Origin of the sequence: Rhodococcus sp. NPDC060090 (genome assembly GCF_042729855.1) — a bacterium.
In the GTDB taxonomy this organism is placed as follows: Bacteria; Actinomycetota; Actinomycetes; order Mycobacteriales; family Mycobacteriaceae; genus Rhodococcus.
The window spans coordinates 208774-264472 of the sequence record NZ_JBHWXB010000008.1 but is presented as its reverse complement, the minus strand read 5'-3'; the positions used below and the strand labels follow the sequence as shown (position 1 = coordinate 264472).

At 65.9% G+C, this 55699-nt stretch carries 54 protein-coding genes, 1 tRNA gene and 1 rRNA gene; 19 read left to right on the top strand and 37 right to left on the bottom strand.

From position 1 onward, the window contains the following. Positions 1-97: ribosomal RNA gene (locus ACFWCF_RS13695) — 16S ribosomal RNA — on the bottom strand; the annotation flags it as partial. An 800-nt stretch (positions 98-897) separates the two neighbouring features. On the opposite strand from ACFWCF_RS13695, the gene ACFWCF_RS13690 reads away from it, so the two are divergent. Next, complete coding sequence (locus ACFWCF_RS13690) at positions 898-1128, top strand: hypothetical protein (protein WP_378562042.1); 231 nt, start codon at positions 898-900, stop codon at positions 1126-1128. A 136-nt stretch (positions 1129-1264) separates the two neighbouring features. Here the strand turns inward: ACFWCF_RS13690 and murA are convergent, their stop codons facing one another. After that, positions 1265-2527 carry a UDP-N-acetylglucosamine 1-carboxyvinyltransferase gene (murA, locus tag ACFWCF_RS13685; RefSeq protein ID WP_378562039.1) on the bottom strand — a complete coding sequence of 421 codons (1263 nt, stop codon included), beginning with the start codon at positions 2525-2527 and terminating at the stop codon, positions 1265-1267. Between the two features lie 57 nt (positions 2528-2584). Here murA and ACFWCF_RS13680 point away from each other — a divergent pair, with 57 nt between their 5' ends. Next, on the top strand, positions 2585-3157 hold the full coding sequence (locus ACFWCF_RS13680; protein ID WP_378492937.1) for a cob(I)yrinic acid a,c-diamide adenosyltransferase: 573 nt from the start codon (positions 2585-2587) through the stop codon (positions 3155-3157). Positions 3158-3166: 9 nt separating this feature from the next. On the opposite strand, the gene ACFWCF_RS13675 is transcribed toward ACFWCF_RS13680, so the two are convergent. The 13 genes from ACFWCF_RS13675 to prmC all read right to left on the bottom strand — a co-directional run bounded on the left by ACFWCF_RS13675 (position 3167) and on the right by prmC (position 14420). Further along, complete coding sequence (locus ACFWCF_RS13675; RefSeq protein WP_378492936.1) at positions 3167-3589, bottom strand: DUF2550 domain-containing protein; 423 nt, start codon at positions 3587-3589, stop codon at positions 3167-3169. A 50-nt stretch (positions 3590-3639) separates the two neighbouring features. Next, positions 3640-4005 (bottom strand): F0F1 ATP synthase subunit epsilon, encoded by a 366-nt coding sequence (locus tag ACFWCF_RS13670; protein WP_378492935.1) that lies wholly within the window; start codon positions 4003-4005, stop codon positions 3640-3642. 6 nt (positions 4006-4011) lie between these two features. Then, complete coding sequence (atpD, locus tag ACFWCF_RS13665) at positions 4012-5460, bottom strand: F0F1 ATP synthase subunit beta (RefSeq protein WP_378492934.1); 1449 nt, start codon at positions 5458-5460, stop codon at positions 4012-4014. A gap of 6 nt (positions 5461-5466) precedes the next feature. After that, positions 5467-6441, bottom strand: coding sequence for a F0F1 ATP synthase subunit gamma (locus tag ACFWCF_RS13660; RefSeq protein WP_378492933.1), 975 nt, complete (start codon positions 6439-6441; stop codon positions 5467-5469). 48 nt (positions 6442-6489) lie between these two features. Further along, complete coding sequence (atpA, locus tag ACFWCF_RS13655; RefSeq protein WP_378492932.1) at positions 6490-8133, bottom strand: F0F1 ATP synthase subunit alpha; 1644 nt, start codon at positions 8131-8133, stop codon at positions 6490-6492. Between the two features lie 60 nt (positions 8134-8193). Further along, complete coding sequence (locus ACFWCF_RS13650) at positions 8194-9009, bottom strand: F0F1 ATP synthase subunit delta (RefSeq protein WP_378492940.1); 816 nt, start codon at positions 9007-9009, stop codon at positions 8194-8196. 5 nt (positions 9010-9014) lie between these two features. Further along, on the bottom strand, positions 9015-9578 hold the full coding sequence (locus ACFWCF_RS13645; RefSeq protein ID WP_378492931.1) for a F0F1 ATP synthase subunit B: 564 nt from the start codon (positions 9576-9578) through the stop codon (positions 9015-9017). A gap of 13 nt (positions 9579-9591) precedes the next feature. Further along, positions 9592-9843 (bottom strand): ATP synthase F0 subunit C, encoded by a 252-nt coding sequence (locus ACFWCF_RS13640; protein ID WP_378492930.1) that lies wholly within the window; start codon positions 9841-9843, stop codon positions 9592-9594. Between the two features lie 90 nt (positions 9844-9933). Next, positions 9934-10782 carry a F0F1 ATP synthase subunit A gene (gene atpB / locus ACFWCF_RS13635; protein ID WP_378492929.1) on the bottom strand — a complete coding sequence of 283 codons (849 nt, stop codon included), beginning with the start codon at positions 10780-10782 and terminating at the stop codon, positions 9934-9936. A 260-nt stretch (positions 10783-11042) separates the two neighbouring features. Continuing rightward, a complete protein-coding gene (locus ACFWCF_RS13630) occupies positions 11043-11465 on the bottom strand; it encodes a hypothetical protein (RefSeq protein WP_378492939.1) in 423 nt (140 codons plus the stop codon). 77 nt (positions 11466-11542) lie between these two features. Next, positions 11543-12754, bottom strand: a complete 1212-nt coding sequence (locus ACFWCF_RS13625) for an MraY family glycosyltransferase (protein WP_378492928.1) — start codon at positions 12752-12754, stop codon at positions 11543-11545. A gap of 19 nt (positions 12755-12773) precedes the next feature. Next, complete coding sequence (locus ACFWCF_RS13620) at positions 12774-13436, bottom strand: L-threonylcarbamoyladenylate synthase (RefSeq protein WP_378492927.1); 663 nt, start codon at positions 13434-13436, stop codon at positions 12774-12776. A gap of 60 nt (positions 13437-13496) precedes the next feature. Next, the gene (gene prmC, locus ACFWCF_RS13615; RefSeq protein WP_378562033.1) at positions 13497-14420 is read right to left on the bottom strand and encodes a peptide chain release factor N(5)-glutamine methyltransferase; all 924 of its coding nucleotides are present in this window, start codon (positions 14418-14420) and stop codon (positions 13497-13499) included. A gap of 111 nt (positions 14421-14531) precedes the next feature. Between prmC and ACFWCF_RS13610 the strand changes: the two genes are divergently transcribed. Further along, on the top strand, positions 14532-14993 hold the full coding sequence (locus ACFWCF_RS13610) for a hypothetical protein (RefSeq protein WP_378492925.1): 462 nt from the start codon (positions 14532-14534) through the stop codon (positions 14991-14993). Positions 14994-15027: 34 nt separating this feature from the next. Here the strand turns inward: ACFWCF_RS13610 and prfA are convergent, their stop codons facing one another. The 8 genes from prfA to argS form a co-directional block, all read right to left on the bottom strand. Continuing rightward, positions 15028-16107 carry a peptide chain release factor 1 gene (prfA, locus tag ACFWCF_RS13605; protein WP_378492924.1) on the bottom strand — a complete coding sequence of 360 codons (1080 nt, stop codon included), beginning with the start codon at positions 16105-16107 and terminating at the stop codon, positions 15028-15030. Positions 16108-16227: 120 nt separating this feature from the next. After that, a complete protein-coding gene (gene rpmE / locus ACFWCF_RS13600) occupies positions 16228-16461 on the bottom strand; it encodes a 50S ribosomal protein L31 (protein ID WP_378492923.1) in 234 nt (77 codons plus the stop codon). Between the two features lie 119 nt (positions 16462-16580). After that, a complete protein-coding gene (gene rho / locus ACFWCF_RS13595) occupies positions 16581-18674 on the bottom strand; it encodes a transcription termination factor Rho (protein ID WP_378562030.1) in 2094 nt (697 codons plus the stop codon). A gap of 429 nt (positions 18675-19103) precedes the next feature. Then, positions 19104-20033, bottom strand: a complete 930-nt coding sequence (thrB, locus tag ACFWCF_RS13590) for a homoserine kinase (RefSeq protein ID WP_378562027.1) — start codon at positions 20031-20033, stop codon at positions 19104-19106. Positions 20034-20068: 35 nt separating this feature from the next. After that, the gene (thrC, locus tag ACFWCF_RS13585) at positions 20069-21160 is read right to left on the bottom strand and encodes a threonine synthase (protein ID WP_378562024.1); all 1092 of its coding nucleotides are present in this window, start codon (positions 21158-21160) and stop codon (positions 20069-20071) included. Continuing rightward, positions 21157-22485 carry a homoserine dehydrogenase gene (locus tag ACFWCF_RS13580; RefSeq protein ID WP_378562021.1) on the bottom strand — a complete coding sequence of 443 codons (1329 nt, stop codon included), beginning with the start codon at positions 22483-22485 and terminating at the stop codon, positions 21157-21159. Before ACFWCF_RS13580 ends, thrC begins: the two co-directional genes overlap by 4 nt. Next, positions 22482-23903: a diaminopimelate decarboxylase gene (lysA, locus tag ACFWCF_RS13575; protein ID WP_378562018.1), complete on the bottom strand. Its 1422-nt coding sequence runs from the start codon at positions 23901-23903 to the stop codon at positions 22482-22484. The genes ACFWCF_RS13580 and lysA overlap by 4 nt, the downstream gene beginning before the upstream one ends. Then, a complete protein-coding gene (gene argS / locus ACFWCF_RS13570; protein ID WP_378562015.1) occupies positions 23900-25552 on the bottom strand; it encodes an arginine--tRNA ligase in 1653 nt (550 codons plus the stop codon). The genes lysA and argS overlap by 4 nt, the downstream gene beginning before the upstream one ends. Positions 25553-25686: 134 nt before the next feature. Between argS and ACFWCF_RS13565 the strand changes: the two genes are divergently transcribed. The 3 genes from ACFWCF_RS13565 to ACFWCF_RS13555 all read left to right on the top strand — a co-directional run bounded on the left by ACFWCF_RS13565 (position 25687) and on the right by ACFWCF_RS13555 (position 27447). Beyond that, on the top strand, positions 25687-26526 hold the full coding sequence (locus tag ACFWCF_RS13565) for a DUF3105 domain-containing protein (RefSeq protein WP_378562012.1): 840 nt from the start codon (positions 25687-25689) through the stop codon (positions 26524-26526). 2 nt (positions 26527-26528) lie between these two features. Next, positions 26529-27251, top strand: a complete 723-nt coding sequence (locus ACFWCF_RS13560; RefSeq protein ID WP_378562009.1) for a DUF305 domain-containing protein — start codon at positions 26529-26531, stop codon at positions 27249-27251. Positions 27252-27371: 120 nt separating this feature from the next. Further along, positions 27372-27447, top strand: a tRNA-Arg gene (locus ACFWCF_RS13555). A 52-nt stretch (positions 27448-27499) separates the two neighbouring features. On the opposite strand, the gene ACFWCF_RS13550 is transcribed toward ACFWCF_RS13555, so the two are convergent. Beyond that, positions 27500-28489: an MBL fold metallo-hydrolase gene (locus tag ACFWCF_RS13550; protein WP_378562006.1), complete on the bottom strand. Its 990-nt coding sequence runs from the start codon at positions 28487-28489 to the stop codon at positions 27500-27502. Between the two features lie 70 nt (positions 28490-28559). Next, complete coding sequence (locus ACFWCF_RS13545; RefSeq protein WP_378562003.1) at positions 28560-29684, bottom strand: 3'(2'),5'-bisphosphate nucleotidase CysQ; 1125 nt, start codon at positions 29682-29684, stop codon at positions 28560-28562. Between the two features lie 132 nt (positions 29685-29816). Here ACFWCF_RS13545 and ACFWCF_RS13540 point away from each other — a divergent pair, with 132 nt between their 5' ends. From ACFWCF_RS13540 to ACFWCF_RS13525, 4 genes are all read left to right on the top strand, one after another. Beyond that, positions 29817-30983, top strand: coding sequence for a hypothetical protein (locus ACFWCF_RS13540; protein ID WP_378562001.1), 1167 nt, complete (start codon positions 29817-29819; stop codon positions 30981-30983). Beyond that, positions 30980-31771: an SDR family oxidoreductase gene (locus ACFWCF_RS13535; RefSeq protein ID WP_378561998.1), complete on the top strand. Its 792-nt coding sequence runs from the start codon at positions 30980-30982 to the stop codon at positions 31769-31771. The genes ACFWCF_RS13540 and ACFWCF_RS13535 overlap by 4 nt, the downstream gene beginning before the upstream one ends. A gap of 12 nt (positions 31772-31783) precedes the next feature. Further along, positions 31784-32932: a sulfotransferase family protein gene (locus ACFWCF_RS13530; RefSeq protein WP_378561996.1), complete on the top strand. Its 1149-nt coding sequence runs from the start codon at positions 31784-31786 to the stop codon at positions 32930-32932. Between the two features lie 114 nt (positions 32933-33046). Next, complete coding sequence (locus ACFWCF_RS13525) at positions 33047-33574, top strand: MarR family winged helix-turn-helix transcriptional regulator (RefSeq protein ID WP_378492223.1); 528 nt, start codon at positions 33047-33049, stop codon at positions 33572-33574. 152 nt (positions 33575-33726) lie between these two features. Here the strand turns inward: ACFWCF_RS13525 and ACFWCF_RS13520 are convergent, their stop codons facing one another. From ACFWCF_RS13520 to ACFWCF_RS13485, 8 genes are all read right to left on the bottom strand, one after another. Next, positions 33727-34545, bottom strand: coding sequence for a MerR family transcriptional regulator (locus ACFWCF_RS13520; protein ID WP_378561992.1), 819 nt, complete (start codon positions 34543-34545; stop codon positions 33727-33729). A 288-nt stretch (positions 34546-34833) separates the two neighbouring features. Next, a complete protein-coding gene (locus tag ACFWCF_RS13515) occupies positions 34834-35610 on the bottom strand; it encodes an enoyl-CoA hydratase (RefSeq protein WP_378561989.1) in 777 nt (258 codons plus the stop codon). Continuing rightward, positions 35607-36515, bottom strand: coding sequence for a 3-hydroxyisobutyrate dehydrogenase (mmsB, locus tag ACFWCF_RS13510; RefSeq protein ID WP_378561986.1), 909 nt, complete (start codon positions 36513-36515; stop codon positions 35607-35609). The genes ACFWCF_RS13515 and mmsB overlap by 4 nt, the downstream gene beginning before the upstream one ends. Then, positions 36516-37577, bottom strand: coding sequence for an enoyl-CoA hydratase/isomerase family protein (locus tag ACFWCF_RS13505; protein WP_378561983.1), 1062 nt, complete (start codon positions 37575-37577; stop codon positions 36516-36518). Next, complete coding sequence (locus ACFWCF_RS13500) at positions 37574-38728, bottom strand: isobutyryl-CoA dehydrogenase (protein WP_378561980.1); 1155 nt, start codon at positions 38726-38728, stop codon at positions 37574-37576. The genes ACFWCF_RS13505 and ACFWCF_RS13500 overlap by 4 nt, the downstream gene beginning before the upstream one ends. A gap of 12 nt (positions 38729-38740) precedes the next feature. Continuing rightward, positions 38741-40273: a CoA-acylating methylmalonate-semialdehyde dehydrogenase gene (locus ACFWCF_RS13495; protein ID WP_378561977.1), complete on the bottom strand. Its 1533-nt coding sequence runs from the start codon at positions 40271-40273 to the stop codon at positions 38741-38743. A gap of 136 nt (positions 40274-40409) precedes the next feature. After that, entirely contained in the window at positions 40410-41198 is a 789-nt protein-coding gene (locus ACFWCF_RS13490) for an SWIM zinc finger family protein (protein ID WP_378561974.1), read from the bottom strand. Beyond that, positions 41198-44116: a DEAD/DEAH box helicase gene (locus ACFWCF_RS13485; RefSeq protein WP_378561971.1), complete on the bottom strand. Its 2919-nt coding sequence runs from the start codon at positions 44114-44116 to the stop codon at positions 41198-41200. Before ACFWCF_RS13485 ends, ACFWCF_RS13490 begins: the two co-directional genes overlap by 1 nt. A gap of 50 nt (positions 44117-44166) precedes the next feature. Here ACFWCF_RS13485 and ACFWCF_RS13480 point away from each other — a divergent pair, with 50 nt between their 5' ends. The 3 genes from ACFWCF_RS13480 to ACFWCF_RS13470 all read left to right on the top strand — a co-directional run bounded on the left by ACFWCF_RS13480 (position 44167) and on the right by ACFWCF_RS13470 (position 46305). Further along, positions 44167-45093, top strand: a complete 927-nt coding sequence (locus ACFWCF_RS13480; protein WP_378561968.1) for an NADP-dependent oxidoreductase — start codon at positions 44167-44169, stop codon at positions 45091-45093. 71 nt (positions 45094-45164) lie between these two features. Further along, a complete protein-coding gene (locus ACFWCF_RS13475; protein WP_378492233.1) occupies positions 45165-45491 on the top strand; it encodes a hypothetical protein in 327 nt (108 codons plus the stop codon). A gap of 148 nt (positions 45492-45639) precedes the next feature. Then, positions 45640-46305: an HNH endonuclease family protein gene (locus tag ACFWCF_RS13470; protein ID WP_378562079.1), complete on the top strand. Its 666-nt coding sequence runs from the start codon at positions 45640-45642 to the stop codon at positions 46303-46305. 3 nt (positions 46306-46308) lie between these two features. Here the strand turns inward: ACFWCF_RS13470 and ACFWCF_RS13465 are convergent, their stop codons facing one another. Next, positions 46309-47094, bottom strand: coding sequence for an enoyl-CoA hydratase/isomerase family protein (locus ACFWCF_RS13465; protein WP_378561965.1), 786 nt, complete (start codon positions 47092-47094; stop codon positions 46309-46311). Between the two features lie 69 nt (positions 47095-47163). On the opposite strand from ACFWCF_RS13465, the gene ACFWCF_RS13460 reads away from it, so the two are divergent. Further along, positions 47164-47985: a shikimate 5-dehydrogenase gene (locus ACFWCF_RS13460; RefSeq protein WP_378561962.1), complete on the top strand. Its 822-nt coding sequence runs from the start codon at positions 47164-47166 to the stop codon at positions 47983-47985. 13 nt (positions 47986-47998) lie between these two features. Here ACFWCF_RS13460 and ACFWCF_RS13455 read toward each other — a convergent pair whose 3' ends face one another. Beyond that, positions 47999-48847 carry a DUF5995 family protein gene (locus ACFWCF_RS13455; RefSeq protein ID WP_378561959.1) on the bottom strand — a complete coding sequence of 283 codons (849 nt, stop codon included), beginning with the start codon at positions 48845-48847 and terminating at the stop codon, positions 47999-48001. An 85-nt stretch (positions 48848-48932) separates the two neighbouring features. Next, positions 48933-49766: a sulfurtransferase gene (locus ACFWCF_RS13450; RefSeq protein WP_378561956.1), complete on the bottom strand. Its 834-nt coding sequence runs from the start codon at positions 49764-49766 to the stop codon at positions 48933-48935. Between the two features lie 131 nt (positions 49767-49897). Here ACFWCF_RS13450 and ACFWCF_RS13445 point away from each other — a divergent pair, with 131 nt between their 5' ends. Further along, the gene (locus ACFWCF_RS13445) at positions 49898-50368 is read left to right on the top strand and encodes an acyl-CoA thioesterase (protein ID WP_378561953.1); all 471 of its coding nucleotides are present in this window, start codon (positions 49898-49900) and stop codon (positions 50366-50368) included. Between the two features lie 21 nt (positions 50369-50389). Here ACFWCF_RS13445 and ACFWCF_RS13440 read toward each other — a convergent pair whose 3' ends face one another. Then, a complete protein-coding gene (locus ACFWCF_RS13440) occupies positions 50390-50863 on the bottom strand; it encodes an Lrp/AsnC family transcriptional regulator (RefSeq protein WP_378561950.1) in 474 nt (157 codons plus the stop codon). A 168-nt stretch (positions 50864-51031) separates the two neighbouring features. Here ACFWCF_RS13440 and pdhA point away from each other — a divergent pair, with 168 nt between their 5' ends. The 4 genes from pdhA to ACFWCF_RS13420 are packed head-to-tail and all read left to right on the top strand — an operon-like array spanning position 51032 to position 55595. Continuing rightward, on the top strand, positions 51032-52129 hold the full coding sequence (gene pdhA / locus ACFWCF_RS13435; RefSeq protein ID WP_378561947.1) for a pyruvate dehydrogenase (acetyl-transferring) E1 component subunit alpha: 1098 nt from the start codon (positions 51032-51034) through the stop codon (positions 52127-52129). Then, a complete protein-coding gene (locus ACFWCF_RS13430) occupies positions 52126-53124 on the top strand; it encodes an alpha-ketoacid dehydrogenase subunit beta (protein WP_378561944.1) in 999 nt (332 codons plus the stop codon). Before pdhA ends, ACFWCF_RS13430 begins: the two co-directional genes overlap by 4 nt. 17 nt (positions 53125-53141) lie before the next feature. After that, on the top strand, positions 53142-54413 hold the full coding sequence (locus ACFWCF_RS13425) for a dihydrolipoamide acetyltransferase family protein (RefSeq protein ID WP_378561941.1): 1272 nt from the start codon (positions 53142-53144) through the stop codon (positions 54411-54413). 48 nt (positions 54414-54461) lie between these two features. Further along, complete coding sequence (locus tag ACFWCF_RS13420) at positions 54462-55595, top strand: MFS transporter (protein WP_378562076.1); 1134 nt, start codon at positions 54462-54464, stop codon at positions 55593-55595. Positions 55596-55699 lie beyond the last annotated feature (104 nt).

Genomic DNA, 55699 nt, shown 5'->3' with positions numbered 1-55699 from the left:
ACTAATCCACCCAGCAAGCTGGGCATCATCGTTCGACTTGCATGTGTTAAGCACGCCGCCAGCGTTCGTCCTGAGCCAGGATCAAACTCTCCGTTAAAGACTCATAATCAAAACCCCGAAGGGCCGATCAGTCAAAGACAAAAGAGCCAAACCACTAGCATACAAAACTCAAACTAGCTCAAACACTGATCTCTCACAGACGGAAGAATGTGATGATCAGCAACAACCACCCACAAAAGCGGGTGGCCGCACCAAATAATATTGGCACTGACATTCATCGGCACACTGTTGAGTTCTCAAAGAACACGCACACACCGTCGATCCCGGACGATTGTCCGCTTTCTCGGGGGCTACTTGTTCGGTCTCGCAACCACTTTGGGAAGTGGTGCGACCTCCAACCTTACCAGAAGATTGACGGCCGGTGAAACTTTCAGGCGTTTGCGTCCAACCTCGTTGTCCCTGACCTTGCAGTCCGGGTCGGTGTCCGTGTCGCTCTGACCTGGATTAAGTTACGCGACTGTGAACACAGCGCCAAATCCGCTGGTCGGAAGCCCTTTTGCTGCCGTTTCCGCAGGTCGCAGCCGACCCGCCCATGCATTCAGAGCAAGATCATGATTCGTGACGCGCAGCACAGCAGGGCTGCGCGTCACACCCGAAGGGTTGTCGGCGACCGAATCATGCGCTGAGGCAGCGTATTTCGACGATCAACGCACGTGGCGAATCCACCGATGCCGGAGACCGCGCCGGAACGCACCACACCTCTGCCCGGAGAAAGCCCAGGAGACCCGAGGTCCTCGTGCGATCTCTTCCGTTTCGTCCTATTGCCGTTTCGTCGAACCGCACGCTACGAGCGACGACCGTCGTCGGATATCCCGGAACTCTGGGAGACCAGGACTCATGGCTGCGTATCTCTGGCCCACGACCGACCCGGTTACGTGTGTCGGTGCGTCACCGATCGCGACGGTTCCGGACCTCACACGCCTGCCGCGACTTGTCCGCCTCCGCTATCTCACTCCACAGCACAGGTGGACCTCCCTCGTGCCGGCTCGTAGCGCGATGTGGACCGAAGAGCTCCAACCGATGGGCATATCCGATGCGATGTCGGTGCTGTTCGATCCCGACCTCTAGTCGTACTCCGCACTACCGGCGGGCAGGCCGATCGCAGTCACTGCGAGGATCGAGGAGATTTTCGCGAAGACAGGAGTCCACAGCCGCGGCGCGCTGGTTGCCCTCGCAGTTCGGGGCAGCGGCGGGTGGGCGGAGATCAGTCCGCGCTGCCGACTCGCTCGATGGTCCCGCCGAGCTCGGTCAGGATCTCCACGAACCTCGGATATCCGCGATCGATGTGGTAGACGTCGTGGACTTCGGTCACCCCGTCGGCACACAGACCCGCGAGTACCAGCCCCGCACCCGCACGGATATCGGATGCCCACACCGGTGCACTCGACAACTCTTCGACACCTCGTACCACCGCGTGGTGGCCGTCGGTACGTGCGTCTGCACCGAGCCGAATCATTTCCTCGACGAATCTGAAGCGGGCTTCGAAGACGTTCTCGGTGATCATCGACGTTCCGTCGGCCACGGCGGCAAGCCCGATCGCCATCGGCTGGAGGTCGGTCGGGAACCCGGGGTACGGCAGAGTCGCAAAGTTGACCGCGCGAGGCCTGTCCTTCTGGACGACGTGGAATCCGTCGGCGTGCGGTGTCACCTCAGCACCCGCTCCGCGAAGCTTCTCGAGGACCAATGCGAGGTGTTTCGGATTCACGCCGCGGACCATCATCTCGCCCCGCGTCATCACAGCAGCGATCCCCCACGTCGCCGCGACGATGCGATCGCCGATGCATCGGTGCGTCGCAGGCTTGAGCGCGGACACTCCCACGATATGGAGGGTCGTGCTTCCTGCACCGGAGATCCGGGCACCCATCTGCACCAGCATGTTGCACAGATCCACGATCTCGGGCTCACGTGCCGCATTGTCGATCGTGGTCTCCCCTTTGGCCAGAACAGCGGCCATGAGGATGTTCTCGGTCGCACCCACCGAGGGGAACGCCAACCGGATCGCCGCGCCGTGGAGATCGTCGGCCTCGGCCACGACACATCCGTGCTCGATCGTGCTCCGCGCACCGAGGAGCCGAAGCCCGGTCTGGTGCATGTCGAGGGGACGTGAACCGATCGCGTCTCCACCTGGAAGCGCGACGACCGCACGCCGGCACCGAGCGACCAGCGGACCCAGTACGCACACAGAAGCACGGAACTGCCGCACCGCAGCGAAATCAGCGTGGTACTCGGGTTGTGCAGGCGTCGTGATGCTCACTTCGTCGCCCTCGAGTACAACCTCGCAGCCGAGTCCGCGCAGCACCTCGGCCATCAGCGGGACGTCGAGGATGTCGGGGCAGTTCGTAATCGTGCTGGTGCCCTCGGCGAGGAGTGCCGCTGCCATCAGTTTGAGCACACTGTTCTTGGCACCGCCGACAAAGACGTCACCGACCAGCCGGCCACCACCGGTAACAAGAAAGCGTTCACTCACAACGACACAGCGTAACCAGGTCACTCGGAGGACGCCGGAGCCGGTACCGTGGCGGCCATGGCTGTCCACCTCACAAGGATCTACACCCGCACCGGCGACGACGGAACTACGGGCCTCAGCGACTTTTCCCGAGTGTCGAAGAACGATGCCCGGCTGGTCGCGTATGCCGACTGCGACGAGACGAATGCGGCGCTCGGTGTCGCGCTTGCACTCGGGACGGTTCCCGATCGCGTGGTCCCGGTGATCCAACAGATTCAGAACGATCTGTTCGACGCAGGCGCCGACCTGTCCACGCCGGTCGTGGAAGATCCGAAGTACCCGCCGCTGCGAATCACTCAGGAGTACATCGACCGGCTCGAACGCTGGTGCGACGAATTCAACGAAGAGCTCGAGCCGCTCAATTCGTTCATCCTGCCCGGTGGAACTCCGGCTGCAGCACTCCTGCATACGGCCCGCACCGTGGCTCGCCGTGCGGAACGCGCGGCGTGGGCCGCCGTTGATGCTGCACCCGATGACACGAACGTTCTTCCCGCGAAGTACCTCAACCGTCTGTCGGATCTACTGTTCATCCTCAGCCGAGTCACGAATCCGGACGGCGACGTCCTCTGGAAGCCGGGTGCGGGCGCGTAACGTCTCGATTCACCCGAGGCGGCGGCGCTGCGAACGTTCGTCAGGCCTGGATTCGAGCCAGGACAGGAACGCTGTTCGCGCGCCGCTGTCGAGTGCCACCTCGTAGATGCTGCCGCTGTCGACGATCTCGAAAACGACGATGTCGTCGGTCATGATGTCGAATTCGGTCCCCTGCGGAGCACGACGGGATCGCACATCGATGCCCTGACGACTCATCCGCGAGTCGGGGCCCGGCTTGATGCTCGACAGTTTGTAGAACACGAGCGTGTTCTCGCCGTAGCGGATGATCCCGTGTCTCCAACCGGAACCATCGGCGCGAGGCATGACACGGACGATGGCGGCGGTACCACCGCCGCGCAGTTTGGTGAAACGAAAGAGAAAAGCCGCGACGGAGGCCGCGAGCAGCACCACCAGGATGATGAGAACGATCATTCCTACTGACACTGCTCGTCGGCTCCGTCGCGGCTTTCCTGTTGTCTTACTCAGGCCCGCTCGACGGCCCGCAAGCGACCCTTGGCCACCGCGATCTCGGCGTCGTCCTGACTCTCGGCCAGAACGGTCTTGGCCGCTTCGACATCGATGGTCTCCACCAGATCAGCGGATTCCGCCAGTACGGTCACGGTCGTCGCGGTCACCGAAAGGAACCCGCCGTGCACCGCAAGGACGATGCGCTCGCCGTTGACGGTCTTGACGGACACGACGCCGCCCTCGATCAGCTGGCCGAGAACCGGCTCGTGACCGGCCATGACGCCGATCTCACCTTCTGTGGTCTGGGCGGTGACCAGCGTCGCCTTCCCGGACCACAGGCGCTCCTCGACAGCGACGACGTCCACGGTCATTTCAGCCATCGGGGCCTACTTCCCGGCGATCTTCTTGGCTGCGGCCTCGACATCGTCGAGTCCACCGCAGCTGTTGAACGCCTGCTCGGGCAGGTGATCGAACTCGCCCTTGCAGACGCGGTCGAATGCCTCGATGGTGTCGGCCAGCGGCACGACGGAGCCCGGCTGACCGGTGAACTTCTCTGCGACGATGAAGTTCTGGCCGAGGAACTTCTGAAGACGACGTGCACGGTTGACCGTGACCTTGTCCTCTTCGGAAAGCTCGTCCATACCGAGGATGGCGATGATGTCCTGCAGTTCCTTGTACTTCTGCAGGATCCGCTTGACCTCGTTGGCGACACGGAAGTGATCCGCACCGACGATGCCCGGCTCCAGGATGCGCGAGGTCGACGTCAGCGGGTCCACAGCGGGGTAGATACCCATCTGCGAAATCGGACGCGAGAGCTCGGTGGTCGCATCGAGGTGCGCGAACGTGGTCGCGGGCGCCGGGTCGGTGTAGTCGTCGGCGGGGACGTAGATCGCCTGCAGCGAGGTGATCGAGCGGCCACGGGTCGAGGTGATGCGCTCCTGGAGCTCACCCATCTCGTCCGCCAGCGTCGGCTGGTAACCCACGGCGGAAGGCATACGACCGAGAAGGGTCGACACCTCGGAACCGGCCTGGGTGAAACGGAAGATGTTGTCGATGAACAGCAGGACGTCCTGGCCCTGAACATCGCGGAAGTACTCCGCCATGGTCAGTGCGGACAGGGCGACGCGCATACGCGTTCCCGGCGGCTCGTCCATCTGGCCGAAGACAAGGGCGGTGTCCTGGAGGACGCCCATCTCTTCCATTTCGAGGTGGAGGTCGGTGCCCTCACGGGTGCGCTCACCGACGCCGGCGAACACCGACGTACCGGAGAACTCACGCGCGATACGGGTGATCATCTCCTGGATCAGAACGGTCTTGCCGACACCGGCACCACCGAACAGACCGATCTTGCCGCCCTTGACGTACGGAGTCAGCAGGTCGATGACCTTGATGCCGGTCTCGAGGATCTCGGTCTTACCTTCGAGCTGATCGAAGGCGGGGGGCTTGCGGTGGATGCCCCACTGCTCGCCATCGCGACCGAGGCCCGGGGTGTCGAGGCAGTCGCCGAGGGCGTTGAACACGTGGCCCTTGACGACGTCACCGACGGGAACCGAGATCGGCTTGCCCGAATCGACGACTGTGGCGCCGCGGGTGAGTCCGTCGGTGGGCTGCATCGAGATGGTGCGCACCAGGTTGTCGCCGAGGTGCTGCGCAACCTCGAGGGTCAGCGTCTTGGCCACCGACGGGAGGGCGACCTCGGACGTCAGGGCGTTGAACAGGGCGGGTACGGCGCCACGCGGGAATTCCACGTCGACGACGGCGCCGATGACACGGACGACGCGCCCGGCCAGGGCCGACGCCGCACCGGCGTTGTTATCGGTAACTGCTGCGGTCATTGTGGTTCAGTCACTTCCTGCACTCGAGGCGAGCGCACCGGCACCGCCGACGATCTCGCTGATTTCCTGGGTGATCTGGGCCTGGCGAGCCTGGTTCGCCTGACGGCTGAGGGTGTTCACCAGTTCCGTGGCGTTGTCGGTTGCGGCCTTCATCGCGGTACGACGGGCAGCCGACTCGGAGGCCGCCGCGTCCAGCAGCGACGCGAAGATACGCGTGCTGATGTACTTCGGCAGAAGCGCGGCAAGGAGCGTCCCGGCTTCCGGCTCGAAGTTGTAGTCGGGCTGAGGCCCCTCGGCGCGACGACCGTCGGTGAGCATGTCTTCGCCCAATTCGATCTCGTCCTCGGTGACGCTCACCTCGAGAGGCGCCATGCGACGCACCTCGGGGGTCTGGGTCAGCATGGACACGAACCGGGTGTAGACGATGTGGAGCTCGTCGACGCCCTCGATGGTGCCTTCTCCGTTGGGAGCGGGAACCTCGGAACCGGAACCGGCCATGAACAGCTCGACCAGGTGCCGGCTTGCCTTCGCGGCGTCGGTGTACCGAGGCTCCTGCGAGAAGCCGGTCCACGCGCCCGCGACCGCACGATCGCGGAATGTGTAGAACGCCAGACCTTTACCGCCCAGCACGTACAGCACGGGCTCTTTGCCCTCGCTGATCAGCAGCTGACGCAGCTCCTCCGCCTCCTTGAGGACGTTGGAGTTGTAACCGCCGGCCATACCGCGGTCGCTGGTCACGACCAGGACTGCGGCGCGTTTCGGGTTCTCGCGCTCGTTGAGCAGGGGGTGATCCAACGACGCAGACGCACTTGCCAGTTCCGAGAGGACCTTGGTGATCTCCTCGGCGTACGGCTTGGATGCTGCCACTCGGGCCTGGGCCTTCGTGATGCGCGACGTCGCGATCAGTTCCTGCGCCTTGGTGATCTTCTTGGTCGAATTGACCGACTTGATCCGCGAGCGGAGTTCACGCAAGTTCGCCATTCGTCGATCACACTCCCTTCACTGGACGCTGGGTCATGGTCTCCACGCTCACTTGCGGACGGAGGTGCGCTTGATGGAGACCTGCTCCTGCTCGACCTCGTCGGCTCCGAGCGTCTCGGCCTCGGGGTCGTTCACGACGCGGCTGCCGTCGGAGGCGATGAAGCCTTCCTTGAACTTGTCGGTCGCGGCCTTGAAGGCATCGGCCGACTCGTCGGTCAGGGCCTTGCCACCGGCAATCTGCTCGTAGGCGCCTGCAGCGTTGCGGTGCAGGTCTTCGAGGAGCTCTGCTTCGAAACGACGGATGTCACCGACCGGAACAGAGTCGAAGACACCTTCACCGGCGAGGTAGATCGACACGATCTGGTCCTCGACAGCGATCGGCGAGTACTGGTCCTGCTTGAGCAGCTCGACGAGTCGCTGGCCGCGCTCGAGCTGAGCCTTCGAGGCAGCGTCGAGGTCGGAGGCGAAGGCCGCGAAGCCTTCGAGCTCACGGAACTGCGCGAGTTCGAGACGCAGCGAGCCGGAGACCTTCTTCATGCCCTTGGTCTGTGCGGCACCACCGACACGGGAGACCGAGATACCGACGTTGATCGCCGGACGGACGCCCTTGTTGAAGAGGTCGGACTCGAGGAAGACCTGACCGTCGGTGATGGAGATGACGTTGGTCGGGATGTATGCCGAGACGTCGTTCGCCTTGGTCTCGATGATCGGCAGAGCCGTCAGCGAGCCGCCGCCGAGTTCGTCGGACAGCTTGGCGGAACGCTCGAGGAGACGCGAGTGCAGGTAGAAGACGTCACCGGGGTATGCCTCACGGCCCGGCGGGCGACGCAGCAGCAGGGAGATGGCACGGTATGCCTCGGCCTGCTTGGTGAGGTCGTCGAACACCACGAGGACGTGCTTGCCCTGGTACATCCAGTGCTGGCCGAGAGCCGAACCGGTGTAGGGAGCGAGCCACTTGAAGCCTGCCGAGTCGGACGCCGGAGCCGCGACGATGGTGGTGTATTCCATCGCGCCGCTCTCCTCGAGGGCCTGCTTGACGCCCGCGATGGTTGAGCCCTTCTGGCCGATAGCGACGTAGATGCAGCGAACCTGCTGCTTCGGGTCGCCCGTCTCCCAGTTCGCCTTCTGGTTGAGGATCGCGTCGATGCAGACGGCGGTCTTGCCCGTCTTGCGGTCGCCGATGATGAGCTGACGCTGTCCGCGGCCGATCGGGGTCATCGCGTCGATGGCCTTGATGCCGGTCTGGAGCGGCTCCTCGACGGGCTGGCGCTCCAGCACCGATGCGGCCTGCAGCTCGAGGGCGCGGGTCTCGTCGGCTTCGATGTCGCCGAGGCCGTCGATCGGCTGACCGAGCGGGTTCACGACGCGTCCGAGGAAGTTGTCGCTCACCGGCACCGACAGCACGTCGCCGGTCCGCTTGACTTCCTGGCCTTCCGCGATGTCCTGGAAGTCACCAAGGATCACGGCACCGATTTCGGTTGCCTCGAGGTTGAGGGCCACGCCCAGCACGCCACCGGGAAACTCCAGCAGCTCGTTGGCCATCGCCGACGGCAGACCGCTGATGTGCGCGATGCCGTCACTGGTATCGACGACGACGCCGACCTCCTCGCGGGAGGCCTCCGGGGAGTAGCTCGCGGTGTAATTGTCAATCGCGCTACGGATCTCGTCGGAGGAGATCGTCAGCTCCGCCATGTTCTTCCTGCTCTCGGTATCAGGTCTTCGAAAAGATCTAGGTGTGTGTTCGGAAGTGGACTACGTGAGGCTCTTGCGTACTGCCGCGAGTCGCCCCGCTGCCGTACCGTCGATGACCTCGTCGCCCACCCGGACGACCAATCCACTGAGAAGCGCGGGATCGACCTCGACGTGCACCGTCACAGGCTTCCCGTAGACGCGGGTCAGCGTCGCGGCAAGCCGGCTCGACTGCTCCGCGTCGAGGGCAACCGCGCTGCGCACGTGGGCAACGGCCCGGTCGCGCTGCGTTGCGGCAAGTGCAGACAACTCGTCGAACGTGTCGGCCGGGGACGCCTTCAGGCGACCCACCGCGTGCACGGCGAGAGTCGAGGTGATGGCCGTCGACTTGCCGTAGAGCAGGCGCGAGAGGAGTTCGCGCTTGGCCTCCACCGACGTGTTTCGGTCGGAAAGTGCCTGCTCGAGCTCGCCGTTGCCGGAAACGATGCGGCCGAGCCGGAAGAGCTCGTCCTCGACGGTGTCGAGCTGGTCCTGGTTCGCTGCTGCCTTGAGGAGGGCCTCACGACCGAGCTGCACGAGCGAGTTGGTCAGGTCGGATTGCGCCGACCAGTCCTTGCCCACCGCGGCTTTCACGGTCGCGAGAGTCGAGGCCGAAACCTTGCTCCCGAAGACCTGCTCGGCCAACGTCTCACGAATGGCCGCGGGGGCCGAGGCGTCGGCCAGCGCACCACGAAGGGTTCGCTGACTGTCGAGCGCCTCGACCACCGAGAGCAGTTCCGAGCCGGCCTGAGCCGCAGCGGCAGTCTCGGCACCCGAGCCCAGGGCGGACTGCAGTGCGGACCGCGTATGAGCGAGTGCCTCACGGCTTGCTGCGTACATTGTGCTCACTTTCCGGATGCAGAGTCAGCGCTGAGGGAGTCGAGTTCGTTGAGGAACCGATCGATCGAACCGGCACGCTTGACGTCATCGGCGAGAGCCTCACCGATGATCTTCTCGGCAAGATCTACCGAGCTGCGACCGAGGTCGCTCCGGAGTTCGGCCACGATCTGCTGACGCTGGGCCTGCAGCTGGTTGTGACCGGCAGCGACGATACGGTCGCTCTCCTCCTGTGCCTGAACCTTCATATCGGCGATGATCTGCTGGCCCTGCGTGCGGGCCTCCTCGCGGATCTGTGCGGCCTCGGTCCGGGCTTCGGCGAGCTGAGCGCGGTACTGCTCGAGCGCCTCCTTCGCCTCTGCCTGGGCTTCCTCCGCCTTCTTGATGCCGCCTTCGATCAGCTCCGAACGCTCGTCGAGCACCTTCTGGAACATCGGAAGTACGTACTTCCAGAAGACGAAACCGACGATGATCAGGGCGACCAGCGACCAGACGATGTCGTACGTCGCGGGCAGGAGGGGATTGGGGATCTCCCCTTCCTCTGCCGCGAGAATCAGGATGCTGTCAGCCATGGTGGTCGTCGAATCAGAAGATGAAGCCGGCAACGATGCCGATCAGGGCCAGGGCCTCGGTGAATGCGATACCGAGGAACATCGTGGTGCGCAGCTGTCCGGCCATCTCGGGCTGACGGGCCATGCCCTCGATCGCCTTGCCGACGACGATGCCGATGCCGATGCCGGGGCCGATGGCGGCGAGGCCGTAGCCGACCGCACCGAGACCGCTGATCGTGGTCTCCTGCTGGGCGATGACGTCTGCTGCCTGAAGCGCAACGCTCATTGGTGTTCCATTCCCTTTCTTGTGGCTCGGCCCCGGGGGTCGGCAACCGAGTCAGTCTGTGTGTATCTGTCGGTCGTGCTGGCCGGCGAGCTAATGCTCTTCGGCGTGCAGTGCCATGTCGATGTACACCGCGGTGAGCAGCGCGAAGATGTAGGCCTGCAGAACGATCACGAGGAGCTCGAAGAAGGTGAACGCGATGCCGCCGATGACGGAGCCGATGCCGAACACCTTCATGATTCCGTCGGAATCGAAGAAGAAGAATTGCGTGGCGCTGAAGAACAGCACCAGCATGATGTGGCCGGCCAGCATGTTGGCCATGAGACGAATGGTGAGGGTGAACGGCCTCAGGATGAAGGTCGAGACGAACTCGATCGGGACCACCAGCAAATGGAGAGCCGGCGGCAAGTTCGGAACGACGATGCTGCTCTTGACGTAACGGAAGAATCCGTACTTCTTGATGCCCACGTAGTTGAACACGATGTAGGCGAGCGCGGCGAGGACGATCGGCATACCGATTCGTGCATTCGACGAGATATTGATGAACGGGATGACCGCTGTCAGGTTCAACCCGACCACCAAGAAGAAGATGGTGACGATCACCGGAAGGAATCGACGTCCTTGTTCCTTACCGAGGATGTCCTCGGCGATATGGATCCGGACGAAGTCGAGCATGATCTCGGCGACGTTCTGAACGCCGCGGGGCACGATCTTCGGGCTGCGCATCGCCAGAACGAAGAACAGCGCAACGATCACTGCCATGGCGACGCGGATGATCATCAGCCGGTCCATCTCGAAGGGGGTACCTTCGAACAGGACTGCCGGTGGGAAAAAATCAGCTAGTGACGGCGCGTGGAATTCTCCGGCTGCCAAGGTGGTGACGCTCAGCGCTCTCTCCCGTAGTCGGCCGCAGGCATTGCCGTCTGCGGGTCGATCGGACATTGACGATCCAACAAGTCGACCAGGTCGGCTCGCGTGTGCGCCAGTGCTCCGAACCGCAAATCACGGTTCTGCTTCTGCCGTTGTCGGCGACTCTCGTCGACTCGGCGGCCATTTGAACACGACCGCCTACCAAGTGACAACTGCTCGCGCTCACCCAGTAGGTGCACACAGTGCCACTCGCGTAGGCCTCACACTATCAACAGTTCTACGACAGTGCGTAGGTGGGGCACACGCTGCGAAGTAATTGACAAGCGAATCTACTACTGCGTGTCGTTTCCAGTAGTTTCGTTGCCGCCGGACGAGTGAGGCTCGACGTACAGCGCGCGTTGCGACAGCACACCGTAGGTTTCCGCCCCCAGCACGATGATCAACGCGAACACGATGGTCAGAACCAACGCGCCCTTGTCGTAGAAATCGAGCGGCTCGAGGAGAACCATGACGACGATCGCCAGAATGAGCTTCAAGAGCCACGTTCCGAGCAGAACAGCGCCGGCCGTCATTGCAGGCAGCTTCGCCGTCAAGAGCACACCCAGCGCGGTGAACAGGATGAATCCCCCGCCGACAGCCGCTCCGATCAGCGCCCCCCACACTCCGGGGAGGCCGACGACGAGGTAGCCGATCACCGACGCGACCACGGTGAGGGCGAGCAGACCCAGAGCGCCGTAGCGGACCGCTGCACGCATCGGGGCCGCCGAGTCGGGCAGCGCTGGCAGGATCGGATTCGAGTCGGACTGATCAGAAGAGCTCACGATCATCGAGCCTAACGGACGCGTTTGCGGGGTCCGGGTCGGCCGCCGCCACCGCCGCCGTCGTCGTGGTGCCGAAGCGAGGGCACCGCCGTGACGACCAGAGCGAACACCAGTCCACCCGCCGTCAGGAGCACCACGGCCGTCCGGTCCAGTAGAGAAGACCCCACCGCGCCGAATGCGAGGACACCGACCCACAAGTACAACAGCAGCACGACCCTGCGGTGGGAATGACCGATCTGCAGCAGTCGGTGGTGCAGGTGCATCTTGTCCGGGCTGAACGGGCTCACACCCGCGCGGGTACGACGGATGATCGCGAGCAACAGGTCGAGGATCGGAATGAACGTCACCGCACCCACCAGGATCAGCGGAGACAACAGACCGAGCAGATCTCGGGAACCGTAGGCACTGAGAGAGATCCGGCCGGACGCACTGGTCGAGACGGCCGCGAGCATCAGGCCGATCAGCATCGATCCCGAGTCGCCCATGAAGATCCGGGCGGGCTGGAAATTGTGGGGCAGAAATCCGAGACAGGCGCCCGCGAGCGCGGCAGCGATCAGCGCGGGCGGATACGCCGAGACGTCGCCGCCCTGATCGAGCAACAGACCTACCGAGAAGATGCAGATCGCCACCGCGGCGATCAGACCCACACCCGCTGCGAGACCATCGAGACCGTCGACGAAGTTCATCGCGTTGATCATCACCGCGGCCACTGCGACGGTGATGAGGCCACCCTGAAGCTGGTCGAGCACGAGAGTGGAGCCGTCGAACGGGTTGTAGATGACGATCCAGCTGATGCCCATCACGACGAGCACTCCGGCGGCCGTGACCTGGCCGACGAATTTGGTGAGTGCGTCGAGCCCCCACCGATCGTCGATGATGCCGACGAGAACGATGATCGTCGCCGCCACCAGCGTCGCCCCCATATCGGGGGTGAACTCGAAACCTCTTGTCAGAGCGGGGAGTTGCTGCGCGAACAAGATTCCGACGACGAGACCGAAGTAGATCCCCACGCCGCCCATCCGAGGTGTCGGCGTCACGTGGACGTCACGGTCGCGAGGCTTGGCCACCGCCCCGAACCTGGTCGCGAGGATGCGGATGAGCCCCGTGGACAGGAACGTCACCACCGCCGCGGTGAGGAGGACGAGAAGCAACTCTCGGATCGGTACCCCGGCGCCCTGCCCTGATTGGGCGAGCACCACGGCCGCTGAGTCGACTGAAGTCACGAACTCCTGTCCTCCACCGTCACTCCCCGCCGGTGCGCAAACGCTCGGCGTCGTCGCCCAGCACCTCCGCAATGGCTTCTGCGGATACGGCACCTTCACGGATGATGCGCGGCCGGTTTCCGGTCAGGTCGACGATCGTCGAAGCAACCCCGTGCTCGGCCGGTCCACCGTCGAGATATACGGATGCGGACTCCCCGAGCTGTTCTCGCGCCTCCGCAGCCGTCGTGGCGGGCGGCCGGCCCGAGACGTTCGCGCTCGAGACCGCGAGCGGACCCACCTCACGGAGCAGTTCGAGAATCACGGGATGCAGCGGCATCCGGAGCATGACGGTTCCGCGGGTATCACCGAGATCCCAGGCGAGCGACGGCGCGGCATGCACGACGAGGCTCAATGCGCCCGGCCAGAAGGCCCGGATGAGTTCGCGGGCTTCCGGACGCACCGTAGTGACAAGTCCGTCGATCGTCGTCCACGATCCCACCAGAACGGGGACCGGCATGTCGCGCCCGCGACCCTTGGCCCGCAGCAACGCGGCGACCGCGGAACTGTCGAACGCGTCTGCCGCGATGCCGTACAACGTGTCGGTCGGGACGACGACGAGACGACCCGCCTTGAGCGAACCCCTGGCGGCATTCAGGCCTACGGAACGCGAATCCGGCTGGTTGCAGTCGTACACAGTGCTCACATCGCCATCCTTCCACTCGCATCGGTGTACCCGAGGATCGACCCCGTTCGCCGAGTACGTTCAGTCGATGTCGGCCGACGGCACCGGCTGCGCACGACTCGCCTCCCGCTCCGTGGGGACTCTTCGCGCAACGACGAACCGCGGCTTCCCCGCCAGATCCGGATGCTCGACCACGTCACCGAATACCCGGCGCTGGGACAACAGGGAGGCGACCTGTGCGCCGTTGGTGTCGTCGTGTTCGATGGCCGCCACTCCCCCGATCTTCAGCCACCGGGCGACGTTGGAGATCATCGGCTTGATCACCGAGAGCCCATCCGGCCCACCGAAGAGCGCCGAGTGCGGGTCGTGGTCGATCACCTCCGGGTCGAGCTCCGCGCCCTCGGGAATGTACGGCGGGTTGGACACGACGACGTCGACGACGCCCTCGAGCGATGCGAGCAGCCCCCGGTCGGTCACATCGCCCTGGTGCAGGACGATGGGCGTGTCGCCGTCCCGCGCGCGGGTCTCGGCATTGCGTCGGGCCCACGCGAGGGCCTTCGGCTCGAGTTCGACAGCGTGCACCACTGCGTCGGGACGGGCATGCGCGATCGCGAGTGCCAGAGCGCCGGATCCGGTGCACAGGTCGAGCACCACGGGGTTGCGTCGGCCGTAACTTTCGAGAAACGCCAGTGCCCACCCCAGGAGCAGTTCGGTCTCCGGCCGCGGGACGAAGACACCGGGACCGACCGCAAGGTCGATGGCTCCCATCGGTGACGTTCCGGTGATGTATTGGAGAGGGATCCGCTTTGCCCGCTGCGCGATCATCGCCCGATAGGCATCGATCATCGCGGGGTCGACGAGAGGCACCAGACCGAGGCGGGTGCGTTCGATCCCGAGGAGGTGCGCGGCGAGCAACTCGGCGTCCGCACGAGGGCTCGGTACACCTGCTTCTTCGAGCACCGATACGGCTTCGATGATGGCCAGGCGCAAGGGTTGACGACTCACCCGTACAGGATCCCACGGTGTCACGAACAAGACACGGATAGGTCTACTTCGCCACATCCGTCACACCTGGCCGTTAACGTCCCGGAGGTTGGGGAAACCGAAAGGAGTGTCATGAACAAGAACACATCACGCGCTGTCCGCGCCGCCGCAGTGGTCGCGATGGGCGGTGCGGCAGCATTCGCCGGGACCGGCACCGCAGCGGCTGCTCCCATCGACTTCCAGCCCATACCGGTGCTCTGCCCTGCAGGAATCGCAGAGACCCAGTCGTTGACACATACCGAGAACGAGGCTGTCGAAGGTGACGAAGTCCTCTACGTCGTCAACCAGCAGAGTGCCGGCGGCGGGACCGTGTCCTGGATCAACATCAACACCGGTGCAACCGGAAATACGACTCTGGAATCGACTGAGGGCCTGTGGGGAGCTCCCGCCGCACTGACCGAACCCGAGGCGGGAACGGTTCTGGCTGCGATCTGGGGTATGCACGAGAACGCAGCAGGTGAGCAGTGCTTCCTGCTCCCCGGTGTCGATATCGCTCAGGTACCGGGCGAGTCAGACGAGGGTGACGAAGGATAAACCGTCCACTCGACGAGAGGTCCGGCTCCGACGATCATTCCGCCGCGAGCCGGGCCTCTCTGTCTGCCGTGCCCAAGGCATCGAGCAGCGTGTCCAGCTCACCGTCGAGCACAGCATCGAGGTTGTGGGCCTTGAACCCGATCCGGTGATCCGTGATCCGGTTCTCCGGGAAGTTGTAGGTGCGGATCCGCTCGGAACGGTCGACCGTGCGCACTTGGCTGGCACGACCGGCCGACGCCTCGGCGTCCGCGGCCTCTTCTGCCGCCGCCTGCAGACGCGCCGCCAGCACTTGCATCGCGCGCGCCTTGTTCTGAAGCTGTGAACGCTCGTTCTGGCAGGTGACGACAATGCCCGTAGGCAGGTGGGTGATGCGCACCGCGGAGTCGGTGGTGTTCACGCCCTGACCACCCTTGCCGGACGAGCGGTACACATCGATCCGCAGGTCGGTCTCGTCGATCTGGACTTCTTCGACCTCGTCGGGCTCCGGGTAGATGAACACGCCGGCCGCCGACGTGTGCACACGGCCCTGCGATTCGGTGACCGGGACACGCTGGACGCGGTGGACGCCACCTTCGAACTTGAGCCGCGACCACACCCCGTCACGCACATCGGTCTTGGACTTGATCGACAGGGTCACGTCCTTGTAGCCGCCGAGATCGGAGTAGGTGGCTCCGAGAACTTCGACACGCCAGCCGGCCCGCTCGGCGAAGCGGGTGTACATGCGGGCGATGTCACCGGCGAACAACGCGGATTCTTCGCCGCCCTCACCGGACTTGACCTCGAGCACCACGTCGTCGCCGTCGTGGGGGTCACGCGGAGCGAGCAGGTCGGTGAGCGTCTTGTCGAGCTCGGAGACCTGCTCCTCGAGATCCGGAATCTCGGCGGCGAACGATGAATCGTCGGCGGCGAGTTCACGGGCCGCGTCGAGGTCGTCGCGGGCCGCGACCAACTTCGCGTAGGTCGACATGATCGGCGCGAGTTCGGCGAACCGCTTTCCCACCCTGCGGGCGGCGGATGGATCGTTGTGCAGCGACGGGTCGGACAGCTGTTGTTCCAGGCCCGCGTGTTCGGCCAGGATGTCGTCGATGGCCGATGGCTTGGTCTGCCCCGCCATGGGTTCGCTCCGCTCTTGTCGTGAAAGTGCTGTGTTCTACAGGAATCCGATCGTCGGACCGGAAAGAGAAATGCCGACGCCCGGTCTGTACGAAGACAGAACCGGGCGTCGGCATTGCAGCTAGCTGTCGTCTGCAGCCTTCTTCGACGCGCGCTTGCCGTAGCGAGCCTCGAAGCGCGCGACGCGTCCGCCGGTATCGAGGATCTTCTGCTTGCCCGTGTAGAACGGGTGGCAGTTGGAGCACACCTCGACGTTGACGCGGCCCGACTCGGACGTGCTGCGGGTCTCGAACGTGTTACCGCAACCGCAGACGACGGTTGTCGCCACGTAGTTGGGGTGGATTCCTGCCTTCATGGTGTCCCTTTCATGGTCGCCGGGTCGCCTTCGCCGATCGAAGACGTGAACCGGAACCGGACTGAACTGTTCGATTATGCCAAACGTATGGGCCCGGGAAAAATTCCCGGGCCCGCACGTCAGTCTTCCAGTGCCCCCGGTGCGGTCTTCGCCACCTGCATGAGGAACTCGATGTTCGTCTTGGACTTCTTGAGCCTGTCGACGAGCAGGTCGATCGCCTGGTGCGAGTCGAGACCGGAGAGCACGCGACGCAGCTTGTGCACGACCGCGAACTCGTCGGGGCTCATGAGCAGCTCGTCCTTGCGGGTGCTGGACAGATTGACGTCCACCGCGGGGAACACGCGCCGCTCGGCGATCTTGCGATCGAGCTTGAGCTCGGCGTTGCCGGTGCCCTTGAACTCCTCGAAGATCACGGTGTCGCCGGTAGAACCGGTCTCGACCAGTGCCGATGCGATAATCGACAGCGACCCACCGTTTTCGATGTTGCGCGCAGCACCGAGGAATCGCTTCGGCGGATACAGCGCGGTGGAGTCGACACCACCCGAGAGGATGCGTCCCGACGCAGGCGACGAGTTGTTGTACGCGCGGCCGAGGCGGGTGATCGAGTCGAGCAGGACCACAACATCGCGGCCCATTTCGACCAGGCGCTTTGCTCGCTCGATCGCAAGTTCGGCGACCGACGTGTGGTCTGACGGCGGCCGGTCGAAGGTCGAGGCGATGACCTCGCCCTTCACCGAACGCTGCATGTCGGTGACCTCTTCGGGACGCTCGTCGACCAGAACCACCATGAGATAGCACTCGGGGTTGTTGACGGCGATCGCATTCGCGATGTCCTGAAGCACCGTGGTCTTACCGGCCTTCGGCGGCGACACGATCAGCGCACGCTGTCCCTTACCGATCGGCATGACCAGATCGATCACACGCGTGGTGAGGATGTTCTGCTGCGTCTCGAGGCGCAGACGCTGGTTCGGATACAGCGGGGTGAGCTTGTTGAACTCGGGACGACGCTTGGCCGCGTCGACCTCACCACCGTTGACGGTGTCGAGCCGAACCAGCGGGTTGAACTTCTGACGCTGGTTGGACTGCTCGCCCTCGCGCGGAACACGCACCGCGCCGGTGATGGCGTCACCACGGCGCAGACCGTTCTTTCGCACCATGTTCATCGACACGTACACGTCGTTCGGTCCGGCGAGGTAGCCGGAGGTCCGTACGAACGCGTAGTTGTCGAGGACGTCGAGGATGCCTGCGACCGGCTGGAGGACGTCGTCTTCCCGAATTTCGGGTTCGCGCGTATCGCCGCCGCCGGATTCGCCGCGGTCGCGACCGCGACGACGCTCCCGGACGCGTCGGCCCCGGCGACCGCGGCCGCCTTCCTCGTCGTCGTCCCCACGGTTGTCGCGGTTGTCCTGACGCGGCCCTTGGTTCCGATCGCCCTGATTGCGATCGTCGCGGTTACCGCCCTGGTTGCGATCACCCTGGTTGCGATCACCCTGGTTACGGTCACCCTGGTTACGGTCACCCTGGTTACGGTCACCCTGGTTACGGTCGCCGCGCTGACGTCCGCCCTCGGATTCGGTGCGGTCCTGGGACTTCCCGCGGTCGTTCGACCGATCCCGGGACTCGCCGCCACGCTCGGTGTCCGGTGTCTGCGAGTCGTCGGATACCTGCGTCTCGCTCTTCTGGTTCTGCTCCTGCTGATCCGCACCGCGACGACCGCGACGCTGCCGACCCCGGCGGGGTCCGTCGTCGTCCGACTCGGTCTGCTGCACGTCGGCAGCGGGCTTGTCTTCAGCTGCAGGCTTCTCGGCGGGAGCCACGACCTGGGCGGACTCACTCTCCGAGGCCGCTGCGGCACGGGTGCGGCGAGTACGCGCGGGGGGGCTCGGTGCTTCCTCCGCCGTTTCCGCAGGAGCCTTGGCGGGCTCGGCCTGCACCTTGGTGCGACCGGCCGGAGCCTCGGTAGCGGGAGCGCTCTTGGCACCGCTTCCCTGCTTTTCCTTGATCGCAGCGATGAGGTCGCCCTTGCGCATTCCCGACGTGCCCTTGATGCCGAGTTCGGCAGCGAGAGCCCTCAACTCGACGAGCACCATGCCCGCAAGCCCGGTGCCACGACGGGCTCCACGCGAGGGCTGGGCGGAATCGCCGGACTGGGTGCCTGCGGAAGCCGCGGCGGTATCGGAAGCTGGTGTAGCGATCAGGTCCGTATCTGTCACGGAGATCCTTTCCTTCCCTCGCCCACTGATGCGGAGTCGAGGGTTCGTTCCGCAGATCAGCTTCATTCACTGAGCTGGGATTTGCCGTACGAGTTCACGGAAGTCGAACGGTCGGCACGTCCGCCACCACACCGATGTCGGTTAGGTACGGCCTTTGTCCCTCTCCCGGATCGGAAGCAGGTGAGGATCGACCCAGGATCGGACGCCCCGATGGAGCTGGAGTGAATGTCCTGGAGAACCCGGCGACACGAGCGCACGACGTGCGGACTTCCTCAGGATAGCGACGTTCTGCACGTAGGGCAAGAATCTGTGTGACGCGAGTTTCGTGTGTGATGCACCACTCCCCTTTCGCAACCGAGGGGAGTGCCGGCAACGGCCGGCCCGGGCGTCCGGGTCGGCCGTTGCCGAGGCGATCATGACACGGCGAGGTCAGTCGACCTGAACCCCGTCGGCGATGTCGAGGTCGAGCACGGTGAGCTCGTCTGCCTCCGCCGCCGCGCGGAGATCCGCGGGAATCGACTCGGTCGTCAACGCGAGAACCGTAGGACCTGCGCCCGACACGGTGGCCGCAATTCCGGCACGGCGCAGGATCGAGATCCATTTGGTCGTCAGTGGAAGCGCCGGAGCACGCTGCGCCTGATGGAGCAGATCCTCGGTTGCCTGCATCAACAGATCGGGCCGTTCCGTGAGCGCAACGACTGCGAGCGCGGCACGACTGACGTTGAATGCGGCGTCACGATGCGGCACCAGGTCAGGCAACAGCCCGCGGGTGTGGGCGGTCGACGACCGCACGGACGGCACGAGCACGACGGCCTTGATCGACGGATGCACCCGCAGCGACACCGCCCGGTACGCACGGCGCTCCGCGTCGACCTCGGCCTCACTCCACGACACGACAGCACCGCCCAGAACGCTGGCCGACGCGTTGTCGGGATGGCCCTCGAATTCCGACGCCAACTGCACCAGTTGCGCCGAGTCGAGGATCCGCTCGGGTGCAACCTTCCGCACCAGGCCGTTGGCGGCAGCAAGCCCTCCCACCGCCGCGGACGCCGACGAGCCGAGACCACGCGAATGCGGAATCACGTTGCGGCACACGATATCGAGACCATCCGCCCAGACACCTGCGGCTTCGAGCCCGCGTTCGACCGCGCGCACCACGAGATGCGACGGTCCCCACGGCACCTCCTGCGCCCCCTCCCCTTCGACACGCACCTCGAGGCCGGAACCGGTTGTGGTGACGGTGATCTCGTCGTACAACCCGAGCGCCAGTCCGAGCGTGTCGAACCCGGGCCCCAGGTTGGCGCTCGAGGCCGGGACCCGAGCTGTCACCGAGACCCCTGCGGGCAACGTCTGCGTCATGTCCTGTTTCCCAACGGAGGAGGGCGAGGCGGTCACTAGGCCAGCTCGAGCGCCGATGCCACGGCCACAGGATCGACCGGGATGGGTTCGACCACGGGCACGTCACGCAGGGCGGTGTCGGGGTCCTTGAGCCCGTTGCCGGTGACGGTGCACACGATCTTCAGACCGGGCTCGAGCCAGCCTTCCTTGCGCGCCGCGAGCAGACCGGCGATCGACGCTGCCGATGCAGGCTCGACGAAGATCGACTCGGTCTTCGCGAGCAGGCGGTAGGCCTCGAGGATCTCCTCGTCGGTGGCCGCCCGGAATGCGCCGTTCGACTCCTCCTTGGCCGCAACGGCACCGTTCCACGACGCCGGTGCGCCGATCCGGATCGCGGTAGCGATCGTCTCGGGGTTGCTGACCGGATGGCCGAGGACGAGCGGCGCGGCCCCTGCCGCCTGCACGCCGAGCATGCGAGGGCGACGGGTGCTCATCGCGTCGGCGAAGTACTCGGAGTAGCCCTTCCAGTACGCGGTGATGTTGCCTGCGTTGCCGACGGGCAGCACGTGCACGTCCGGCGCGTCGCCGAGCGCGTCGACGATCTCGAACGCCGCGGTCTTCTGGCCTTCGATGCGCACAGGGTTGACCGAGTTGACGAGTCCGATGGTGTCGAACTCGGAAGTCGTCTTGCGTGCGAGTTCGAGGCAGTCGTCGAAGTTGCCCTCGACCTGAACGATCTTCGCGCCGTGCATGACGGCCTGGGCGAGCTTGCCCATGGCGATCTTGCCCTGCGGGACGAGGACCGCGCATCCGATACCGGCCTTCGACGCGTATGCGGCGGCGGAAGCCGAAGTGTTGCCCGTGGACGCACACAGCACGGCCTGCTTACCGGACGCGAGCGCCTCGGTGACGGCCATGGTCATGCCGCGGTCCTTGAACGAACCCGTGGGATTGAGTCCTTCGACCTTGATGTGCACTTCACAGCCGGTGAGCTCGGAGAGCCGCTCCGCCGGAAGCAGCGGCGTACCGCCCTCGCGCAGCGTCACCGTCTTCCAGCCGTCGCCGATCGGGAGACGACCGCGGTACGCCTCGATCAGGCCCGGCCACGGGGTGTGCACGGGGGTGGTGTTCTTGTCGACCGCACTCATTCGGCGGATCCCTCCAGTCTCAGGACGCTGGTGACAGCAGTTACGGATTCGAGATTCTCTAGCGCTGCGATGGTGTCCGACAGCGCCCGGTCGGTGGCTCGGTGGGTGAGCACCACCAGTCGGGCGCCGTCGCCGGCGCCTTCCTGACGCACAGCGGAGATACTGACGCCTCGCGTCGCGAACTCTGCGGCGACGGCGGAGAGCACGCCGGCGCGGTCGGCGACCTGCAGGTTGACGTAGTACCGGGTGACGATGTCGCTCATCGGAGCGATCTCGAGCTCGGCGTACTTCGATTCGCGGGGGCCGCGGCCCCCCTGGACGCGGTTGCGTGCCGCCATGACAAGGTCGCCCATCACCGCAGATGCGGTGGGCGCTCCCCCGGCCCCCTGGCCGTAGAACATGAGCCGACCGGCGGCCTGGGCTTCGACGACCACGGCATTGAACGCACCGGAGACCGTGGCGAGAGGATGCTCACGCGGCACCAGGGCCGGGTACACGCGGGCCGAGACGCGGTCGCGGCCGTCCGGACCGGGAATACGTTCGCAGATCGCGAGCAATTTGATCGTGCAGTTGAGGGCACGGGCCGACGTGAGGTCGGCCGCGGTGATCGAGCTCATGCCTTCGCGGTAGACGTCGGAGGCGGTCACCCGGGTGTGGAACGCGATGGACGCGAGGATTGCGGCCTTGGCGGCGGCGTCGAACCCTTCGACATCGGCGGTGGGATCGGCTTCGGCATAACCGAGGCGACCCGCCTCGGCGAGCGTCGTCTCGTAGTCGGCGCCGCTCTCGTCCATCGCGGACAGGATGTAGTTCGTCGTACCGTTGACGATGCCCATCACGCGGTCGACGCGGTCGCCGGCGAGCGACTGGGTCAACGGACGGATCACCGGGATGGCGCCGGCCACGGCCGCCTCGAAGTAGAGGTCGGCGTTGTGGGACTCCGCCGCCTCGGCCAGTTCACCGGTGTAGGCGGCGAGGAGCGCTTTGTTCGCCGTCACCACCGACTTTCCTGCATCGAGCGCCGAGCGCACCAGCGTGCGGGGCAGTTCGATACCGCCGATGAGTTCGACGACGAGGTCGACGTCGTCGCGGCGGACGAGTGCCTCCGCATCGGTTGTCAAGAGCTCCGCGGGAATACCGCGATCCGACGTTGCGTCGCGCACCGCGACGCCCCTCAGTTCGAGGGGCGCACCGATGCGCTCCTGCAGGTCGCGCGCGTCGTTCCGGATGATGTTCACGACCTCGGCGCCCACGGTGCCGTGGCCGAGTACCGCGACACCGAGGGGTCGCTTCCCGGATAAACCTTCGACCGTTGTGCTGGTCACTCCGTAACCTCCAAGCTCAGCAGATCTTCGATCGTTTCCCTGCGTAGCAGGATGCGCGAGACGCCGTCCTTCACCGCCACGACGGCCGGGCGGGTCAGCAGGTTGTACCTGCTGGACATCGAGTAGCAGTATGCACCGGTCGCCGCGACGGCCAGCAAATCTCCCGCGTCGAGATCCGCGGGCATCCAGGCGTCGCGAATGATGATGTCACCACTTTCGCAGTGCTTGCCGACCACCCGTGCGACGACGGGTTCGGCCTCGCTCACCCGCGACACGAGGCGCGATTCGTACTCCGCCTGATACAGCGAGGTACGGATGTTGTCGCTCATCCCGCCGTCGACGCTGATGTAGCGCCTGGTCTGGCCGGCACCGACGGTCACGTCCTTGATGGTGCCCACCTCGTAGAGCGTGATCGTGCCCGGGCCCGCGATGGCGCGTCCGGGCTCGACGGCAAGCGTCGGGGTGGGCAGCCCGACGAGAGCGGACTCGGTACGCACGATGTCGGTGAGTTTGGCGGCGAGGTCCGCGACCGGCGGCGGGTCGTCACTCGGCACGTACGAGATGCCGAGTCCACCGCCGAGGTCGACGATGTGCAGCTGCGAGGTCTTGTCGACTCCGAATTCGGCGACGATGTCGCGCAACAACCCGATCACCCGGTGGGCGGCGAGTTCGAAGCCGTCGACGTCGAAGATCTGCGAGCCGATGTGGCTGTGCAGCCCGACGAGGCGCAGGTTGCCTGCGGCGAAGACGCGGCGCACGGCGTCCATCGCGTTGCCGCCTGCCAGCGAGAGACCGAACTTCTGGTCCTCGTGCGCGGTGGAGATGAACTCGTGGGTGTGTGCTTCGACACCGACGGTGATCCGGATGAGGACGTCCTGGACGACATCGAGCTCACCTGCGACCGCGTCGAGGCGGTCGATCTCGGTGAGCGAGTCCAGCACGATGTGGCCCACACCGACCTCGACGGCGGTCTGCAGTTCGGCCACGGACTTGTTGTTGCCGTGCAGCGCGATCTTCTGCGCCGGAAATCCTGCGTGCAGTGCGACGGCGAGTTCGCCACCGGAAGCGACGTCGAGGGACAGCCCCTCCTGGTGCACCCATCGGGCGATCTCGGTGCACAGAAACGCCTTGGACGCGTAGTGGACCCGCGCGTCGGGTCCGAAGGCGTCGGCGATCTCACGGCACCGCGACCGGAAGTCGTCCTCGTCGACGACGAACAGCGGTGTGCCGTAGGTCTCGGCGAGTTCGGTGACGGAGACCCCGGCGATGTGTGTGACGCCGTCGTCACCACGGGTGGTGTTGCGCGGCCACACATGCCGGTGGAGTTCGTTGAGTTCGGTGGCATTGCCGGGTCGTTGTGGCAGACCGGGTGCGTGCGGGATCTCGGCGTGACGCGGTCCCGCGGGGTGCGCGTTCACATCCGCTCCGGTGCGCTGACGCCGAGGAGGCCGAGTCCGTTGGCGAGAACCTGGCGTGCTGCGGCGCACAGCGCGAGCCGTGCCGTGTGCAGGTCGCCGGGCTCTTCGTCGCCCTGCGGCAGGATGCGGCACGCGTCGTAGAACCGGTGGTAGGTCCCTGCGAGCTCTTCGAGGTAGCGCGCCACACGATGGGGTTCGCGCAGTTCCGCTGCCGTTGCGACGACCCGCGGGTATTCACCGATGGTGCGGATCAGGTCGCCTTCACGCTCATGGGTGAGCAGCGCGAGGTCTGCGCCCTCCCCGCTGAGTCCGAGGTCGGCGGCGTTCCGTGCGATCGACGACAGTCGCGCATGCGCGTATTGCACGTAGTAGACGGGGTTCTCACTCGACGCGGAGGCCCACAGTGCGAGATCGATGTCGATGCTCTGATCGACGGACGAACGGACGAGCGAGTATCGGGCGGCGTCGACGCCGATGGCGTCGACGAGGTCGTCGAGGGTGATGACGGTGCCTGCGCGCTTGCTCATCTTCACGGCCTGGCCGTCTCGTACCAGGTTGACCATCTGGCCGATCATGACCTCGACGGTGTCGGGATCGTCACCGAAGGCCGCCGCTGCGGCCTTGAGCCGTGCGATGTAGCCGTGGTGGTCGGCGCCGAGCATGTAGATGCACAGGTCGAAGCCGCGGGAACGCTTGTCCTGGAAGTACGCGATGTCGCCTGCGATGTACGCGGCGTTTCCGTCGGACTTGATGACGACGCGGTCCTTGTCGTCGCCGTAGTCAGTGCTCTTGAGCCACCACGCGCCGTCGTCGAAGTACAGATTTCCCGAGCTCTTGAGCGTCTCGACGGACTTCTCGACGGCTCCGGACTCGAACAGCGAATTTTCGTGGAAGTAGACGTCGAAGTCGACGCCGAACTCGTGAAGCGTGCGTTTGATGTGCTCGAACATCAGGTCCACGCCGATGGACCGGAACACTTCGTCCCGCTCGCCTTCCGGGAGGTCGAGTACCCCGGGGCGCTGCTCGACGACGGAGTTCGCGATCTCGACGATGTAGTCGCCGGCGTAGCCGTCCTCGGGAGCGGGCTGTCCGAGCGCGGACGCAACGAGCGAGCGCGTGAAGCGGTCGATCTGCCCGCCGTGGTCGTTGAAGTAGTACTCGCGAGTGACATCGCCGCCCTGCGCCGAGAGGACACGACCGAGTGCGTCGCCGACCGCAGCCCACCGGGTACCGCCGAGGTGGATGGGGCCGGTCGGGTTCGCCGAGACGAACTCGAGGTTGATCTTCCGGCCGGCGAGGGCCTTGCCGCTGCCGTACGTGTCGCGCTGATCGAGCACCTCGGCGACGATCGCGCCCTGCGCGTCGGCGGCAAGCCTGATGTTGAGGAAGCCGGGGCCCGCGACATCGGCGGAGTCGATGCCCTCGGAGGCGGTGAGTGCTTCGGCGAGCCAGGTCGCGAGGTCGCGGGGATTCACGCCGACCTTCTTGGCAACCTGCATCGCGACATTGGTTGCGTAGTCGCCGTGCTCCGGGTTGCGGGGCCGCTCGACAGTGAGGCTCGCGGGCAGTACAGATACGTCGAGATCACGGTCGGCGAGCACTCTCGCAGCGGTTCCGTGGAGCAATTCGGCAAGATCGGCAGGAGTCACAGGTGTTCATCCTATTGGCTGGGGCGCGAAGCCGTGGACGCTCCCCCGTCCCCGACGCCCGTAGAGTTGGCGATGTGTGTGTACCCGACCGGTGCGCACGTTCGCCTGTCCATCCGTAGAAAGAGCAACCAGCGATGCCCAGCGGTCCGAGCAACGGCAGTTCCGGCAAGAAGAGCACCGGCGCCAAATCGTCGAAGGCCATCCAGGCCGCCAAGAAGAACAGCGGCGGGGCCAAGGGCCTCCCGAAGCAGCGCCAGATTCCGTGGCTGACGATCGGCGGCATCGTCGCCGTCGTCGCACTGGTCGCGGTGATCGCGGTCAGCATCATTCCGCAGTACGAGAACCAGCAGGAATTGTCGGCCTGGGCACCGACGGAGGAGAACCAGGACCCGTCGCTGGCCATCGACGGCGTTGTCAATATCGAGTACCCGGCGGGCCAGCACGTCGCCCCCACGCAGCGCGTCGCCTACGACCACAGCCCGCCGTTCGGCGGACCACACGACGCGATCTGGGCCACGTGCACCGGAACGGTGTACGACACTCCGGTGCGCAGCGAGAACATGGTCCACTCGCTCGAGCACGGCGCCGTCTGGATCGCCTACAACCCCGATCTGCTCGACGACGCAGCCGTCTCGGCTCTCGAAGCGAAGGTCGACGGTCGCACCTATATGTCGATGTCGCCGTACCCCGGCCTCGACGCGCCGATCTCGTTGCAGTCCTGGGGTCATCAGCTCAAGGTCGACAGCGTCGATGACACGCGCATCGATCACTTCATCGAAGCGCTGCGCCTGAACCGGTACACCTATCCCGAGGTCGGTGCGAGCTGCTCGACGCTGCCCTCGTCGTTCGATCCGGCGAATCCGCCCCCGTTCGATGCGTCCGCGCCCGGCCCCGACGCGGTGCCGATGGACGGCGGCGTCGCCGACGGCACCGAGCAGCTTCCCGCCGACATGCAGGTCCCGGCAGGGAGTTGACGATGAGCGCCTCGGACGATCTGTCGCGTGACCCGGCCGATTCCACACCCGGCACCGGAAACCGCAGGACGGTGCTGGTGCTGGCCGCCGTCATCGCCCTCGCAGTCGGCTTCCTGCTCGGATTCCTGGCACGGATTCCCCTCGAGGACTCGAGACCGGCCGATCCGATGGCGGGTTCCGTCGATGTCGGGTTCTGCCAGGACATGACGGTGCATCACAACCAGGCGATCGAGATGTCGGCGATCGCGGTGACGAGCTCGCAGGACCAGTACGTGCGCAACCTCGCCTACGACATCCTCACGACACAGCAGAATCAGGTCGGGCAGATGGAGGGCTGGCTCACGATGTGGGGGCAGCCTCCGCTGCCGTCGGGCCCGTACATGACGTGGATGAGCGAGGACGGCGGTCATGGGCACGGGCACGCCGCGTCGGACGACCAGGGCCACGATGCCGGCGCGGCGGGGCCGATGCCTGGTATGGCCTCCTCCGAGGACCTTGCGAACCTGCGCGCCGCGACCGGAGTCGAGCAGGATGTGTTGTTCCTGCAGCTGATGCTGCGCCACCACGAGGGTGGACTGCCGATGATGGAATACGGTGCCCAGTACGCGAGCGAATCGGTCGTGCGGGGTCTTGCTCAGAAGATGGTCGATACACAGACCAGCGAGTCGCAACTGATGACGTCGATGCTCGCCGAGCGCGGCGCCGAGCCGCTTCCGATGAACTGATCGATGGTCCGATGTACCCGATCCCGGCCTGTAAACCGGCTCTGAACAGCCGATGTGGCGTAGCGGCGACAATACGCTAGGCTGACTCCCGCACCGCTGGTCACCCGGCGGGCCCGGATTGCCCTCGTAGCTCAGGGGATAGAGCGCTTGCCTCCGGAGCAAGAAGTCGCAGGTTCGAATCCTGCCGAGGGCACCACTTCACCCCCGCTTCGTTCACGAAGCGGGGGTGAAGTCGTTTCGGTGGATGTTCAGATGCGCACGAAGCGTGCGGGATGGCTGTCGGGCACCAGCCGGGCACGTCCACGCTCGATGAGGTGGCGCAGATGCGCAGAACCCTCGGACATTGCCATCTGCTTGCCACGAGCCGGTGTCTCGTCCCACGACCGGTACCACTTCATGCGGGATGTGGCCTCCCACAGGGTGAGTCCTTCGTCGCCGAGGGAGTTGTACAGGTCGTCGAGTCGCTCTTCGTGGTGTTCGACGAGCGCCGCCGTCCTGGCCGCGAGATCGTCGATGGGTTGCCGGTGCGCGGGAAGGGTGCGCCTGGCGGGGAGCTTTCCTACCGCCTCGAGCGAAGCGAGGAACTCGCCGAGCGCATCGCGTTCGGCGACGGGGAAGTCGAACTCACCGACATGCGGCGTGGTCTTGGCGAGCACGTGGTCGCCGCTGAACAGGATCTCGTGTTCCTCGATGTAGAAACACGCGTGGCCGGGGGTGTGGCCGGGGGTGAACACGGTGCGGAGCGTGCGTCCGGCGAGCGGGATGACCTCGCCGTCGGTGAGCTTCCGATCGGGCATGGCCTCGGGTCGTCCTTGCCCCTTCCCCGAGTCCGCGAGGTACTCCTCGATCTGCTCGGGCGGAGCCCCCGCGACACGCCACTGTTCGAAGTCACGTTCGCTCCAGTTGCGGTCGGACATCATGTGACCGAGTGTCTCGAAGTCGGATTCGTGCATGCCCACCCAGCATCCGGATGCTTCCCGGAGCCGAGCGGTCAGGCCCACGTGGTCCGGATGGAAATGGGTGACGACGACGCCTTCGACGTCGGTCACCGACAGCCCGGCGGTCGCGAGGCCCTGTTGCAGCGCGTTCCATGAGGTGTCGTTGTTCCAGCCTGCGTCGACCAGGACCACCCCCCGAGGGGATTCCACCGCGTAGACCTGGGTGTCGCCGACCGGGAGGTCCGCAACGGGAACGGGGATCGCATGGATTCCGTCGCCGATATCGAGTGAAGCTGTCATGGCACCGCCTGATTCTGAATTCGTGTTGCTTTTCTCACTATTCGTCCCGATTCGAAACTAGCTCAAAGGTCTAACTATTTGGCGCGTAGGGTTCGATGATCGCAACGATCGACCGGATATCACCCGCCGGGATATCGAAGTGTTCGGTGACCGACACGGTGATCGTCTCGTTTCGACCTGCGGCGATGTCGAGCAGGAAACGCGCGACGACGTCGTGATGCCACTCGTGGAACGTCAGGTCGCGCACGCGGCGAATCGGCCGGTATTCCGCACCGTTCTCGAGGCGATCGCGGATCTCGATGCCGCTGCTTCCGGTGCGCTGACCGTTCTCGACGCGCCACGCATCCTCGGCGAGCCGCACATGTGATGCATCGTGACTGAGCAACGAGCGAATGTAGGCGCGCGCCATCGCCACCCGCGCGCTGTCGGTGGGCGCATCCGCGTGTTCGGAGACGGCCGCCATGAGTGTCGGCGCCCAGTCGGGGCGACAGATCACCAGATCCGGAAGGTACGGATGGGGACGGTTGTATTCGAAGGGGCTGCCGTCGATCCGCGCGCAATACATGCCCGCCGCCTGTGCGACCGCGACGGGCGCAGCCGAGTCCCACTCCCATTGCCCTCCGGCGTGGACGTACGCGTCGGCCTCGCCGCGCACCACGGCCATCGCCTTCGCTCCTGCCGAACCCATCGGCACGAGATCGGCGCCGACGGTGCGCGCGACGTCGTGGATGAACGCGGGCGGCCTGCTACCGCTGACCACGATGCTGGGCCGATACCGGCCGAGAGGTTCGTGGACGCCCGCGGCGGTGTGGTCGCTCGTCGAATACACGGCGCCGAGTGCGGGCTGAGCGACGGCTCCGTCGGTGAGACCTCGTCCGGCCTGCCACAACGCGATGTGGACCGCCCAATCGACGTGGCCGGGCCAGCCGTACTCCTTCGAGCCGTCGAGAGGATCGATGATCCACACCCGCTCGGCGTGGACACGACCCGGATCGTCGGCGGATTCTTCCGAGAGCACCGCGTCGCCGGGCCGTTCGGCCGCGAGCCGTTCGAGGATGAATGCGTTCGCCGCATGGTCTCCGCGGCGACCGAGGTCGCGCCCGTACAGTTCGCCCTGCTCGGTCGCGCGGATGTTCAGCAACAGCTCTCCTGCGCCTGCGGCGATCTCGGTGGCCAGGGCTGCGTCGTCGGTCATGCACTCAACACAACCACGGTTCCGGCGCCGCGGGGCGATCGACCGTTGACCATCCACTAGAACACGTTCTATTGTCGGCTTCGGAAGATGCTCTACCGCAGCGGTACACATTCGGACCCTCAGGAGAACCGTGTGCTCACCGATCCACTCACAGCGGCCATCGCCGAAGCCGAGAAACTCGTGGCCACAGCACCGCACATCCGCACCGAACAGGACCTGACCGAAGGCTACGAGTACCTCGCCGGAGGAATATCCGCGTGCGTGCACGCTGCGTTCGTGCACAGCAGCACTCACCCGACCTTCATCACCGGCACCGGCCCCTACGCCAAAATGGGTCTCGACAATCCCGACACCCTGTACTGGGGAGCCGCAGTACGCGACCACGCCGAGTACCTCGTCACCGGCCGTCGCGGCACCACCTGCGACCTGAGCTTCCAGGTGATGGCCGGAAACTACACCGACGCGAACGTGCCGGGTAATGTGACCGCGTTCGACGATCGCGCACTCACCATCGCCGACGACGGCACCTTCGAGGTCCGGTTCGGGCCCGGCCCCGCGGATAGCGCCCGCAACTACTTCCACCTCTCCCCCGGTTCGTCGCAGCTCGTCGTCCGGGAGGTCTACAGCGACTGGACCCAGCGCCGCGGATCGCTCCGCATCGACCGGCTCGACACACTGGGCACGCCCGCGCCCGCACCGACCCGCGACGACGTCACACGACGATACGAGCGCGCAGCCCGGGCTCTGATGTCGCGTGTGAAGACGTGGCTGCAGTTCCCGCAGTGGTTCTACCTGGATCTGCCGGTCAACACCCTCACCGAGCCGCGTCGCACTCCCGGCGGGCTCGACACCCAGTACTCGTCGGTCGGTCATTTCGACCTCTCCGACGACGAGGCGATGGTGATCACGCTGCCCGCGTCCGACGCACCCTACCTGGGCTTCCAGCTCGGCAGCCTGTGGTACGTCTCCCTCGATTACACCGGCCATCAGACCTCGCTCAACAACTCCCAGGCGCAGATCGATCCCGACGGGAACATCCGGATCGTCGTCTCGAACCGCAATCCCGGGGTGACCAACTGGGTCGAGACCGTCGGTCACGACCGCGGCATCCTGCAGTTCCGCTGGCAGCGCCTCGACCGTCACCCCGAACCCGGGGAGGGGCCGGTCGCCGAGGTCGTCGCGTTCGATCGTGTCCCCGAACTGCTGCCGTTCCACGAGTCGAACCGCATCACGCCGGACGAGTGGTCGTTGCGCATCGCCGCACGTCAGAGCGGTGTGGCGGATCGGATGCTCGCGTGAGCGCCGCGGCAGGCCTCCTGCGCGATCGGGTGGTCGTCATCTCGGGTGTCGGCCCCGGTCTCGGCCGCACCCTCGCGGTGCGGTGCGCCGAGCACGGCGCCGACGTCGTCCTGGCCGCCCGCACCCGGGAGCGACTCGAGCAGGTCGCTGCCGAGGTCACCGAACTGGGCAGGCGCGCTGTGGCCGTACCCACCGACATCACCGACGACGACTCGGCCGCCCACCTCGCCGAGGTCGCCGTGCGGGAGTTCGGGCGGGTCGACGCCCTGGTGAACAACGCGTTCTCGATACCAGACATGAAACCGTTGGCGCGCACCGATTTTCAACATATCCGTGACAGCATCGAGCTCACCGTACTCGGTGCGCTGCGACTGACCCGGCTGTTCACCGACGCCCTCGGCAGCTCGAAAGGGTCGGTGGTCAACGTCAACTCGATGGTGCTGCGCCATTCCCAGGAGCGCTACGGAAGCTACAAGCTGGCGAAATCCGCACTGCTCGCGGCGTCGCAGTCACTCGCGACAGAACTGGGCCCGCAAGGAGTTCGCGTCAACTCCGTTGCACCCGGATATATCTGGGGTCCGATCCTGCGTGGCTATTTCGAGCATCAGGCCGACAAGTACGGCATGACAGTCGATCAGATCTACGAGCACACCGCGGCGGCGAGCGATCTGAAGCGGCTACCCACCTCCGAGGACATCGCCGACGCGGTCATCTTCCTCGCCTCTCCCATGGCGTCGGCGATCACCGGGCAGTGTCTGGACGTGAACTGCGGCGAGTACCACCACTGACGGGACTACACCATGACCGAACGCACCACGATCGGCACTGCGGAATCGCTGCACGAGTCCGCGACGCGCCTGACCGGTCTCACCGATTTCGGGGCCGACGACTACAGCGAAGCCCTGACGGTCCTGCTCGACTCCTACGAGCGAGACGAGCGACTCACCCCACTCGGCAGCAAGATGTCGCGGGTGTTCCTGCGCGGGGCGCTCGTCGCGCGACTGCTGTCGGAGGCAGCGTGGGCACAGCACCCAGCGCACGCCGACGTCGAGATCACGCGACCGATCTTCGTCACGGGCCTGCCGCGCACCGGCACCACCGCGCTGCATCGCCTCCTCACCGCCGATCCCACCCATCAGGGACTCGAGATGTGGCTGACGGAAATGCCGCAACCGCGCCCGCCCCGCGAGGAATGGGCCGGCAATCCGGTCTTCGCCGGAATCGAGGCAGCGTTCTCCCAGCATCACATCGAGCACCCGGAGTTCATGGGGGTGCATTACATGTCGGCCGCGGAGGTCGAGGAATGCTGGCAACTGCTGCGTCAATCGTTCCGGTCGATCTCGTACGAATGCCTCGCCCACCTGCCCACCTATTCGCAGTGGTTGTCCGGTCAGGACTGGACGCAGGCGTATGCGCGTCATCGACGCAATCTTCGGCTGATCGGCCTGCCCGACGCAGGCAAGCGGTGGGTGCTGAAGAATCCCAGCCACCTCTTCGCGCTCGACGAGTTGCTCGCCGTCTACCCGGACGCCCTCGTCGTGGTCACCCACCGCGACCCGCGCACCGTCATTCCGTCCGTCTGCAGCCTTGCCGCGAAGGCGACCGAGGGATGGTCCGAGACGTTCGTCGGCGAGACCATCGGCCGTAGCCAGCTCGACCTGTGGGCCCGGGGGTACGAAACCTTCACCGAGGCACGATCCCGACACGACCGCGCGCAGTTCGTCGACGTCGACTACCGGGACTTCGTCGACGATCCCCTGTCGACGGTCGGGGGTATCTACGATCGGCTCGGCACCGATCTCAGCGCCGATGCGGAACGTGCGATGGCCTCGATGCACTCGGAGAGCCGTAACGGGGCACGCACACCTTCGCATCGATACACCCTCGAGGAATTCGGGTTGCGCGCAGGGGACGTCGACGAGCGATTTCCTGACTACGCCCACCGTTGACCGTTCCACCCGGGATCGAAGACAAGGGGACGATCCGCACCGACTACGGCGATGCCTCGGCAACTTCGAGGAGCAGTTCGCCTGACGGGCCTTCCGGCGTGGGATGATCGGGGCATGCCCGCACCACTTCCGCTCGACCCCATCGCCGAAGCCCACCGCCAGTGGACCATCCACGGCTGGGGCGAGGTCGCCGACGGTATGGCCGCCGTGACCTCGGTGATGCGGGCACAGCAGATCATGATCGCCCGCGTCGAAGAGGTCCTCAAGCCGTTCGGCCTGACCTTCGCCCGCTACGAACTGCTGACACTGCTGCACTTCACGAAGTCGGGAGCGCTCCCGATGGCCAAGGCCAGTGCGCGTCTGCAGGTGCACCCGACCAGCGTCACCAACGCCGTCGACCGACTGGAGGCTGCCGGCCTCGTCCGGCGCACTCCGCACCCGAGCGACCGTCGCGCCACGTTGATCGAGTTGACCGACGAGGGTCGCACGCTCGCCATCGAAGCGACCGAGAAGCTCAATGCCGAGGTGTTCGCACGCCCGGGCATACCCGATACAGATCTCGACCCGCTGCTCCGAATCCTTTCTGTAATGCGCCACGACTCAGGTGATTTCGATACAGGTGGCGCACCGACGAAGTGGTGAACGGCAAGTGAGGGCCATCCCCGCACCCGGATCATCGGTTGCGGGGACGAATTCGGGCCACAGCGCGCGGCGCAGGCCGTCAGTGCGGCTGCGCACCCTGTCCGACGATCGACACTGCCGGAGCCGGTGTGAGCGACTCCGGCAGCAGCCGGTCACACCCGTGCGATGGGTTCCTGGAGTTCGGTCACCCATGTGCGGGTATCCACATCCCAGACCAGGGTGACATCCCGGCTCGGTCCTGCTGTGCGGTATCCGTTGTCCTCGAGCCATTGCGCCAAATCCTGGTGCGGCTCGAGCTCCCCATCCATATCGCCGCGGTAGATCTGCATCGCCGCCAGCGGCATCTCCGGAAGATCGACGACGGTGAAACCGTCCGAGTCGCCGGTCTCGATGCGCACCGTCATACCCGCGTGCGCCCGCACTGATCCGTCCGGCCGTTGGTCGTAATAGCAGACCGCAGGCATGGTGCACTCGATCCGTTCCTGCTCCAGCGCGGCGCCCAGTTCCGCGAACAACTGTTCTACGGCAGGCCCGATAGTCTCCGGCGCGAAGTCGGCCACCACGGTGCTGCGTTCGGCGATCCGCATCGCCGGAACAGGTTTCACTACGATCTCATCGGTAGGCATGGTGCCCTCCCTTTCGATAACCCGGAGTCTCGCCTCGACCCGGGCGAGCCGGTCTCGGTCGGCGGATATCTGCTGTTCGAGCTCGGCGCGGCGCAAGGTCAGCATGCCGCGCATGTCGGTGCTGGTGACCGCGTCGTTCAGGAGCCGGCCAACCTGGTCCAGCGTCAACCCGAGCTCTTTCAGCGCGACGATCCGATTCAGTCGCGCCAGTTGACCGACCTCGTAGAAGCGGTATCCGCTGACGGGGTCGACCCGCTCGGGCACCAGTAGCCCGAGCAGGTCGTAGTGGCGCAGCATCCGAACCGATACCCGTCCGTGCCTGGCGAAATCTCCGATACTCAACATGGCACCACCTGTTCTATGGGCTCACACTGTGTCAGGGTCAAGACCCTCGTTCGCTGACTCAGCCAAGACTTCACGACACAACCGACGATGTCGCGTTCCCTTCTACAGCCCGACGGATCTCGAGCATGTCGCGCACGAACTCAACAGTCGTCCACGCACAAACGCTCGGCTGGGATATCCCAGCCGAGCGTTTGTGCGTGATCTGACCACCGCCAACTGACAGCGGTGTTGCGTCGGCCCCCGGAATCCGCGTTCGGGACGGCCCCGTCTCGTCGTCTGTGCCGACGATCAGGCGTGCTTGAATTCCGGCGCGCGCTTCTCGACGAACGCGGCCATACCTTCCTTCTGGTCGGCGGTGGCGAACGTCGAATGGAATACGCGGCGTTCGAATTTCACGCCCTCGGCGAGCGTGGTCTCGAACGCACGGTTCACTGCTTCCTTGGCCATGATTGCGACGGGCAGCGACATCGACGCGATGGTCGTCGCTGTCTCGAGGGCAACGTCGAACAGCTCGGCCGTCGGCACGATCCGCGACACGAGTCCCGCGCGTTCCGCTTCCTCGGCGTCCATGTTGCGGCCGGTCAGGATCATGTCCATGGCCTTGGCCTTGCCCACAGCGCGAGTCAGGCGCTGCGAGCCGCCGATGCCGGGGATGACGCCCAGCTTGATCTCGGGTTGCCCGAACTTCGCGGTGTCGGAGGCGATGATGAAATCGCACAGCATCGCGAGCTCGCAGCCGCCACCGAGCGCGTATCCGGAGACGGCGGCGACGATCGGGGTGCGTGCCGCAGACAGGCGGTCCCACTCGGAGAAGAAGTCCTCCCCGTAGACCTCGCTGAACGTCTTGGGCGCCATCTCCTTGATATCGGCGCCTGCGGCGAAGGCCTTCTCGGAACCGGTGAGCAGGATGGCCCCGATCTCGGCGTCGGCGTCGAGTTCCTCGACCGCCGCCACGACCTCGTGCATCAACTGACTGTTGAGGGCATTGAGCGCCTTGGGCCGGTTGAGCGTGATGATGCCGACGCGGCCTTTACGGTCGACCAGGATGGTCTCGAACTCGCTCACTTGCTGTCCTCTTCTGTCGAACGGGTACGGATGTCGTTGATGATCGCAGAGAAGTCGAGACCACCACCGCCGCCCTCGTTGAATCGGCGGTAGAGCTCCGCCGCGCGCAACCCGAGTTCGGCGTCGACACCGTTGGTACGCACCGCGTTCGAGGCCAGACCGAGGTCCTTGTCCATGAGTGCGACAGCGAATCCGGGCTGGTAGTCGTTGTTGGCCGGGGTCGTCGGCACGGGACCGGGCACGGGGCAGTTGCTCGTGAGCGCCCAGCACTGGCCCGACGCGTTGGACGCGACGTCGAACAGGGCCTGGTTGGTCAGGCCCAGCTTCTCGCCGAGCACGAACGCCTCGCTGATCGCGATCATCGACACACCGAGGATCATGTTGTTGCAGATCTTCGCGGCCTGGCCGTTACCCGACCCGCCGCAATGGACAACCTTGCGACCCATGACCTCGAGCAACGGCTGCGCCGACCCGAAGTCCGCCTCGGATCCACCGACCATGAACGCGAGGGTGCCCGCGGTCGCGCCTGCGACACCGCCGGACACGGGTGCGTCGATGGCGCGGTGTCCGGCCGCCTGCGCACGGGACGCGGCCTCGCGTGCGTCGGCGACGTCGATGGTGGAGCTGTCGACGAACAGGGTGTTCGTCTTCGCCGCGGGGAGAATCTCGTCGTAGAGGTCCTGCACCAGCTTGCCGTTGGGCAGCATGGTGACGACGATGTCCGCGCTGCCCACCGCCTCCACCGCCGACGACACGACCGTGATGCCGTCTTCGGTGGCCTGTTGTGCAGCGGCGGGAACCGGGTCGAACCCGGTCACCGAGTAGCCGGCCTTCACCAGATTCGCGGCCATCGGGCCGCCCATGTGCCCGAGGCCGAGGAAGGCAACGCTGGGGAGAGTGCTCATCTATCGATCTCCTTCGTCGGCGGCGAGCCCGAGTTCGAGATCGCCGAGCGGCTGGAAGTAGGCGTCGACATCGGCGACGGTGACGTCGGCGAGGGTCGCCGGGGACCACGCGGGGTTACGGTCCTTGTCGATGACCTGCGCGCGAATACCTTCGACGAGGTCGTGGGTCTTCAACGACGCGAGCGACACTCGGTACTCCTCGTTGAGGACTTCTTCGAGGGTGTGGAGATCGCGGGCGTGCCGGAGCGAGCGCAGGGTCGCCTCGAGCGCGGCGGGCGACTTGCCCAAGATTGTCTCGGCGGCGGCCTCCGCCTCCGGAACGTCGGAGGCACGGAGCCGTTCGACGATCTCCTCGACGTTGTCGGCGGAGTAGGCCGCGTCGATCCAGCTCTGCTGTGCGAGCACGTCCGATTCCGGTGCGGGCTGCGAGTATTCGGCCAGGGCCTCGTCGACCGATCCGGATTCGAGTGCGGCGACGAACTTGTCGAGTGCCTCGGACGGGACGAAGTGGTCGGCGAAGCCGAGTGCGATCGCATCGCCGGCCTTCATTCGTCCGGTGGTCAGGGCGATGTGTGTGCCGAGCTCACCCGGGGCTCGCGAGAGCAGGTAGGTGCCGCCGACGTCGGGGATGAATCCGATTCCGACCTCCGGCATTGCGAGAGAGGAACGTTCGGTGACGATCCGCACGTTGCCGTGCGCCGAGATTCCGATACCGCCGCCCATGACGATGCCGTCCATGATCACTACGTACGGCTTCGGGTAGCGGCCGATCGCAGCGTTGAGGACGTACTCGTCGCGCCAGAAGTCCTGTGTGCCGGTACCGCCGTCCTTCGCATCGTGGTAGATCGCGACGATGTCGCCGCCTGCGCAGAGGCCGCGTTCGCCGGCGCCGGTGATCACGACGGCACGGATGGTGTCGTCGGTGGACCACTCCAGCAGCGCTTCGGCCATCGCTTGAACCATGGTGTGGTTGAGTGCGTTGATCGCCTTGGGCCGGTTCAGAGTGATCCGGCCGAGTCCGTTCTTCGCCTCGATGAGGATTTCGGGTTCGTTCCCCGTCATGCCGCTCCTGTCTGCGCCGCCGCCACCACGCTGCGCGCGATGACCAGCCGCATGATCTCGTTGGTTCCTTCCAGGATCTGGTGAACGCGCAGATCTCGCACGATCTTCTCGATCCCGTACTCGGCAAGGTAACCGTATCCGCCGTGCAGCTGCAGGGCTTCGTTCGCGGCGCTGAACCCCGCGTCGGTCGCGAACCGCTTCGCCATCGCGCACAGTTCCACGACGTCGGCGGCCTCGGTGTCGAGGGCATCGGCGGCGCGCCACAGCAGTGTGCGCGCAGCTTCCAGTTCGGTGCGCATGTCGGCGAGCCGGAACTGCAGCGCGGGAGACTCGAGCAGCCGCTCACCGAACGCCTTACGCTCTGCGAGGTACGCGACCGTCCGGTCGAGGGCGGTCTGGCCGCCACCGACCGAGCAGGCGGCGATGTTGAGCCGTCCCCCGTTGAGCCCGTGCATCGCGATCCGGAAACCGCCGCCCTCGTCACCGAGAAGATTCTCGGCGGGGATTCGGGCATCTTCGAAGATCACCTGACGGGTGGGTTGCGCGTTCCAGCCCATCTTCTTCTCGTTTGCGCCGAACGACAGTCCGGGGGTGTCCTTCGGGATGATGAACGCGGAGATTCCGCGCGCACCGGTGTCGCCGGTGCGGGCCATCACCACGTACACGTCGGATGTACCGGCGCCCGAGATGAATTGCTTGACTCCGTTGAGCACGTACTCGTCGCCGTCGCGCACGGCTTTGGTGCTCAAGGCCGCAGCGTCGGAGCCTGCGCCAGGTTCGGTGAGGCAGTAGCTGCCGAGGTGTTCCATCGAACACAGGCTCGGCAGCCAGCGGCGACGCTGTTCGTCGTCGCCGTACTTGTCGATCATCCACGCCACCATGTTGTGGATGGAGATGTAGGCGGCGATCGAGGGGCAGCCCTTGGCGAGTTCCTCGAAGATGCGGACGGAGTCGAGGCGTCGCAGCCCGGATCCGCCGACATCCTCGCGGACGTAGATTCCACCCATGCCCAGTGCCGCGGCCTTGCGCAACACGTCGACCGGGAAGTACTTCTCCTGGTCCCATTCCACCGCGTTCGGGGCCAGGTACTCGCTGGCGAAGTCGCGGGCCGTGTCGCGGATCGCCCGGTCGTCGTCGGTGAGTGCGAACATTGTCGGTGCCGCCTAGTCCATGGTCGGGATGACGAAGTGGTCGGTGTCGGCCACGTGGGCGCCCTCGAGGTCGCCTTCCTTGACGCCGGAAGGCCAGCGCTGGGTGACCGTCTTGGTCTTGGTGTAGAAGCGGAACGCGTCGGGCCCGTGCTGGTTGAGATCGCCGAAGCCCGAGGCCTTCCAGCCGCCGAAGGTGTAGTACGCGATCGGCACCGGGATGGGGACGTTGACGCCGACCATGCCGACCTCGACGCGATTGGTGAAGTCGCGGGCGGTATCTCCGTCGCGAGTGAAGATCGCGACGCCGTTGCCGTATTCGTGCTCGGTGGGCAGACGCAGCGCTTCCTCGTAGTCGCGTGCACGAACGACTGTCAGCACCGGTCCGAAGATCTCTTCCTTGTAGATCGTCATGTCGGTGGTGACCTTGTCGAACAGTGTTGCGCCCGAGAAGAAGCCATTCTCGTGACCTTCGAGGACGAATCCGCGGCCGTCCACGACGAGTTCGGCGCCTTCGTCGACACCCTTACCGATGTATTCGTGGACGCGGTCGCGGGCCGCGGCGGTCACGAGGGGGCCGAAGTCCGCCTTCTCGTCGAAGCTGGTGCCGATGCGCAGTTCGGCGATGCGCTCGGTGAGCTTGGCGACGAGCCGATCGGCGGTGTCCTCACCGACGGGGACGGCCACCGACAACGCCATGCAGCGTTCACCGGCCGAACCGTAGGCGGCACCGATCAGCGCATCGGCCACCTGATCGAGGTCGGCGTCGGGCATGATGATCGCGTGGTTCTTCGCCCCACCGAAGCACTGTGCACGCTTGCCGTTCTTCGCGGCGGTCTCGTAGATGTACTGCGCGATCGGTGTCGATCCCACGAAGCCGACGGCCTTGACACGCTTGTCGTTCAGCAGAACGTCGACGGCCGTCTTGTCGCCGTTGACGACATTGAAGACGCCCGCGGGCAGGCCGGCCTCGAGGAAGAGCTCGGCCAGGCGCAGCGGCACGGACGGGTCGCGCTCGGACGGCTTGAGGACGAATGCGTTACCGGAGGCGAGGGCCGGACCTGCCTTCCACAGCGGGATCATGGCCGGGAAGTTGAACGGGGTGATGCCTGCGACGACTCCCAGGGGCTGACGCATCGAGTAGACGTCGATGCCGGTGCCTGCCGTTTCGGTGTACTCGCCCTTGAGCATGTGGGGAGCACCGAGGCACACCTCGACGACCTCGAGGCCGCGCTGGACGTCGCCCTTGGCGTCGGCGAGGGTCTTACCGTGCTCGCTCGACAGCAGGTGCGCCAGCTCGTCCATGTTGTCCTGCACGAGCTGCACGAACTTCATCAGGACGCGGACGCGCTTCTGCGGGTTCCAGGATGCCCATACCTTCTGCGCTTCGGCAGCGTTGGCGATGACCGCTTCGACCTCGGTGGTGTCGGCGAGCGGCACTCGCGCCTGAACGGCTCCGGTGTTGGGATCGAAGACGTCGGCGTAGCGACCGGAGGCACCGGGAATGTGCTCGCCGCCGACGAAGTGGGTGAGTTCTCGAACGCTCATGTCGAACCGTCCTCAGAGATAGTCGTGTCGATGACCGGGAAGTCCGAGACCGCCCGAAGTCTTCGCCCATCCTATAGTCGGAAGTCCACGTATGTCTACCGTCACATGCCGGGCCACTGCAATCCGAGCGGGCGGATCAGCGCAGACGGCGGTAGAGATCCTCGAGATCGGACATCCCCCGGATCACGACGGCCTCATCGGTTCCGCCCGCCCGCAATGCCCGGCGCAGCAACATCGGATCCAAGTCGTCGAGGGCAGGCCGGAAGCGCTCGACCGGAAGTTCCGGCAGTTCGGTCTCCTCGCCGTAGAAGTCGCCGTCGTCGGGCGCCTCCTCCTCGACCCCACCGATGAGCATCGACAGGTCGACACCACGCAGCGTCAGGACGGACAACGGGTTCTCGTCGACATGCTCAGCCAACAGGAACGCCACCGCCGCAGCGTGTTTGCACGGCCAGCCGTCGTCGGGGCACGTACAGTCGAAGTCCAGCTCCCCCGCTCTGCGGGGCAGCAACAGCGGCCCGAGTTCTTCGGGGAGAACTCCCCCGGCCACGCGCGCGAGCAGCCCGGGCGACGAACGCACCTGCTCGATCAGTTCGCCGACGGCCTCCTCGGACAGCGTGCGCACCGTGACGGTGGACGTGAACGGGCGCAGCTGACTGCCCTGCACGTCGCCGATCGCCGCGCCGGGTTCGAGTCGCATCGACACCACCTGACCCGAACGTGCATACGCGCGTCCTCGAGTCAGCCGTCCCTTGTCTGCCGCCTGCTCCATGGCCGCGATCAGTTCTTTCGACCACCAACTGCGGCCGATCGCGCCGCGTTTGGTGCGCGCCTCCACGCCGTGCGCCACCGGCCGAGACCCGTCGTACTTCCTGGAACTGCTCCTCTGAAATGCCCCGTCGCTTCGCTCGCCCCGGCCCGCCATCAGTCACCCACCGCGTCGTCTCCGAGAGTCAGCAGCGAGTGCAACTGATCCGTGGACAGTTCGGTGATCCAGTTCTCCCCCACACCGACCGCAAGGTCGGCGAGTTCCTGTTTACCGGTGAGCATTTCGTCGATCCGTTCTTCGACCGTCCCCACACACACCAGCTTGCGCACCTGCACGTCGCGGCGTTGCCCGATGCGGAAGGCACGGTCGGTGGCCTGGTTCTCGACCGCCGGGTTCCACCATCGGTCCAGGTGCACCACGTGGTTGGCGGCCGTCAGGTTCAGGCCCGTGCCGCCCGCCTTGAGCGACAGCAGCATGATCGGAGGCCCCGCACCTTCCTGTTGGAACCGAGTAACCATGTCGTCGCGTTTCCCCTTCGGTACACCGCCGTGCAGAAACGGCACCTCGGCCGCGAACCGCTGCTCGAGATAGGGAGCGATGAGGGTGCCGAACTCCCGGAACTGCGTGAACAGCAGCACCTTCTCGCCGTCGGCGAGCACCGATTCGACGATGTCCTCGATCAATCCGAGTTTGCCCGACCGGTGCCGGCCACGGCGTAGCACCGGCGACCCGTCGCCCAGATAGTGAGCGGGATGGTTGCACACCTGTTTGAGGCGGGTCAGCGCCGCCAGCACCGCCCCCTTCCTGGCCATTCCCTCTTTGTCGCGGATCTTGCGCATCATGTCGTCGACGACCGCGCGGTACAGCGCGGCCTGTTCGGCGGTGAGGTTGGCGCGGACGGTCTGCTCGAACTTCTCGGGCAGATCGGAAATCACGTCCGGGTCGGTCTTGACGCGCCGCAACACGAACGGCGCCGTCAGTGCGCGCAGTCGCGCGGCGGCCGCCGAATCGTGGTCGCGTTCGATGGGCACCGCGAATTTCGCCCGGAATCCTGCGGCGCTACCGAGCAACCTCGGATTCGCGAAATCCAGGATCGACCGAAGTTCCTCGAGGCGGTTCTCGACCGGGGTACCGGTGAGCGCGATGCGGTGCGCCGCGGGAATTGCGCGGGTGGCCCGTGACTGTCCTGTGCTCGCGTTCTTCACGTGCTGCGCCTCGTCGAGCACGACCCGCCGCCACGACAACTCCACCAACTGCGCGATATCGCGCGCGACGATCGCGTACGTGGTGATCACCAGATCGTGATCGGCGACAGCTGCAGCGAGGGCCTTCCCCCGCAGACGCTGAGGACCGTGGTGTACGTGCACGCGCAGGCCGGGAACGAACCGCTCGGCCTCCCGGTGCCAGTTGCCGACGACAGACATCGGGCACACCAGCAGCGTCGGCGCGGGGTGCGAGACCGGTGCGGAATACAGGGCCGCGGAACCGTCCGCCCGTTCCACCTCGCGTTCGTGGGCGAGCAGTGCGAGCACCTGCACCGTCTTACCCAGGCCCATGTCGTCGGCGAGCACCGCGCCGAGACCGAGCCGGGTCATGAACGCGAGCCAGTCGAGTCCTCGCTGCTGGTACGGCCGCAGCTCGGTGCGCAGATCCTTCGGCACCGACACCGGCTCGGGATGCACCTGGCCGTCGAGCAGCGTCTCGATCCACCCGGACGCGGTGATGTCGGTGACCTCTACCGGCGGTGGCTCATCACCGGTGAACTGCGCGAACAGTGAACCGAGCGACCCGTCCTGCGCGGAATGTGCATTGACGTACTCGGCGGCGCGTGCGAGCGCCTCGTTGTCGGCGCGGACCCATTTACCGCGCAGCTTCACCAGGTCACTGTTCGCGGCGACGAGGTCTTCCATCTCGGAATGAGTGAGCAGCATGTCGCCGACGGCGAGCTGCCACTCGTAGGAGATGATCGCGTTCATTCCCACCGCGCTCTCGTCGGCGGTCACGGGTGCGACGGACGAGTTCACTTTCAGACGCAGCGACGGGTCGACCGTGGCCCACGCCCTCGGCAACAGCAACGACACTCCGGCCGACTGCAGAGCGCGCGCGCCGTGCTCGACCAGATCGATCACGACCGGGGTCGGCAGCAGGAGGTCGAGTGTGTCGGGATCGCGCGGGACATCCTGCAGTCGCGGGTACGCGTTGAGGGCGGCGCCGAGCTTGCGGACACCGATCTGGAGCAGGTGCGCGTCGGTCGACTCCACGGGCAGCGGAACCGGCGACTGTCCTTCCGTCCGCAGGCACACCTCGAGACGCCAGAACGCGTCGGCGCCGCTGTCTCTTGCGCCACTGTCTGTGGCGTCGCTGTCGTCGGGTTCCACAAGTCGGAGCACGAGATCGGGTTCGAATCCCGCGAGGCTGGCCCGCCACTCTTCGAGGGCATCGGCCATGCGCTGGCTGCCGCGCGGATGTGGGTTACCGTCGGCGAGCGCAGCAACGAGGGGGTGCAGCGACGTCGACGGCCGGTGCAACCCGCGAACGATCGGGTCGGTCAGCTCGGCGCACATGTCGTCGAGCAGAGCAGCGGGACGGCCGAGCTGCCGCTGGACCGGCGGCATCGCCGCGGCGAGCTCTGCGAGCCACGCACGCGTCTTCTCCCCGCCGAGGAGCCGCCACCGTGCCCACCACTGCTTCTCGGCGCGCGCCAGCTCCGGCGCCACGCGTCCGGCCTGCGCCCATCGTTCGATGCCGCGCGCCACGTGCACGAGGAATCGCAGATCTCCCGCAATGCCCTGGGCGCGGCGTGGGACGTCGAGCAGGAGTTCGGCCGCGTCCGCCGGTGCGATGGCCACGGCGGGAAGGGTGCGCGGTTCCGTGTCGCCAGGCAGAGTCAGTTCGACCCGGTGCCTGAACGGCCGGTCCGTCCACCTGCGCAGCGCCGACGGCAGCTCTGCATCATCTGCAGACACCACGAGGCCCGCCGATTCGGATGCGTCGGATGCGACGGCGGCCGTTTCGTCCGGTTCCCGCCACAGCACTAGGCCCGATCCAGGTGACCAGAGCCCGTGCAAGAACATCCCTATATGGTGCCAGCCCTCGCCGACGACGGAGGTGGCAGGCTGTGAAGATGGCGATTGCGTATGGATTCTCGGAGTACGGCGGCCCCGGTACCCAGCAGGTCTTCGACCTGGAAGTACCGAGGCCGGGCCCGGGTCAGCTCCTCGTCGCGGTGCACGCTGCCGGGGTGAATCCGGCCGACTGGAAGGTGCGGGCAGGCACGCGCAAGGACACGGTCCCGGTGACGCTGCCCGCAGTGCTGGGACGCGAAGTGTCGGGTGTGGTCATCGAGGTGGGTGAGAACGGCCGGGATTTCGCGGTCGGTGACGCCGTCTTCGGGTCGACGGCCACCGGCTTCGGAGGTTACGCCGAATACACGGTGCTCAACGCCGACAGCACCGCGCACAAACCCCAGGGACTGGGCTTTGCCGCTGCCGCGACCATTCCCGTCGCTGCGGGCACCGCGCTGGACATCGTCGAACAGCTCGAGATCGTCGACGCCGACACCGTGCTGGTGCTCGGCGCCGGAGGTGGTGTCGGTTCCGCTGTCACCCAGCTGGCCCACGCGCAGGGGGCGGCGGTGCTCGGTGTCGCGAGTGCAGGCAAAACAGATCTCATCGAAGCGAACGGCGGCATCTGGATCGAGTCCGGCGCCGGCAGTGAGGACCGGATCGTGGCGGCGGGGAAGTACGCCGGGAAGGTGACGGTGATCGTCGATCTGGTGGGCGGGGACGTCCTCGCACGCGCCGCTGCGGCGTGCGGACTCGATGTGCGGATCGTCAGTGTCGCCGATCCGGGTCTCGCCTCCGACCTCGGTGGTTCGGGCGTCCACCGTCGTCGCACCACCGATGTCTTCGCGCGTGTCGCGGCGCTCATCGTCAGTGGTGTGCTCGATCCGAGGATCGAGCACACGTTCCCACTCCACGAGGCCGGTCGCGCACTGGCGCTCGTCGAAGACGGTCACGCACGCGGCAAGGTGGTCGTGACGGTCAGGTGAGAATTCCGGACGCTGACAGTTCTGAGCCGGACTCTCTGGATCGGGGCGCACGAGCGGAGGAAGATGGGCCTATGCCCGTCCTGATCCAGGTTCTCGAGCAGACCCACAGTACGCATACTCCGTGGGAGCAGGTGAAGTACGCGTTCGTCGACTGGGACCACGTCACCACGTTGCGTCTGGACGGCCAGTGCGGGGTGTGGCTCGACGGCACCAAGCACGGTGAGTCACATCGCCTCGCCGCGACCCCCAGTCCTGAGGAAGCGATCTTCTTCCTGCTCAGGGTCTACGACCGGATCGCAGAATGCCGCCAGTCGGGTGGCTCATGGATCGTCGGACACGACGGCTGCACCGTCGCATCCATTCGCGCGACACGTTTCCCGTTGACCACCGACGGCTGATCCGATCGCCGAGTGGGCACGTGCACGCGACATGACCCGCGCGGGAGTCCTCGGGGCGCGTGAACACGACATCCCGACGCCGACCTGCCACGATCTCCCGATGCCCGGTGGGAACGCGAAGTGGTGGGTGGCGGCGGTCGTGATCACGATGATCGTGTCGTGGTGGTACGACTTCTCGACTCGGGCGACGGATCCCGTCCCCGGTAGTCCGTCGCGCAGCGTGATCGACGAATTACTCACTGCGGTGACGGTGGTACCCGAGCGCCCGCACCCCGGTGGCTACGACCGCGACTGTGGAAGCGGTGCCGGCTGCGTCTTCGGGCACGCGTGGACGGACGAGCACCCCGGGCCCGGCGGACACGACGGCTGCGACACCCGCAACAACGTGCTTGCGCGGGACCTGCGCGACGTGGTCCTCCGGCCGGGCAGCGGCGACTGCATCGTTACCGCTGGGACCCTCGACGATCCGTACACCGGTGCGCGGGTGGACTTCCAGCGCGCGCAAGCGAATGCGGTGCACATCGACCACATTTATCCGTTGGCGGCGGCCTGGGATCACGGCGCCTCGACGTGGGCGGTGGAACTGCGCAGGCAGTTCGCAAACGACGTGCTGTACAACCTGATTGCCGTCGACGGCAACGCGAACATGGCCAAACGCGACCACACCCCCTCCGGGTGGCTACCACCCGCCGCCGGGTATCGATGCTGGTTTGCGGGTAAGTACCTCACGGTCGCACTGCGGTACGGGTTGCCGATCACCGTGGAGGATCACGGCGCCCTCGCCGACGCGGCCGAGACGTGCCCGGAGAGGTGACCGTCAGGCGGTCGGCAGATTCTGTGGAATCCACTCCGGGTCGCGCTTCTCCATGAACGCCCTCATCCCTTCGCGGGGTTCCTGTGATGTCTCGAGAGCACCGAACATGGTCTGGTAGTCGATCAATCCGTACCGGTCGTTGAGCATGCGTTTGACCTGGGCTCGCGCGATCGGCGCGGTCTGCAGCACCTCGCGCGCTGCAGTCAGCGCAGCTTCGCGTAGTTGGTCGTGCGGAACGACGCGGGAGATCACGCCGAGACGCAGGGCTTCGGCCGCATCGAACTTGCGGGCCGAGAGGATCAGATCGCGGGCCGCGGCCAGGCCGATGTGCGCGGGCAGTGTCGCGGCGTAGGTCGCGTCGGGGATTCCACGCAGGAGTTCGGGCACGCGGAAGGTCGCGCGGTCGCTGGCCACTGCGATGTCGGACATCATGGCCACGAGCAACCCACCCGCCTGGCAGATTCCGTTGACCGCGGAGATGACGGGCGCGCGACTGTCGCGAATGGCCAGAAACGGGACGACCTCTTCTCCGGAGAGCCCTTCCGGCAGGTTGTCGCCCGGTTCCGCACGGCCACCCAGGTCGCCGCCCGGCGCGAAGACGTCGTCGACTCCGGTGATGATCAGCGCCCGCAGATCGGGGTCGTTGTTGACCAGCCGGACGGCGCGTTTGAGGCCGTAGTACATGGCGGGGGTGAATGCGTTGCGTGCGGCGGGGCGGTCGATGGTGCACCATCCGATCGCACCTTCACGCTCGAATCGCAGTCCGCCGGCTCCCAGATCGTCTCCCATAGCGAGAACATACCTCATTCTCATTTGGGAGAACAGAATTCCAAGCGGTGGCCGGACTACCGTATGGGAATGGCCTCGCGCATCTCCAAGGACACGCAGTTGTGCATCTCCCTCTCGGGCAGACCCAGCAACATCGGAACCCGATTCCACAACTACCTCTACGAGGAACTCGATCTCGACTTCGTGTACAAGGCATTCCGCCCCACCGGCATCGGCGACGCGGTGGCCGGGATCCGCGGGCTGGGCATCCGCGGTGCGGGTGTGTCGATGCCGTTCAAGGAAGCCGTGCTGTCGCTGGTGGATGTTCTTCACGACTCGGCACGAGCGATCGAGTCGGTCAACACGATCGTCAACGACGACGGGGCCCTCCACGCCTACAACACCGACTACCAGGCCGTGGTCGACCTGCTCGCCGCACACGCGGTCGACCCCGCCCTGCCCGTCACGATCGCCGGCAGCGGAGGCATGGCCAAGGCCGTCGCCGCAGCCCTGCGCCACAGCGGTTTCACCGAAGGCACCGTCGTCGCACGCAACGAGGTCAGCGGCAGGGCGCTGGCCCAGAAATACGGCTACGCGTGGCGCACCGACACGACCGATACGGCGCCGGGACTCCTCGTCAATGCCACGCCCATCGGAATGGCGGGAGGCGGGGCGGAATCCGAGGCTCTACCCTTCCCCAACGACGTCATCGCCGCAGCGTCGATGGTGTTCGACGTGGTGGCAATGCCACCCGACACCCCGCTCGTGCGCGCTGCACGCGAACGCGGGGTGCCGACGATCACCGGCGACGAGGTGATCGCTCTCCAGGCGGCACTGCAGTTCGAGCTGTACACCGGCGTCAGGCCCACCGGCGAACAGATCCGGCGCGCATCCGAGTACTCACGCCGCTAGCGCACCGAAATGCTCATACGGTCCCGATCGCCTCGAGTCCGTCGAGGACGACGCTCGCGGCGTCGACCGCGAGATTCATCTCGGCGCGGGTGAGGTCGTGGGTCGCGGGGTTCTGCAACCCGAAGTTGTTGACCCAGGCCACCGATCGCGCAGACTGGAACATGAACGTGGTGGTCGCGGTGTCACCGACGAGATCTCCGACGAACCACCCGGTGAAGAACGGGCCCATATCCGTTCCGTATGCGCGTTCGAATTCGTCGGCGATCACGGGCGCCGCGGCCACGAGCGCCTCACCGAAGGTGTAGAAGTCACGGGTGCGTTCCGGCGTCGATCCGATCGTCACGAGCGCCTCGGGAAAGTCGATCACCAGGTGCGCCACGATCGCACCGGTGAGCACCCGGCCCGGGCTCCGGTCACACTGCTCGGTGAGCGCGAGCGCCGAGGCCCAGTGCGGGGCCGGAGTGCCTCCGGTGACGTATTCGTGCAGGTTGGACATGTACAACCGCACCACCTCCACCGCCAGGTTCTCCGCCCACACCGGATCGTCGTAGACACCCGAAGTCAGGGTCGGCTCGGTCAAGGCGAGGATCTCGTCGAACGCGAGGACGAACGTGCCGCGATAGTCGTCGCTTCGGCTGAGCACGTCGCGCAGTGCACCGATGCGGGCACGCGCGTCGGCGAAGGTCTCGATTCCCGCCGGGTCGGTCAGCGCGCCGAGATCGGCCGCGGAGTCGATGGGAACGGCATCGGCGGGAACGCACTCGGATACGGCGGGCGCTCCCGGATCGACCGGCTCCGCAGCGGCGATGGGCGTGAAGATCATCGCACCGGCAACGGCCGTGGCCAGGAGAGGGAAGGTCACGCGCATCATGGTTGTACAGGTCACCAGAGGTAACGTACACAGCGGTTCACATTCCGGCTATGTCCGATTCATGTCGCCATCTCCGTCAACCCGTTGCGACGACCCGACGAGTATCGCCGGACCACTGCGACCACGATCCCGGAAACAGGGATGCCTCGATCCCCGCGATGGCCAGCGCTGCGATCTCGTGCGCCGCGCTCACCCCCGACCCGCAGTACACGGCCACGTCCCCCGTCACACCCAGTTCCGCGAACCGGGCGGCGAGCTGATCGACCGGCCGGAATGTGCCGTCCTCACGGAGATTTCCGGCGGTCGGCGCATTGATCGCGCCCGGGATGTGCCCGGCGCGCGAGTCCACCGGTTCCTCGCTCCCGAGATAGCGCTCCGCGGTGCGCGCATCGAGCAGCACCCCGTGCGACGGAAATTCTGCAGCTTCGTCGATGCCGACCGTCGGCATGTGCCCTACGGTGAGCGTGATCGTGCCCCGACGGTGTTCCGCACCCGGACCGGCCGCGACCGCGTGACCTCCTGCGATCCACGCGGGCAGTCCGCCGTCGAGCAGGCGGACGTCCGGCACCCCCGCCCACTTCAGCAGCCACCACGCGCGCGCCGCCGCCATCGAGCCGGTCGCGTCGTAGGCCACCACCGTGGAGTCCTCGGAGATTCCCCATCCGCGGGCTTCCTCCTGTAGGCGTTCGATGTCGGGCAACGGGTGCCGTCCCAGTTCGAGTGACGGAGGATCGGCGAGTTCGGCGTCGAGATCGACGAACACCGCACCCGGAATGTGACCTTCGCGGTAGTTCTCCCGGCCGTGCCGGTCGCCGAGTGCCCAGCGCACATCGAGCAGGATCGGCGGTCTTCCGCCGTCGACACGTTCGGCGAGTTCGGTGGAGGAGATGAGGACATTATGGTCGGCCATACCGAATGATGGCACGCAGAGCCGGGCCGATGTGCCGCCAAAGGGCCCCGATTCGCCCTTTTTCGGTGTCGGTTCTGCAATGTGGGCACTGTTGATCAGAATTGCTGTCCGTATAGCACTATCGTCGAGATGTGACCAACCGCCAGCCGACGAGACCCTCAGCGCCTCCCGACCCGGGGCAGTTCCCGGTGCTGTGGCCGGTGCAGACCCGCTGGGCCGACAACGATCACTACGGCCACGTCGACAACGTGACCTACTACTCGTACTTCGACTCGGCGATCAACGGTTGGCTGATGACCACGACCGGTGTGGATATCCGCGAACTCGACGTCGTCGGCGTGGTCGCCGAAACCTCGTGCCGCTATCTGGCGGAACTGTCGTTCCCCGATCGCCTTCAGGTGGGACTCGCCGTCGAGAGCCTCGGCCGCCGGTCGGTAACCTACTCGCTGGCCCTGTTCCGTGAGGAGGCCGACGGCACGCTCGTTCCGGCTGCCACCGGGCGTTTCGCCCACGTGTACGTCGATATGAACACGCGACACCCCGTCCCGATCCCCGAGCAGATCCGCAAGGCCGTCACGAAGCTCGTCACCCGCTCGACCTGAGCCCGGCCGGCGGTTCTGCCACTATCCGTCGCCGAGGATTTTCCCGAGCAGCGGCACCGCGCGCTGCCGGACCAGTTCGCGCATCACCAGCGACATGTTGGTGCGTTCCACTCCGGGAATCTCGAGAATCTGTCCGGCGAGCCGGTACAGGTCGTCCGTGTCGCGGGCGACGATCTTGACGGACAGATCGATGGCGCCCGCGAGCCCGTAGACCTCGACGACCTCCGGGATCCGCTCCAGCGCCGCTACGACGTCGGAGAGACGATGCTGGTCCACCGTCGTCGCCACATACGCGGCGAGCGGATAGCCGAGCACAACCGGATCGACCCGCCGCTCGAACGATGCCAGCAGCCCTTCCGCATCCCATCGCGCAAGACGCGCCTGCACGGTGTTGCGGGACAACCCCAGACGCTGCGCCAGCTCGACACCTGTGGCCCGCGGTGTGCGCGCCAGCTCGACCAGCAGACGGGCGTCGGTCGCGTCCACATTGGTCATCTTTCACAGTGTGCCACCCGAAACCGGCGAGTACCCGTGCTTCCTGCTCAATCCGACCTCGGTCGATTGCGCACTCTCCCCGAACGTGGATCATGTGAGGTACGGCACACTACGAGTCCGGTCCGTCCCACAAGGGCATCCGGTCCTGCACCGACGAGGTGATCGACGATGGTGGTATCCCCGACCTATCCTGTTCAGCTCATCCAGCCTGACGGCAGGCGCGTCCACAACCCCGAATACGCCGCGCTGGTTGCCGACATCGATCCCGAGTGTCTGCGCACGATGTACCGCGATCTGGTCGTCGTCCGCCGGCTCGACGCCGAAGCCACCGCTCTCCAGCGGCAGGGCGAACTCGGCCTCTGGGCGCCCCTCACCGGTCAGGAGGCCGCGCAGGTCGGATCTGCCCACGCGCTCGAACGCGACGACTACATCTTCACCAGTTACCGCGAGCACGGAGTCGCCTGGTGCCGTGGTGTCGATCCCGCCGACATGACCCGGATGTGGCGCGGATGTGCGCACTCCGGTTGGGATCCCGCGACCGTGAACATGACGAACCCCGCGATCGTCGTGGGTTCGCAGGGGTTGCACGCCACCGGATACGCGATGGGCGCCAAGCTCGACGGCGCCGATATCGCGACCGTCGCCTATTTCGGCGACGGCGCCACCAGCCAGGGCGATGTGTCCGAGGCGCTCGGCTTCGCGGTGAGCTGGGGCGTCGGCGTCGTGTTCTTCTGCCAGAACAATCACTGGGCCATCAGCGCCCCCACTCACCTCCAGACGCCGGTCCCGATCGCGCAACGTGCCGCCGGGTTCGGTATGCCCGCCGTGCAGGTCGACGGCAACGACGTACTCGCGGTCCTCGCTGTCACCCGCCGCGCAGCCCGGCATGCGCGCGACGGCGCGGGGCCGTTCTTCGTCGAGGCCCTGACCTACCGGATGGGTCCGCACACCACCTCCGACGACCCCACCCGCTACCGCACCGACGCCGACCTCGACGAATGGCGGGCACGCGACCCGATCGAGCGGGTGCGCAAGCTACTGGACCGCGAGAACCTTGCGGATGACACATTCTTCGCCGAGGTGAAGGATGCGGCCGATGCAGCCGCGGCGCGCTTGCGCGGCGGCACCCTCGACCTACCCGATCCCGAGCCGCTGAGCATGTTCGACCACGTGTACACCACCGCGCATCCACTGCTCGAACGAGAACGCGCCGACTACGCGAACTACCTCGCGAGTTTCGTGTCCACCGAGGAGGCCGGAAGATGACCACCACGACGACGACCACCACGACGATGACACTCGGCGCAGCCCTCAATGCAGGTCTGCGTCGCGCACTCGAACACGATCGCAAGGTCGTGATCATGGGCGAGGACGTGGGCCGGCTGGGCGGGGTCTTCCGCATCACCGACACGCTGCAGAAGGATTTCGGTGACGGCCGGGTCATCGACACACCACTGGCCGAATCCGGGATCATCGGCGCCGCGTTCGGGATGGCACTGCGCGGCTACCGGCCGGTGTGCGAGATCCAGTTCGACGGGTTCGTGTATCCCGCGTTCGACCAGATCGTCTCGCAGGTCGCGAAGATCCACTACCGCACCGCGGGCGCCGTCCGGGCACCGCTGACCATCCGTATCCCGTACGGCGGCGGAATCGGCGCGGTAGAGCACCATTCGGAATCGCCCGAGGTGTACTTCACCCACACCGCGGGCCTACGGGTGGTCTCCCCCAGCAACCCCGCAGACGCGTTCGCGATGATCCAGCAGTCCGTCACGCTCGACGATCCGGTGATCTTCCTCGAACCGAAACACCGCTACTGGGAACGCGGACCGGTCGACATCGACGCGGCACCGGAACTACCTCTCGACCGAGCCCGCATCGCCCGCGCCGGGACCGACGCCACACTCGTGACTTTCGGTGCGCTCATGACCACGGCATTGCAGGCCGCGAATATTGCCGAGAGCGAAGGACATTCGATCGAGGTGATCGACCTGCGATCCCTCTCGCCCATCGATTTCGACACCATCGAGGAATCGGTGCGCCGCACGGGCCGGCTCGTCGTCGTGCAGGAGGCGCCGGTCTTCTGCGGGATCGGAGCCGAGATCGCGGCGCGTATCAGCGAAAGGTGCTTCTATCAACTCGAAGCCCCGGTGCTCCGGGTCGGCGGATTCGACATTCCCTACCCCCCGGCGAAACTCGAATCCCATCACCGCCCCGACCCGGACCGGATTCTCGATGCCGTCGACCGCAGCTTCGCGGCGTGAGCAACGGAGAACCGAGAGTGGACACTGCCAAGGAATTCCGGTTGCCCGACCTGGGTGAGGGTCTGGCCGACGCGGATCTGATCGTGTGGACGGTCCAGGTGGGCGATCACGTCGAACTCAATCAGGTGATCGCCGAGGTGGAAACGGCGAAGGCGACGGTCGAGTTGCCGTCGCCGTACGCCGGGACCGTCGCCGAGTTGCTGGCCTCCCCCGGCGACACCGTGCCGGTGGGTGCTCCGTTGCTGCGGATCACCGTGCCGGACGGCAGTGGCGCCGAGACCGATTCCACGTCCACCGGACCCGAAGAACAGGCGACCGAGCAGCGACCGCAGGTTCTCGTCGGCTACGGTCCCGGCGAGGCGCCGGTGAGCAGACGCGGCTCCCGAAAGCCCGAGCCCGACGCAGAGCCGAGCAGCAGCGGTGCTCTCGTACGCCGGCCCGACGCGAAACCCGGGGCGAGGCGCGAGGCGAAGGAACTCGGCGTCGACCTCGCCACCGTCGAGGGCACCGGCCCGGGTGGCGTGATCACTCGCGCCGATGTCCGGCGCAACGCCGACGGGGCACCGACACAGACATCAATATCCGAGGACGAGACACGTGTCCCCATCCGCGGAATCCGCAAGCGCAGTGCCGCGGCCGTCACACGCAGTGCATTCTCGGCGCCACACGCAACGCTGTTTCTCACGTGCGACGTGACGAACACCGTCGAGTTGGTGACGCGGCTGCGCTCGTCGCCGCCGTTCGACGGCACGCACTTGACGTCGCTGGCGATCGTCGCGACCGCACTGGTGCGGGCCATAGCCGACGAACCGTCGTTGAACTCGTCATGGGACGAGGAAGCCCAGGAGATCGTGACCCACCACCGTGTACACCTGGGCATTGCAACGGCCACCGACGAGGGTCTGAAGGTGCCCGTGGTGCGCGACGCGCACGAGATGCGGCTTCCCGAACTGTCAGGCGCGATCGCCGCGGCTGCCGGCAGCGCGAGGTCCGGAGAGGCGTCCCCGTCGAACTTGACGGGGTCGACTATCTCGATCACCAACGTGGGAGTGTTCGGTATCGATGCCGGTACCCCGATCCTCAATCCAGGGGAAGCGGCGATTCTGGCGGTCGGGGCGATCTCGGACCGGCCGTGGGTGGTCGACGGAGCGCTCGCGGTGCGGAAGGTCGCGACATTGTCGCTGGCGTTCGATCATCGGCTCGTCGACGGCGAACAGGCCGGGTGCGCCCTGGCAGCGATCGGTGCGGTCCTGAAGGATCCGGTGCCGACACTCGTCTCGGCGCCCTGACGGCCCACCGAGCAGAACTCCGCAGGAACGCTAGCGTGGAGTTCCGTGATCGATACTGTCCTCACCCGCGCACGCGCCGCCGTGTTCACCGTCTTCGGTGTCAACGGCTTCCTCCTCGCGATGTGGGTCGTCCACATCCCGGTGGTCCAGCAACGGGTGGGTATCGGTAACGGCGCGCTGGGGACGCTGCTGCTCGCCCTCGCGGTCGGTGCCATCGGAGGAATGCAGGCGACGGGGTACCTCGCCGACCGCTTCGGCAGCGACCGCACCACGCTGGTGTTCGGCGCGATACTCGCGTTCGCGGTGGTCGGCCCCGGACTCGCGACCACACCGTGGCAGCTCGCCGTCGCCCTGGTCCTGTTCGGTTTCGCGAACGGCGCGCTCGATGTGTCGATGAATTCTCAAGCCGTGGTTGTCGAACGGCGTTATCACCGCCCGATCATGGCTGCGTTCCACGGATTGTTCTCGATGGGTGGAATCGCCGGGTCGCTCGTCGGTGCCGCGACACTCGCCGCGGGCATCGACCCACCCGTGACGTTGGCAGCGGCCGGCGCCGTCGGTCTCGTCGCGATCCTGTGGGCGGGGCGTCATCTCGTACGAAGCGAGCCGATGCCGCACACACCTGCCGAGCGCGGCAGAGGTGGTTACTCGGCGCGGGTGATCCTGCTCGGCGGCGTCGCGTTCGGGCTGATGCTCAGCGAGGGCGTCGCCAACGACTGGAGTGCCCTCCAGGTGAAGGAGCATCTGAACGCGGCAGATTCCGTGGCGGCGCTGGCGTTCGGTGCGTTCTCCGCGACGATGACGCTGGGCCGGTTCGTCGCCGATCGGGTCAGCGCGCGAATCGGCGGTGTCGCCGTGGTCCGGTACGGCACTCTCGTGGCCGCAGCGGGGATGGCTCTGGTGATGGTGTCGCCGTGGTTGCCACTGACACTTACGGGATGGGCGTTGTTCGGTCTGGGCCTCTCGGGAGCGGTCCCACAGATCTTCACCGCTGCAGGAAATATCGCGACCGGCACGCCGGGTAAGAACATGTCACGGGTCGTCGGACTGGGCTATATCGGGTTCCTGGCCGGACCGGCGACGATCGGCTGGATCTCCGAGGTGTCGTCTCTGACGGTGGCGATGGTAGTGCCGTTGGTGTGTGTCCTCGTCGCTGCGGCGCTCGCCCCGGCCCTCAAATGAGAAAAGTGTGGATCCGAGCCCGGCAAACGGCGGGGGTGAACAAATAAGGGTTTAAGCGCACAAAGCCCAAAAATCAGCAGTAAAACAAGAGAACCAGAAAAAAT

Excerpts from the sequence above, each read along its gene's own strand:
- ACFWCF_RS13560 (WP_378562009.1), top strand. The coding sequence starts at position 26,529 with ATGAGCGCCTCGGACGATCTGTCGCGTGACCCGGCCGATTCCACACCC.
- pdhA (WP_378561947.1), top strand. The coding sequence starts at position 51,032 with ATGGTGGTATCCCCGACCTATCCTGTTCAGCTCATCCAGCCTGACGGC.
- ACFWCF_RS13460 (WP_378561962.1), top strand. The coding sequence starts at position 47,164 with ATGGCCTCGCGCATCTCCAAGGACACGCAGTTGTGCATCTCCCTCTCG.
- thrC (WP_378562024.1), bottom strand. The coding sequence starts at position 21,160 with ATGAGTGCGGTCGACAAGAACACCACCCCCGTGCACACCCCGTGGCCG.
- prfA (WP_378492924.1), bottom strand. The coding sequence starts at position 16,107 with ATGGCGGGGCAGACCAAGCCATCGGCCATCGACGACATCCTGGCCGAA.
- mmsB (WP_378561986.1), bottom strand. The coding sequence starts at position 36,515 with ATGAGCACTCTCCCCAGCGTTGCCTTCCTCGGCCTCGGGCACATGGGC.
- ACFWCF_RS13475 (WP_378492233.1), top strand. The coding sequence starts at position 45,165 with ATGCCCGTCCTGATCCAGGTTCTCGAGCAGACCCACAGTACGCATACT.
- thrB (WP_378562027.1), bottom strand. The coding sequence starts at position 20,033 with ATGACGCAGACGTTGCCCGCAGGGGTCTCGGTGACAGCTCGGGTCCCG.
- ACFWCF_RS13640 (WP_378492930.1), bottom strand. The coding sequence starts at position 9,843 with ATGAGCGTTGCGCTTCAGGCAGCAGACGTCATCGCCCAGCAGGAGACC.
- ACFWCF_RS13670 (WP_378492935.1), bottom strand. The coding sequence starts at position 4,005 with ATGGCTGAAATGACCGTGGACGTCGTCGCTGTCGAGGAGCGCCTGTGG.
- ACFWCF_RS13505 (WP_378561983.1), bottom strand. The coding sequence starts at position 37,577 with ATGACGGGGAACGAACCCGAAATCCTCATCGAGGCGAAGAACGGACTC.
- ACFWCF_RS13650 (WP_378492940.1), bottom strand. The coding sequence starts at position 9,009 with ATGTACGCAGCAAGCCGTGAGGCACTCGCTCATACGCGGTCCGCACTG.
- ACFWCF_RS13465 (WP_378561965.1), bottom strand. The coding sequence starts at position 47,094 with ATGGGAGACGATCTGGGAGCCGGCGGACTGCGATTCGAGCGTGAAGGT.
- ACFWCF_RS13680 (WP_378492937.1), top strand. The coding sequence starts at position 2,585 with ATGGCTGTCCACCTCACAAGGATCTACACCCGCACCGGCGACGACGGA.
- ACFWCF_RS13525 (WP_378492223.1), top strand. The coding sequence starts at position 33,047 with ATGCCCGCACCACTTCCGCTCGACCCCATCGCCGAAGCCCACCGCCAG.
- ACFWCF_RS13490 (WP_378561974.1), bottom strand. The coding sequence starts at position 41,198 with ATGGCGGGCCGGGGCGAGCGAAGCGACGGGGCATTTCAGAGGAGCAGT.
- ACFWCF_RS13530 (WP_378561996.1), top strand. The coding sequence starts at position 31,784 with ATGACCGAACGCACCACGATCGGCACTGCGGAATCGCTGCACGAGTCC.
- ACFWCF_RS13565 (WP_378562012.1), top strand. The coding sequence starts at position 25,687 with ATGCCCAGCGGTCCGAGCAACGGCAGTTCCGGCAAGAAGAGCACCGGC.
- ACFWCF_RS13450 (WP_378561956.1), bottom strand. The coding sequence starts at position 49,766 with ATGGCCGACCATAATGTCCTCATCTCCTCCACCGAACTCGCCGAACGT.
- ACFWCF_RS13610 (WP_378492925.1), top strand. The coding sequence starts at position 14,532 with ATGAACAAGAACACATCACGCGCTGTCCGCGCCGCCGCAGTGGTCGCG.
- ACFWCF_RS13470 (WP_378562079.1), top strand. The coding sequence starts at position 45,640 with ATGATCGTGTCGTGGTGGTACGACTTCTCGACTCGGGCGACGGATCCC.
- ACFWCF_RS13495 (WP_378561977.1), bottom strand. The coding sequence starts at position 40,273 with ATGAGCGTTCGAGAACTCACCCACTTCGTCGGCGGCGAGCACATTCCC.
- ACFWCF_RS13645 (WP_378492931.1), bottom strand. The coding sequence starts at position 9,578 with ATGGCTGACAGCATCCTGATTCTCGCGGCAGAGGAAGGGGAGATCCCC.
- ACFWCF_RS13690 (WP_378562042.1), top strand. The coding sequence starts at position 898 with ATGGCTGCGTATCTCTGGCCCACGACCGACCCGGTTACGTGTGTCGGT.
- atpB (WP_378492929.1), bottom strand. The coding sequence starts at position 10,782 with ATGTCCGATCGACCCGCAGACGGCAATGCCTGCGGCCGACTACGGGAG.
- rpmE (WP_378492923.1), bottom strand. The coding sequence starts at position 16,461 with ATGAAGGCAGGAATCCACCCCAACTACGTGGCGACAACCGTCGTCTGC.
- ACFWCF_RS13440 (WP_378561950.1), bottom strand. The coding sequence starts at position 50,863 with ATGACCAATGTGGACGCGACCGACGCCCGTCTGCTGGTCGAGCTGGCG.
- atpA (WP_378492932.1), bottom strand. The coding sequence starts at position 8,133 with ATGGCGGAGCTGACGATCTCCTCCGACGAGATCCGTAGCGCGATTGAC.
- ACFWCF_RS13430 (WP_378561944.1), top strand. The coding sequence starts at position 52,126 with ATGACCACCACGACGACGACCACCACGACGATGACACTCGGCGCAGCC.
- ACFWCF_RS13550 (WP_378562006.1), bottom strand. The coding sequence starts at position 28,489 with ATGACAGCTTCACTCGATATCGGCGACGGAATCCATGCGATCCCCGTT.
- ACFWCF_RS13630 (WP_378492939.1), bottom strand. The coding sequence starts at position 11,465 with ATGCGTGCAGCGGTCCGCTACGGCGCTCTGGGTCTGCTCGCCCTCACC.
- ACFWCF_RS13480 (WP_378561968.1), top strand. The coding sequence starts at position 44,167 with ATGGCGATTGCGTATGGATTCTCGGAGTACGGCGGCCCCGGTACCCAG.
- atpD (WP_378492934.1), bottom strand. The coding sequence starts at position 5,460 with ATGACCGCAGCAGTTACCGATAACAACGCCGGTGCGGCGTCGGCCCTG.
- ACFWCF_RS13500 (WP_378561980.1), bottom strand. The coding sequence starts at position 38,728 with ATGTTCGCACTCACCGACGACGACCGGGCGATCCGCGACACGGCCCGC.
- ACFWCF_RS13675 (WP_378492936.1), bottom strand. The coding sequence starts at position 3,589 with ATGATCGTTCTCATCATCCTGGTGGTGCTGCTCGCGGCCTCCGTCGCG.
- ACFWCF_RS13660 (WP_378492933.1), bottom strand. The coding sequence starts at position 6,441 with ATGGCGAACTTGCGTGAACTCCGCTCGCGGATCAAGTCGGTCAATTCG.
- ACFWCF_RS13545 (WP_378562003.1), bottom strand. The coding sequence starts at position 29,684 with ATGACCGACGACGCAGCCCTGGCCACCGAGATCGCCGCAGGCGCAGGA.
- ACFWCF_RS13485 (WP_378561971.1), bottom strand. The coding sequence starts at position 44,116 with ATGTTCTTGCACGGGCTCTGGTCACCTGGATCGGGCCTAGTGCTGTGG.
- ACFWCF_RS13520 (WP_378561992.1), bottom strand. The coding sequence starts at position 34,545 with ATGTTGAGTATCGGAGATTTCGCCAGGCACGGACGGGTATCGGTTCGG.